Below are 54,725 nucleotides of genomic sequence, written 5' to 3'. Positions count from 1 at the left end.
CTGAGGGAGAAACTGGACCGGCTGAACATCGAGCGCATCGAAGTCGCCTCCAAGGCCAACAAGGCGGCCAGCGAGCTTTGTGAGTACATCAAGCCCTGGCTGGTCATGAATGCCGACTGTGCCCGACTGGTACGCACCCTGAACGGCAAGGGGGGCGCCGGCATCCTCGACAAGCCTGACAGTGAGATCAGGATTTCCAGGATGCTTGCCTGCACCTTGAAGCCGCTGACCGGGCTTGGCCGAAAGTTCGGTCTGATGACCTTCCAGGGGGTGCCGCTCGACACAGTGTCGTGGGCCGACACCGAGCAAGCCACCACCTCACCCGAAATCCTGGCCGTCCTGAAAGGAGCCGACAAATGAGCAAGTCCGCATTGAATGCCGCTGATCTGAAGTCAATCGCAAGGCAGGCGCCCGATATCGATCCTGCCCGCGTCACGCTTCAGTCCACCGGCTTTGTCTGGCGTGAGTATCTGGTCCGCGTCCCGGTCGACTTCGTGGCCGACGACCTGAAGGAGCCGGGCGTATGGCGCAAGCTGCAGAACGGCAGCCGTAATGCCCTTCGCAAGTTCGACCGCGTGACCGTCGTTGCGTATGACGAAACCTGGCTTGCAGAGGCCATCGTAGCGTCCGCCGACGTCAAAGGCGCGGTGCTGGCAAAACCCAAGATCACGACGATGCCGGCACGTTTCGACAAGCTTTTTGAGGATGACAAGTATCGGGTCGCCTGGAACGGCTTTGGCTACGTCGTTGAGCGCAAGAGCGACGGTCACCCCATGACACAGGCGACGGCAAATGCCGAACTGGCAACGCGCCTCCTGACCCAGCTCTATCCGGCGAGGGTCGCGTAAATGGCCACCACCAACGGCTCGCAGGTCAGCGAGCCCGATGCTCACGCCCTGCGTTACAAATGGCTCGCGATTCCGAATGGAAACCAGGGGAATGCGGTTTCGCTCAACGTCTACCAAGATCGTACCGTCCAGATCGGTGGGACATTCGGCGCTGGCGGCTCCGTCTCTATCCAGGGCTCCAATGACGATGGCGCCAATTGGGCCACGCTCACAGACCCGCTTGGCAACGCGCTGACGTTCACTGCGGCCGGCCTGAAGCCCGTCACGCAACTTCCGCACAAGATACGTCCCAGTGTCACCGCTGGCGACGGAACGACCTCAATCAACGTCTGGCTGCATGCACGAGGTGCCCACCGATGAGTAACGAACTCACTATTTCCGAGAACCCTGGCGCGGCCGGAGCAGGCTCTGCGACGGGGGAAGGCCTAACGACCGGTGTCCATCAGTCGGGGATTGCCTCACCGTCTGGCGGCGCCGGTCGTAAAGCTGAAATCGAACGCGCGATGCGGGAAGACTTCGACCTGTACGAAAGCTCGGGCATGTCGGCGGAATATCGCCAGATCCTCGAATCCGAGCAGGCGCAAATAAACCCGGATTTGGTTAATCCGACCCAGCCGATGGCTGCTGATCAGAGCCGAATGTTGCTGTGTGGGTCACAGGCCGGCCGCCGGCTGGTTTCGGACTGGGACAGCCTTGGTGGGTTTCGCGTCCATCTTGGCAACGTCCAGCGCTCGGCTTCGGAAATCGTGCGCTCTCTAGGCGCCAACCGCGTACAGCGCGTGTTCATGGAGCATTTCGACCGTCACCTTCCCGAGCCCGCGCGCCTGGCTGTCTATGCGGAAATCGCCGCTGGTAGCATGTACGTCACACCGGCCACGGCGGCCGAGGTGAACAGCTTCGCAGCGACCCCGGCAGGGAAGGCCCTTGTGTCCGAATGGGGCGCCGATGCTGCTGCATGTGTCGCGCAGCTACGTGCCCGCGCCAAGCGCATTGACGACGGCCTGGATGAGGACGACGCGCACGAATTCTGGTTCTGGCTGGACGAGCAGACGCCAGCGACAGCAGCGGCGATCTTCCGCAAGATGGCAGGAGGCTGAGCTTGATCGCCTGGCACGGCTCCCCCGTTCTGTTCGACCGCTTCGAACCGCTCAAGCTGGGTGTGCGCCGCATGGGCTCAGAGGGCCATGGACTATACCTTGCCGATCATTACGAGGTGGCGGCGGGCTATGGGCTTCTCTGCTACGAGGTGGAGATTCCTGACGGCCCTTACATCGACAACGATCGGGCCTGGGATCAGCAGCCGGCTCCGGCCCGTACCATCCTGGCCGATGGTCTCTCTCGACAGATCGGCTACCGGAAATTCAGGATCGAGGATGCCTTCAATCAGGACATCTACAGCCAGATCGGCCAGTTGCTTCGTTATTGTCGGCAGGATGGAAACCCGCTTGAGCCGGCGCTGATTGAGGCAGGCTATAAGGGCTGCGAGAAGTTCAACGCGACCTGGAGGGAATTCGTGGTCTTTGACCCGGATCGGCTCCGCATCCTGTCTGTCACCCACGAACAGAGGATGACAGCCTGATGAAGTTCGTAAGCGGGATTTGCCATGGCCCCTGGGGGGATTGTTTTCGGGCGTGCATCGCCTCTTTGCTTGACCTCGAGGCGACCGAAGTCCCTCACGTCAACGCCGATATCACGTTTGAGGAATGGGATAAAATGTACCGCGATTTCCTTCATGATCGTGGCTATCGCAAGATTGCGCTTCCCCTGGTGGCTAGCTCACTCGAAGAGGCTCTGAGCATTACTGCGGGATGGGCTGACGGCTTGCCATATATTTTCAGCGGGGCTGATCGTCTTGGGAGCGGCTCGCACGCCGTGATCGCCCAGCACGGAAAGATAATTCACGATCCAAATCCAAAATCGGCCGAGCCGTATATTTTCGGGCCATTTCCAGGAGATGGCCGTTATGGGTGCGAATTTATAGTGCCCTTTCAGCAAGGGGGGGCGCAATGACCTATTCTTTCCTAGCTCACGGCTATTGTCTGTCGCCGCTGGTGCCGAACGGCAGCTTGCTTAAGGCCGACCCCTCTCAGCCAATCCATGCAGGCCAGCTTGTCGCGGTCGTGCTGAAGCAGGAAGGCTCTTTCCGAGGCTTCTCGACCTCGCTGGAAAGCAGCAACCTCCTGGGTGTCACCAAGGTCTTCCTGGGCCGGGCTGAGACCGCCAAGGGCGAATGGGTCTACCTGTTCGGCCAGTTCGATCCGCCCACGGTGCTGGTCGTTCCCCGCAAGCATCTGGAGGCCATGCACCTCATCGCGGACGGCAAGCCGCCCCACGAAAACGAGATCGACAGCGAACCCCTGGCCGAAACCATGGATTTGCTCAGCCCATTCATCCGGGGCGGCACGTCGGAACCGATTGGCCCCGATTGGCGACCGAAAGGAGACTTGCAATGAACAGGTTTCACGCTGGATTGCTGGAGACCGCCGCCGGTCCCGGCATCGGAGCTATAGCGGATTTGGCCGATCTCATGCTTAAGGCCCGCGATGCCGGCTTGAGCGAGGACGAGAAATTCCGCTTCTCCGAGTTGTTCAACTGGTCGACCCAAAACACGCCGATGGTGAATCTTTTCTACGTCCGTCCGGCGCTGGACTACCTGTTCCTCAGTTCGATGCGTGAAGTGGCATCACCGGGCGCCTATCAGCGCCAAGAACGCCAGCGCCGCAAGCAGTACGGCCAGCAAACCATTTTCCCGAAACCTTTGGACCCCTTTGGAGGGTTCCGGTAGCCGATCCGCGCCTTCGGCAAGCGCACACAGAAATGGAACGCCAAAGCTTTTCGGAGAGGCACCTGAAAGCGGCGGCTCAATGGAGAAAGTGCCTCAATGACCTCGATTCAAATTGACGTGAAAGACGGCCTGAGCAGCTCGACCGCAATCAAAGGCCCGGTGAAAGCCGCGACCACGGCGAACATCACTCTCTCGGGAGAGCAGACCATCGACGGTGTGTCGATCGTTACCGATGACAGGGTCTTGGTGAAGAACCAGACCACGGCATCGGACAATGGCATCTATATAGCTGACACCGGCCCTTGGCGCCGATCGAAGGACTTCAACAAGACGAAGGACGTTAGGTCCGGCACGCTTGTCCTTGTCACTGGCGGCACGCAGGCCGGCGTCTGGCAAGTGACCACCGCAGACCCGATCTCCGTTGGCACATCCTCGATTGCCTTTTCCAAGACCGTTCAGCCCTACGATGCCGATCTGGCGGCAATTGCAGCGCTCCCGACCACCACTTACGGCCGTTCATTGCTCACCGCTGCTTCGGCCATCGTGCTGGCGACATCTCTTGGGGTGATCCCTGACGCCGCTGTAGTGTATGGGGCAGACGGTGGCGGTGTGAACTCGAACGTCACGCCCTTCACCAACGCTGGTGCCGCCGGCAAGCTGACGTTCATCCCCAAGCCGGTGACCAAGTATGCCTTTGCATCGAACCTCAAGGGCTACAACATCGGCGGCGCCTGGCTTCCCGATCCGGCGATGACGTGGAACCAGCTTACAGACGGTGGCAAGTTCAATATGTACCGGGGTCGTTTTACCACCAACGGCGCCAACATCTGGCGTTTCTCCGACCGCACCCTGTTTGGTGAGGCGGCGAGCAAATTCGCTGCCGACGTGGGAAACCCGGATGGTGGTACATCGTGGGTGAAAAACCAGATCGATTGTCCGTGGTATCTTCCCCTCAATGCTGGCGTCCTGTTTACCAGCGGCGGTGATGATGGGACGGCCACCAACAACCCGCCGTACGGCTTCGTGTCGGCGGTGAAAACCAGCACGGTTGGGCAAGGCGCGATTGCCTTCGGTGCCGTCGCCGTGGCTGACATGGCAGTAAACTCAGCATGGGGATACATCGCGGAACTTCAACGCGAGGCCGGGGCCGGTCAAGTGTACGGTATGGAGATCGACGCCAAGAACAAAGGCAGTAACACCACGCTGACCCCTAACGCCCAAGTAGCCGGTACCTTTGGTATATGGGCCGGTGGCGGCGGGGACGCTACTTTCGGGGGAGCATCCGTAAGCCCATCTACAGCTGCGTTTGTCGTGCTCAAGAACTCGAACACCTGGAATTCCGGCATGGTGTTCATGAAAGATGCACTCACCGCTGGCGAGGCAATCGCCATGTCTTCCGAAGGCGTGGGCGGCGCCCATCGGCTGAACTGGTACAACGCCGCCGGCAACAACACTTTCAGCATCATCGGGTCAGCCACAGACGCCATCAATTGGTCCTTGAACCGAAGCAACAGTGGCCTTGTGGTGTCGGCAGGTGGCCGTATCAGCCTAGCCGTATTAGACGCCGCCAGTGCGGTCAACTACCTCCAGCTTACCCCCGGCGCTACAGGGCAAGGCGTGTTCCTTCTCGCCCAAGGCACAGATACCAACATCAGCGGCCTCTTGCGCGGCAAGGGTACTGGCGGCTGGAAGCTTCAGGACGGCGGAGCGGCCACCAAGTTCGAGTTCAACACTACGGGCATTGGTTTCTTTGCCACAGCTCCAGTAGCGCAGAAAACCGGGTGGGGTGTTCCGACCGGCACGCTGGCGCGCACGACCTACGCCGCCTATGCGGGGCAGACGCACACCGCCTCCTATGTTCAGGCCACGGTGCAGGCTCTTGACGATGCCTGCCGCAATGTCTCCCAGCGGCTCGCTGCGCTGCTCACCGACCTTCATGGCACGGCCGGTTATGGCCTCATCAACACCTAAAGGAAATCGCATGGAACACACTCTGAAGCTCACCGACGAACAGCTTGGCGTTGTCGGCGCCGCACTGGCCGAACTGCCCTTCAAGGTCGCCCAGCCGGTCATGGCTGTCATTCAGGCACAGATTGACGCGCAGCGGGCAAAGCCTGCCAAAGCTCCGCCCCGCTAAGGGCGCGCTTGAAAAATTGACCGAATAAGAGCAACGTGTCCGTGGGCTTGAACACCCGGACCAGTGACGACCGAAAATCGTTGGCGCGATTCTAAGTCGTTTGTCCCGTTATTTCGGGACGACGCGCAGCTTGGCGGCTGCCGCGACGGCCAATTCATAGGCCGGAGGCGGTAGTGCTGTCCAGCGGGAAACCGTAAAAGCTGCCGGCCTGTCTCACTGGCAGGTGTTCAACCTCCGGCTTCGGCGCCGTCCGCCGTGAACAGATCAAGTGGCCAACTTGTCCACTTGATCGCCGGCCTTGAACAGCCGGTCCTACCAGTGAGACCTACCGATGACCTACCTCACCATAGCCATGCTGCTTGCCGCAGCGGGCCTCCGCACGCGCCTTGGACGCGCAAGCCTCGCCCTGTGGCTCCTGAAGGCCTCCAACGCCCTACACCGCGCAGGAGCCCGCGCAATCGACAACCTGGAGGGCGACCTCCATGGATGAGCTATCCCTGACAAAGAAGGCCGAGGCCTACGTCGCCAAAGAGGAAAACATTTCCTCTTTGCTCACCCTCCAGGTTGACCGGACCAGCCGCAAATCATTGGCCGGCTCGATCGAGGTCTTGATCGACCTGCTGGACGACCTGTCGCCGGATTGCGATCTGGAGGACGGCGCCGATCTGGAGCCGTCCCTTGGCTGGGGCGAGCGCGGCCCGCGTTGCATGTTTCCGTTGGATCACGCGCGCGGAAGCCATCACGACGACCGGGAATTGGATGACGCTGATTATGAGGACAGCGGCGACGCTGAGCCTTCGCTCGGGTGGGGCCAGAACCAATCAGTTCTCCATTGCGATCGGCACGATGAAGCGGAGGAGGAGAACGAACATGGGGGCGATGTCTTAGACGAGCCGCACGATGGTCGCGATGATGATGAGCCTTGGCTCGGCTGGGGCAACACCATGGGGCAACCCGGAGTCGGCACAGAGGGCTTGGAAGGGGTCGAGGACAACCCGGACCATGGCGTTCCCGGCAACTTCACCGGAGCCGGGAACGACGAGGCCCGGCTACTGCTTCGAGGTCGTAGGCGCAAAGAACCGCCGTCGTTGACGATCGTCGGCCCGGCCATAGCCATTGCCAACTGGCACGGCATCCCGGTCACCGATCCGGACGCCATGGACCTCAAGGCGCACTACTGGGCTGCCAAGGGCTTCTGAAAATACAACGGTTGCGCATTTGGCCCGCTGCCTCATGGTGGCGGGCTTTTCAATGAGCGATGCCGAAGGCCCGCAGTATCTCAACAACCGCCACAAGGACCGTGGCGACTGTTGCTGCCAGCGCCATGCCCCGCTCGAAAGTTCCGAGGCGCTTAACGGTCGCCAGTTCTTGGCCATCCCAATAGAGCTGATTGGTCACCGGATGCATTCCGAGCAGAGTAAGCCCCTCAAGGCTGGTTACTTTGATTCCTGCTGGCCATTCCGGGGGAGGGGCCGCCTTTGCGTATCGGTTGGCTCTGATCTCGACCCAATCTATCGTGTCCACGGGCTCGCTCGGTTCCATGCCATCCCCCTGTCCGCAGTTTTGTACGCAAAATCAGTAAAACGCCAGATTATCCAACTAAAAAAAGGGGGAATGGCGGAGGGAGTGGGATTCGAACCCACGGTGAACTTGCGCCCACGCCGGTTTTCAAGACCGGTGCCTTAAACCGCTCGGCCATCCCTCCGGTGACTGCCGGCTACTGCTCTAGTGTGCCCGGCAAAGGCCTGTCAACCGGCTTGCGTGAAGCGGCGCTTCTCCAAGCCCCGGGACAGGACAAGCCGCGTCACAATCTTGCCCGGTTCCGGCCACAATCGGTTAATACCGTGATAAACAATTCCTGCGCACAAAGGATCGGGGTCCGAGACGTCGTTGGCATTGTCGAGTGAGCGCGTGGCTCTCTGATGGTCGGACACGATGTTGTTGGTCGAGACTTTAGGGGGCAATCAAGAATGCAGGCTGTGACGCACCCGCGTCTTCGTCGCGTTGCCACGGTTGCGTTGCTTGCGGCGTCGGCTGCATTGCTTGCCGCTTGCGCGTCGCAGCCCGAGCCGAAGGGCATGGTCTACAAGAAGACCCGCTCCAAGGAATATTTCGCCGAGACCGAATATGGGGTGAAGGCCAGTCCGCGCGCTGCCTTCATGCGGCGCGGCGGCGGCCGCGACCAGCTCGGCAAGCCGTATCAGGTGCGCGGCAAGTGGTATTATCCCAAGGAAGAGAAGCGCTACGCCAAGGTCGGCCTGGCTTCGTGGTATGGCGACGCCTTCCATGGCCGGCTGACCGCCAACGGCGAAGTCTACGACACGGCGCAACTAACGGCGGCGCATCCGACGATGCCGCTGCCCAGCTATGCCCGCGTCACCAACCTCGAAACCGGCAGTTCGGTCATCGTGCGCGTCAATGACCGCGGCCCATACCATGAGGGCCGCATCATCGACGTCTCGGAGCGTGCCGCGCAGATGCTCGACTACGACAAGGTCGGCACCGCGAAGGTGAAGGTCGAATATGTCGGCCGCGCGCCGCTCGACGGCAATGACGATCAGTACCTGATGGCCTCTTACCATCCCGGCAACCGCATACCGGATCCATCGGATGGCCTGCCGACCGGCGTCATGGTGGCCATGAACGGACCGTCGCCGAGCCTTCCGGTGGGTTCTGCCGCCGTGCCGTTTCCAGGTCAGCTGACCGATGCCGCGATCCCGGTCCAGGCGCAGATGTCCGCGCAGTCGCCGGCCTTCGGCGATCTGGCGCTGCCCGATTTCGGACCGATCGTGCCGGAACGTCCCGAGATCGGCTTGCCGCCGCAATCGCCGTTCGCCATGGCCTCGCTGTCCTATGCGGATGAACGCGTCCATCGCGCGGATGTCTTTGCTGCGCTGGACGACAGCGGCATGTCACCCGCAGACATCCTGCGGTCCTGGAAAAAGACCGATCGCCAAGCGACGCCGTCCAGCTCCGACTATGTCGCCGCCGGCACGTTCGACGATGCCACCGAGGCCAAACGTGTGGCCTCGGCGCTAAAGTCCTTCGGCAGAATAGAAATCCAGCGCTCCGATCTCGACGGCAATGACTGGTATGCGGTCAACCTCTATCCGGACGGCCATGGCGACCTGGACGAGTTGCTGAAGGCGGCATGGTCCCACGGCGCGCCCGACGCGCTGGTCGTGCGCGACTGATCCGAGAGCCGGCGTGCCGCCGGCAGTTGATCCCTCGCCGAAAAAGCCCGATAGTTTCGGCACGCCGGAGGGGCCGGCCAACGGGTCGCTTTTCATGCAATTTCGCTTGCTACAGCCTTTCGCCGGGTTTGTTCTCCTTGGCCTGCTGCTTATGCTTTCGCCGGCCCAAGCGCAGCTTTTCGAAACCAAGGCCGCACAGGCCTTCATGATCGATGCCGACACCGGCACGGTGCTGTTTTCGAAAGATGCCGACAAACCCATTCCGCCGGCCTCGATGGCCAAGCTGATGACGATGGAAGTGGTTTTCAACGCCCTCAAGTCCGGGCGCCTGAAACTCGACGATACGTTCGTGGTCAGCGAGAACGCCTGGCGCAAAGGTGGCGCGCCGTCGGGGACCTCGACGATGTTCGCCAAGCTCAAATCGGCGATCCGGCTCGAGGACCTGATCCAGGGGGTGACCGTGCAGGCCGCGAATGACGGCTGCATCGTCATCGCCGAAGGCATGGCCGGGTCGGAGGATAATTTTGCCGAAGAGATGACCGAACGCGCGCGCCAGATCGGCCTCAAGACTTCGACTTTCGTCAATTCGACCGGCCTGCCGGCCGATGGCCAGCAGACAAATGTGCGCGAACTGGCGCAGCTCGCGCTCCATCTGCGGCGCGAATACCCCGATTTCTATCGCTACTATGGCCTGAAGGATTTCACCTGGAACAAGATCTCGCAGAGGAACCGCAACCCGCTGCTGGCGATGGACATCGGCGCCGACGGCCTGGCTGTCGGCGCAAGCGAGACATCCGGCTTCGGCATCGTCGCTTCGGTCAGCCACGACGGCAAGCGGGTGATCGCTGCAATGAGCGGGCTGGTCAATGACAAGGAGCGTGCCGAAGAGGCGCGCAAACTGCTCGATTGGGGCGTTCGTTCGTTCGAGAAGACCGAGATTTTCGCCAAGGACGAGGTGGTCGGAGAGGCCCAGGTCTTTGGCGGTGCGAAATCCGGTGTGACGCTGAAGGCAAAGGGTCCGATCGACATCTTCCTGCCGATCACCAACCGCGACAAGCTGACGGCGAGAATCGTCTACACCGGGCCGGTCGCCGCTCCGGTGGAGGAGGGGCAACCGGTGGGCGCCCTGCGCGTCTGGATCGGTGACACGCTGAGCCAGGAGACACCGTTGTTCGCCGCCGAAACGATCGGCGTCGGCACGTTGCCGCAACGCGCGCTCGATGCCGTCAAGGAACTGGCTATCGGCTGGCTTCGATAACACCGACGGCATGGACGTTTTCCCGAACGCGGACTATCTAGAGCGCAACAATCCACTCGAACACGAACAAAGGCCCTCGGTTTGGCGCGCGGATTTTTCATCACCTTCGAAGGCGGCGAAGGCGCAGGCAAGTCGACACAGATCGAGCGGCTGGCCACAAAGATGCGCGCCAAGAAGTATGATGTCCTGCGCACGCGTGAACCGGGCGGCTCGCCGGGCGCCGAAGCGGTCCGGCATGTGCTGCTTTCAGGTGCTGCCGAACCGTTCGGGCCGAAGATGGAAGCGCTGCTCTTCGCCGCCGCGCGTTCCGACCATGTCGAGCAGGTCATCCGTCCGGCCGTCGAGCGCGGCTCCATCGTGCTTTGTGACCGCTTCCTGGATTCCTCGCGTGTCTATCAGGGCGTTACGGGCGGGATCGATCCGGCGTTCATGACCATGCTGGAACAGGTCGCCATCAACGGCATGATGCCCGACATGACGCTGATCTTCGATATCGACCCGGCCGAGGGTCTGAAGCGCGCGACCTTGCGGCGCGGCAGCGATGCCGCCGCCGACCGCTTCGAAAAGGAGACGGTGGCCATCCACCAGGCCCGCCGCGAAGCGTTCCTGGCGATCGCGGCGGCAGAGCCGGAGCGCTGCATCGTCGTCGATGGGTCCGCCGATCCGGACACGGTGGAGGACGTCGTCACCGCGGCCGTGTTCGCGGCACTGGAGGCAAGGGCGCCCGAGCGCAACAGGCAGGTCGCACCGGTATGATTTTCGAACGCATCGCGCCGGAACAGCACGATACGCTGGACGGTGTGCCGGAACCCTCCGAAACGCCGCGTCTGGTGGGGCACGGGCAGGCCGCCACCATGTTGGCCGCCGCCTATCGGGCGGGAAAGCTGCCGCATGCGCTGATCTTCGCCGGACCTGTCGGAATCGGCAAGGCGACGTTTGCCTTCCACCTTGCCCATCATCTTTTGAAGCACCCGGCCTTCGACCAGGCACCCGGCAACCTGGCGGTTCCCGATCCGGCCTCGCCGCTGTTTCGCCAGATCGCCACCGGGGCGCATCCCGGGGTGCTGCACCTGACCCGCCCCTTGAACGACAAGACCAAGAGCTTCAAGACCGTCGTCACCGTCGACGAAATCCGCAAGGTCAGCCGCTTCCTGTCGCTGACGTCGCACGACGGCAGCTACCGGGTGGTGATCGTCGATCCGGCCGACGACATGAATGCCAATGCGGCCAATGCCTTGCTGAAGAATCTTGAGGAACCGCCGGCACGAACCCTGTTCATTCTCATCGTCCATGCGCCGGGCAGTCTGCTGCCGACGATCCGCTCGCGCTGCCAGGTGGTGCGGCTGACACCGCTCGACGCCAACGAGCTGATGGCGGTGCTGGAGACCGCGGAACCGCCGCCGCCGGACGATCCGGCCGCGCGAGCCGCGCTGGTCGAGCGGGCAGGGGGAAGCGCCCGCAGCGCGATCCTGTTGACGCAATATGGCGGGTTGGAGATCGCACAGACGCTCGATGGCCTGGTGGCGAAGGGAAAGAGCGATATTGGCGGCGCCTATCGCCTGGCCGAAGCCGTCGCGGGCCGAGATCAGGCGATCCAGTTCGACATCTTCAACCGCCGGGCACTGGACCTTCTGTCAGACGCGGCAAGCCAGGCGGCGCTGGCCGGCGACCTTGCGCGGGCCAAGACACTGTCGGACAGCTGGCATGAGGCGCTGGACGCCATATCGGAAACCGATACCTACAATCTCGACAAGAAGCAGCATGCCTTGACCATGATCGATCGACTGAATTCGGCTATGCGCGTGTGACGGTCATCTGGGGCGGCAATCGCCACCCGTTGGCAGCCGTTGGACCGGATCGCGGCCGGGCTATTCAGATCGTCATCCGCGCCGGCTTGCTCGCGGCACCGTTGAGCGCGGCATCATATTTGGCGCGATTGGCCCAATAGATCGTGGCGAACAGCAGCGCCTGGTCGCGGAAAGGAATGTGGTCCACGGCATCGCTGGCGGCCTCGGCTTCGATCCAGTCGACATGGAAGTCGGCGGCCCCCTTCCTGTCGCCGCCATGTGCCATCTGCTGGAACCGATGCATATGGTCCTCGATGTCGGGATAGCGGTCGGCCCAGACGATCGACCATTGCCGGTTCTGCATGGTGAATTTGCGGATCCAGCGCTCGCTCAGGTCCATGTCGCCTTCGGGCTTCGAGTACATGACGTTTCGCCGCGCTTCGAGCAGCGTGTTGGTGGCGACGACTTCGTTCTCGCGCCATAGAAGCCGCATGGCCGGATCATTGAGAAACCGGTCCGCATAAATGGGATGCGGAAACGCGCTTTCCCTCAGTCCATCGATCTTGAAATAGACCAGCAGTTCGGAAGCGACGCTCGCTTCCAGCTCGTTGCGCTCCATCTTGCCGTGGAACGCCTCGAACCCGATGCCCGGTATGAAGGGCATGTGCGCGGCGTGCCAGATTTCATGCAGAATGTAGAGATCCTCGACGGCCGCGGCGGCATAGTCGTCCCGGCGCATCGTCAGCCCCCACCAGGTGCAGAAGTGCGCGCGTTCCAGGCGGTCGTTGGTGGTCTCGCAGGTGAAGCGCGGCAGGCGGGCGTACTGATCGACGACGTCGTAGATGTAGCCGCCCTCGCGATGCGAGGATCGGAATGCATCCGTTTTCCAGTGAGCCAGGCAGTGGGCATGGACGTCATCGCGGGTGACCAGCGGGATTAGATGCTTCATGAAACCGGTCCAGGAGGGGCCATGCCGATCCGCTCCGCCATGCCTGGCGTGAGACACAGGCGGGGCCGAGCACCGATCGCGCCAGGGGCGCGGGTAAGGTAGGAGGCCATGTCCGAATCCCCGTCCGCCCCTGCCGATGCCTGGGCAAGAATGAAGACGTCCGCCGGCACCAGGGCGAGGCCGAGAGCCTGGCCGGCATGTTCTGCAGCGCCATGTTGAACCGCGCCGTAGCGGCGCGCCATGGCGAACACGTCAAACCGCTCCATCAGCCGGATTCCCAGTTGCAGCGACGTCAGGTTCTTGAACCATTGATTGCCGAACAGGCCGAGATTCTCCGATCGGCAAAACACACCGCCTATGCGGTCGTAATAGGTGCCGAACGGTTTGGACAGGCTGATCACCACGGCACTCACGCAAGGGGCGTCGGCGAGGATCGTTTCCGACGGTGGCTCGGCGGTTGCCCCGACATAGGTCAAATCCAAGACGACCTGGGCCGGGTTCGCGCGCCCGCTGAGCCGGCGAAGAAATGCGTTGGCTTCGGGCCATACCATTCCGTCAATGGCCGAGGGTTGGCTGAGACACAGCAGATGCTGGGGATCGATGGTGTCGGCCGTATCGCGCCAGTCGTGGCGGTCATATTCCGTCACCGGAATGCCGCAGGCTTCAGCATAGGCTCTGTAGCCCTCATACTCGCCACGAAAGATTGCAAGGCGAGGGGAGAACCCATCGAGGCGCGCGCGGTTGCCGTAATCGGCAATCAGGTGAAAAAGCGGCTCGCTTGCACCCGCGGTCGGATAGCTGAATGGAAAGTCAGCCGTGTTCAACGGCGCCATCGGCTTCGCCCAACCGAGCCAGGTGTCGAAGAACCGTTTGTGCAGCGCGTTCTGCTTTCCGGTCCAGGCATGGCGAAACTGATCGAGATAGGCCGCACGGACCGGATCAGGGCCATTTCCGGTATTGTTGCCGAGCAATTCGGCCTTTACCGCCTCGATCTCGGAGGTGACGAGGGCGTAGACGGTTTTGCTCGCGCCGGCCTGGCGCAAGCGCAGATCGAGATTCGGTCGCGGATCATATTGTGTGGTCGTGGCCATGCAGGTCTGCCTTTGCCCGTCACGACCCTAAGGGAACGTTGCCCGACTTTGCAACGGCTTGCCGCTGGACCATGGTGATGAATGCGCAGGTCAGGCAGGCGGTCTGGACTTGGCATGAGGCCTTGGACGTTATATTTGAGACCGACACCCCGCAATCTCGACAAGAAGCAGCACGTCCTGACCATGACCGACCGCCTGAATTCTGCAATGCGAATGTGACGGCCTTTTTTGGTGCATGCCGTTGCCCCCGGAAACCGGGGCGACTTTTGGGCGGCATGCATTGGTCTCGGGATGGCAATCGCCATTCCGATGCGATATCCACCGCCACGGCTCCCATTCAGACATTCATGACGGTTCATTCATGTCACGCGACACATTCTACATCACGACCGCGATTTCCTATCCTAACGGCAAGCCGCATATCGGCCATGCCTACGAGTTGATCGCCACGGACGCGCTTGCCCGCTTCCAGCGGCTTGACGGCAAGCAGGTCTTCTTCCTCACCGGCACCGACGAGCACGGCATCAAGATGCTGCAGACGGCCAAGCGCGAAGGCATTTCGGCGCGCGAACTGGCCGACCGCAACTCGGCCGAGTTCAAGCGCATGGCGACCGCGCTCAACGCCTCCAACGACGATTTCATCCGCACCACCGAGGAGCGGCATTACGCGGCTTCGCAGGCGATCTGGAAGGCGATGGCCGCCAATGGCGACGTCTACAAAGGCGGCTATGCCGGCTGGTACTCGGTGCGCGACGAAGCCTATTACGGCGAGGAGGAGACCGAGGTCCGTCCCGACAATGTCCGCTACGGGCCGCAGGGAACGCCGGTCGAATGGGTCGAGGAAGAGAGCTACTTTTTCCGGCTGTCGGCCTATCAGGACAAGCTCATTGCGCTTTACGAAGGCCAGCCCGACTTCATTGGCCCGGCCGAGCGACGCAACGAGGTGATGAGCTTCGTCAAGTCGGGACTGAAGGACCTGTCGATGTCGCGCACCACATTCGACTGGGGCGTGCCGGTACCTGGCGACGAAAAGCATGTCATGTATGTGTGGGTCGACGCGCTGACCAACTACATCACCGGCGTCGGCTATCCCGATGAAAAGGCTGATAATTGGCGTTTTTGGCCGGCCGATGCGCACATCATCGGCAAGGACATTGTGCGCTTCCACGCGGTTTATTGGCCGGCCTTTTTGATGTCGGCCGGCATTCCGCTGCCGAAGCGTGTCTTCGGCCACGGCTTCCTGTTCAACCGCGGCGAGAAGATGTCGAAGTCGGTCGGCAACGTCATCGACCCGTTCACCATGGTCGAGCATTACGGCCTCGACCAGGTGCGCTACTTCTTCCTGCGCGAAGTGCCGTTCGGGCAGGACGGCAGCTACAGCCATGAAGCGATCGTCAATCGCACCAATGCGGATCTGGCCAATGGTCTCGGCAATCTGGCGCAGCGCTCGCTGTCGATGATCGCCAAGAATTGCGGCGGCGTGGTGCCGAAGCGCGGCGATATGGCGGAAGCCGACAAGGTGATCCTGGATCAGGCGATCGACGCCCTCGTCACCGCGCGCAAGGCAATGGCTGAGCAAGGCATCCATCTGGCACTGGCGGCGATCTTCGGCGTGGTTGCGGAAGCGGACCGGTATTTCGCCGGGCAGGAACCCTGGGCGCTCAAGAAAACCAATCCGGAGCGCATGGAAACGGTGCTGTGGACGACGGCCGAAGTGGTCCGGCGCGTGGCGGTTCTATGCCAGCCCTTCATTCCGGGCTCGGCCGGCAAGCTGCTCGACCTCCTGGCGGTGCCGGCGGACAGTCGCGATTTCGTGCATGTCCACGCCGACCATGCGCTTGTGTCCGGCACGCAGCTGCCTGCGCCGGAGGGCGTGTTTCCGCGCTATGTCGAACAGACGGACGCGAACGCCTGATGCTCGTAGACAGCCATTGTCATCTGGACTTTCCGGACTTTGCCGAGGAGCGGGCGGCCATTGTCGCCCGCGCCAAGGCGGCCGGTATCGGCCGCATGGTGACGATCTCCACGCGCGTGAAGCGGTTTCAGCAAATCCTTGAGATCGCGGAGACTTTCGACGAAGTCTATTGCTCTGTCGGTACCCATCCGCACAATGCCGCCGAGGAGCTCGACGTCACCACGGCCGACCTTGTCCGCCTGTCTGCTCACCCGAAGGTGGTGGCGATCGGTGAAGCGGGGCTCGATTTTTTCTACGACAAGGCACCTCGCGAGGCGCAGGCGCAGGGTTTTCGCGCTCATATCGCCGCAGCCCGCGAGACCGGGCTGCCTCTCGTCATCCACTCGCGCGATGCCGACGATGACATGGCCGCCATTCTCGAGGACGAGACGGGGAAGGGCGCCTTCCCGTTCATCCTGCATTGCTTTTCGTCGGGACGGCGGCTCGCCGAAATTGGCGTGTCGTTAGGCGGCTATGTGTCGTTCTCGGGCATCCTGACTTTCAAGAACTCAGCCGAATTGCGCGCCATCGCCGCCGATGTGCCGCATGACCGGCTGCTGGTCGAGACGGACGCGCCATATCTGGCGCCGGTACCGTTTCGCGGCAAGCGAAATGAGCCGGCCTATGTCGCGCAGACCGCCAAGGTGCTGGCTGAAACAATTGGCATCAGCGAGGCTGAAATCGCAGCGTTGACGACCAACAATTTCTTTCGGCTGTTTCGAAAAATGCCACGCCCGGACCAGCGGGCGCCTGAGGCATGAGCGACCGGCTGCGCCTGACCATTCTCGGCTGTGGATCGTCGCCAGGCACGCCACGCATCACCGGCGACTGGGGCAATTGCGACCCCACCAATCCCAGGAACCGGCGCATGCGCACGGCCGCGCTTGTCGAGCGCATTGCCGCCGATGGCGGCCGCACCACGGTCGTCATCGACACCGGGCCGGATTTCCGCGAGCAGATGCTGATGGCTTCAGTCAGGCGCATCGATGGCGTGATCTACACGCATCCGCACGCCGACCACATCCACGGCATCGACGATTTGCGCGGCTATGTGCTGGAACAACGGCATCGCATCGCCATCCATGCCGACGAGCCGACCATGCTGCGGCTGCGCGAGGCGTTCGGCTATTGCTTCGAGACGCCGCCAGGCAGTTCCTATCCGCCGATCGTCGACGCCCACATCATCGACCATGCCAGGCCGGTTGTGATCGAAGGAGAGGGGGGTGCCCTCACCTTCGAGCCGCTGCCCCAGATCCATGGCGACATCATTTCGCTGGGTTTCCGCATCGGCGGGCTCGCCTACTGTCCCGATATCAGCGATTTTCCCGATGCCACCGTCGAGCGGCTGCGCGGCCTCGATGTGCTGATTATCGACGCGCTGCAATACCATACCCATCCCAGCCATCTGTCGCTTAGCCAGGCACTTACCTGGATCGAAAAGCTGGCGCCCAGAAATGCCGTGCTGACGCACATGCATGTGCCGCTAGATTACGCCACGGTGATGACCGAGACTCCCGACCACGTGGTGCCGGCCTATGATGGCATGGTGATCGAAATTCCTTACGAGTCAAAGCGATAGAGAAAGCTGCTCAGTCGGCTTTTCCAGTCGCCGCTCGAACGTTGGGCGATGGGTTCGAGGTCGTGAAGTGCCGCTAGAGTGCCGTCCACGATGGTTGCCCGCCAAGGGCCGAAACCGCAGCAATTCCGGGGTTACGCCCCGTACGCTAGTTCCATAATCTATCTTATGCGACTTTTGTCGCAACGTGAAAGCGTCTCGAATCCATCTCGCAGCCCTGCCTTACAGACCTGCCTTCCGACACAGACCGGCCCAAAAACTTCTGAGCGAATTCGCGGATGAGACAGGTGCACGCTCCACGCCGCGGTATTCGATCCTGTCGCGACCGACCGTTTCGTCATTCCAGACCAACTCAAAGGCGATGCCTTTGAGCCCGAGTTCTCCGATCTGACGCACGATGGTGTCTTGCAGATAGATATCGGATACTCGCACGCCATCGGCACGCTCCGGCAATTTGAATATCTCGGCCCCGCCGATAGCCTCCGCCCGAAGGACGAGGTTTTCGATCGTCATGATGCCGCCATCGTCAAAGCGGACGATTCTTGAACGCTCTTCGTCCAGCGCATCGACCACAGTGGTGACGTTGAAGAGCCATATGGGCTCGTCACCACGAAGCGACAGGAATTCGCCATACCGTTCGAGAATCGGCCGTAGCGACTTCAACGCCGTGGCCCTCAGAATGAGCACATGCTCGCCAAGCCAGGGAAAATCCGAATATAACCGGGGTGTTCCGTCTTCTTGCTCGTGCAGGAATTTCATCCGGGGCGAACGCCATCGCTTCTGGCTCCGGCCGCCGAGGGTCGCGAATAGCCGGTAGTCGTCGGTTTGTTCGGGAAGAACCCATTCCTGCCCCTCCACTACACTCGGAACATAGATCTTCACCCGACCTCCCGACCCTCGCACGCTTCCAGGCAGTGAAGCCCCCCTAACGCTGCGCACAGCGGCCTCGCAGCGGATTTTCGAGCACGCCGCCGATACCGACGCGTCGATCGAGACTATACATCCGTTTTGCGGACCGCCCGCACCCAACATATCACTGTAGATGACGCGGCGGTGCCGCGCGATGCTCTGTTCCTGTATCCGGGTCGGATCAGCGCACCTCCGCCGGTCGCAGGATGCGATGGATCTGGATGCGCTCGATGGAATCCGGCATACAAAGCAACTACCTGCCCCAATCCGTTCATCACGCGTCGGCGGGACTGAAGGCCATCAGAATGACCACTCGATCTTCCTTTCTAGGCTTGCCCGATCGCCTCGCCGATGGCACGGTGCCCCGCGCAGTGATCTTCGGTGCTGGTCACGGCAGCACCTATCCCGGCAAAGACAGCAGCGGTCACGCCTTGACCTTGAGATCCTTAATGAGCGTCACGGAATCTCCGTCACTCAGAGGTGTGCCGTTGCTGTCTTTGACCTTCATGGTTTCACTTCCTGCCTTTGTGCATTCAGCCCGTTGAGGAGATCGGCGAGTTCCTCGGCATCGGGTCGGTTCATTCCAACGATGGTCCGACTCCCCATCTCGGCGGGCCGCCCGGTCCGAGCATCATTGACGGCCCAGGTGCCAGTCGGCTCCTGAAAAGGTTCGTAACGATGAGTCATTGGCACAGGATAGTCGCCAAGGCTCTCCCTGCCAAGATCAAATCATTATTTTTTCGCCCTGTATTGATGTTTTATGCATCAATGATACGATAGAGGATATCATTTCTCATACCAAGACGATGATTCCTCGATGATCACGGCTTCCCAGCTTCGCGCCGCTCGCGCCCTTCTCAACATCGACCAGAAAACCCTGGCGGAAATGGCAGGCGTCTCGCTGCCAACGATCCAACGAATGGAGGCCAGCCAAGGGAATGTGCGAGGCGTTGTCGACAGTTTGATGAAAGTGATCAACGCGCTGAACCGCGCCGGCGTTGAACTTCTCAGCGAACATATGCGCAGCGACGATGGTGGTCGTGGCGTGAGGTTCCGGCATCCGGACACGCTATTGGGCAAGCCGAACTAGACCATACAAAGTGGACCTCCGGCGCCCGCGCAATCACCGTCTTTCGTCTCCTTTTCCTTCCAGAAACACCCAATGAGCCTCTCCCTGCACGTCAACTTGTGGTTCCGCTTTTCCACACGGAAAGGCAGGGTTCGCCCATGATCCTCTATCTGCGTCGGCTTGCCGGGAAGGAACGAAGCGACAGGACCGATCGACATCTCGCCCGTTTCCTGACCTTTATCGCGGGGGCGGCCAATGCTGGAGGATTTCTGGCGGTCCAGCAGTATACGTCCCATATGTCAGGCATCGTTTCGTTGATGGCTGATCACTTGGCGCTCGGCAACGTCGAACTCGCGCTTTCCGGATTCGGAGCCTTGTTGTCGTTTGTCTTAGGTGCGGCCTGTTCAGCGATGCTGATCAATTGGGGGCGACGGCAGCACCTGCAGAGCGAATATGCGTTTCCGCTTGTCCTGGAAGCGATCCTGCTGATCTGTTTCGGCCTTCTCGGCGGCCATCTCGCGCGTCATGAAGCGCTTTTTGTACCAATGACGGTGATGCTGCTTTGCTTCATCATGGGGTTGCAGAACGCCATCATTACAAAGCTATCGGAAGCCAGAATCCGGACGACGCATATCACTGGCCTGGTGACGGACATGGGCATCGAACTCGGCAAGCTGCTTTATTGGAACATCTCAAGAAGTGACTCGGACGAGCTGTTCGTGAAGGCAGATCGAAGAAAGCTGAGACTGCTTGCATCGCTTGTCGCATTGTTCTTTGTCGGCGGTGTCATCGGCGCTGTGGGTTTCAAGCACATTGGCTTTGCAGCGACGCTGTTTCTCGCAGCCATTCTCCTCGTGCTGGCCTCCATGCCAGTCCTGGAAGATATCTCCGTTCGCATGAAGCAACTCTGGCAGTAGCTCAGCGGAGTTTTTGCACCTGCCCGGTCGCACCCCAAGGATTACGCTGTCTGTTGCGCTAGCGCCAAGGCCTGAACACCAATTGGCTGAGGTCATTTGCGATCTCGTCGGCTCCGACCGCCGGCGGTATCAACAATATTGGCTGGACGAGGTCCCGCACCTTACCCGCCATGACGAGCGCGTTGCGATCCGGAATACCGCGCGTGTCGAGCAGTCTCACGTTCTCCCAGATATTACTGAGTTTGGCAGCAACACGATCCGGCATGATGTCAAGGTCGTGTCGAGCATGAACGTTCCCGATCAGAATACCGGACGAGCTGAGACGCGTCTGCGCCAAGCCGAAGAATGTCTCGGCACACAAGTGGTCTGGAATGCGCCTCCCGGAATATGCGTCCAGAACAATCGCATCGTAGCGATGACGGCCGGCGCGCAGAAAATCCCGCCCGTCGGAGATGCAACAGCGAACTCCACGGGGTAGTCCAAAATATTTCTGGGCGATCTGGAAAGCCTTCGGGTTGATGTCGACGATCGTGACACGCACACCAACCCTATCCAGCATCGTCCCCAGGCTGCCGCCGCCACAACCGATCATCAGGACATCGGACGCCTGCGCTTGCGCGAGGAGGCCAAAGATCGCGTGGATATAGGGCACGACGCTGACGCCAGTCGGATCGCACTCACTTTGATAGCAGCCACCTTGGCGATAAATGAACGAACCGGAGTCCTTGGCCCGCAAAACCTCGATGTTGCCGAAATCGGAATGATATTTCGCAACCCGGATCATGACCTTGTCATCACAGCTAAGTTCCTAAGTCCGCTGTGCCGCCGGTTTCACGAACTTTCTTTCTGTCAGCACTCACGCGGAGCCCAGGGATTCCTCCCTCATCGCAGCAGGCTCCGCTTCCAGTTGCAGGGCAACCAATCGGCGAGGCTCAGCGCCTCCCAACTCGTATCTCCCAGTTTTCTACAACTTCGAGACAGATGCGTCACGCATCATTATTTGAATGCGCCGCATTTTAATATATGCTGCAGCGCTTAGAGATAATACGTCAAAGCTGATCGAAAAGGGGATGCGACCGTGATAACTGCTCCACAGTTGCGTGCCGCGAGGGCGCTCCTTGGCATCGACCAGCGTAGGCTTGCCGAATTGTCCGGCCTTTCGGTGCCGACAATCCAGCGCATGGAGGCCAGCGAGTCGATTATCCGGGGCAACGTCGATTCCCTCATGAAGCTGATTGGGGCTCTTGACCTTGCCGGCGTGGAATTGATTGCTGAAGGCGCCTCCAGCCAAATCGGTGGGCGCGGCGTGCGACTGAAAGCAGATTTTGATCCCGCCAAAATTCTGGGCGGGATCGATACGGACGCCAAACTCCCCGTGAGGAGCGTGGCGTGATTTCGAGCGCCGCGGTCCTCCTGTGGGGCGTTGCTGCGCTCTTGGGGACCGCGGTGCTTGCGGTTTCGGAAAGCCGTAGATCTGGCTCGGGAACACGCCTGATCTACGGCTTGACGCTAGGCATATCGGCGGCCGTGCTCCTGGTTCTCGCGAGCCGCATCGCCAATGATCCCGTCACCCCGTCGACTGCCGCGCTGCCTCTTGGGTTGCCATGGATTGGCGCTCATTTCCGCTTGGATGCGCTCTCGACTTTCTTCCTTGCCGTCGTCAATTTCGGCGGCGCCATGGCCAGTCTTTACGGCCTCGGCTACGGCAGGCACGAGTCCGCGCCGCATCGCGTGCTGCCGTTCTTCCCGGCCTTCCTTGCCGCAATGAACCTTGTCGTGATGGCAGACGACGCCTTCACCTTTCTGCTGTCCTGGGAATTCATGTCGCTCGCCTCCTGGGCGCTCGTCATGGCGCACCATCGCGAACAGGACAATGCGCGGGCGGGCTACATCTATCTCGTGATGGCGAGTTTCGGAACGCTCGCACTGCTGCTTGCGTTCGGTCTCCTGTCAGGCCCTGGCGGGAACTACACGTTCGAAGCGATGCGTGCCGCCTCCCCCACCCCGCTCGCCACCGCTTTCGTCCTGGCTCTTATGCTGCTGGGCGCAGGCTCCAAGGCTGGCCTCGTACCGCTGCACGTTTGGCTGCCACTCGCTCACCCGGCCGCGCCGAGCCACGTCTCGGCTCTGATGAGCGGCGTCATGACCAAGGTCGCCGTCTATGGTTTCATACGCGTTATTTTCGACCTCCTCGGCGAGCCGGCATGGTGGTCAGGCGTTGTTGTGCTTTTCCTCGGCGGCCTGACGGCGGCTCTCGGCATCCTCTACGCGCTGATGGAAAAGGACCTGAAGCGGCTGCTTGCCTATAGCACCATTGAAAATGTCGGCGTCATCTTCGTGAGCCTTGGCCTTGCGCTAGCATTCAGGGCGAATGCCATGCCATCGGCCGCGGCGCTGGCGCTCACCGCCGCGCTGTTCCACGTCCTCAACCATTCCTTCTTCAAGAGCCTGCTGTTTTTTGGCGCGGGCGCCGTGCTGACGGCAACCGGTGAGCGTGACATGGAGAAGCTGGGCGGCCTCATCCATCGCATGCCCCTTACAAGTTTTGCCTTTCTCGTCGGCTGCGTCGCGATCTCGGCTCTTCCACCCTTCAACGGGTTCGTCTCCGAATGGCTAGCCTTCCAGGCCATATTGCAGAGCCCCGACCTGCCACAATGGGGACTGAAGGTCATGGTGCCCGCCGTCGGTGGTCTGCTGGCACTCTCGGCGGCGCTGGCCGCGGCCTGCTTCGTGAAGGCGTTCGGGATCACATTCCTCGGCAGGCCGCGCTCGGCCGCGGTGGAACCGGCGCACGAGGTCGACCGCTACTCGCTGACTGCAATGTTCAGCCTCGCGGCCCTGTGTCTGCTTGCCGGCATCGTTCCAGGTCTTGTAATAGACGGCCTATCATCGGTGACTCTCCCGCTGATTGGCAGCCGGATGCCCGTGCAAATGGCGCAGCCCTGGCTGTCGATCGTGCCGATTGCGACAAGCCGCAGTTCCTACAACGGCCTGCTGGTGTTTCTGTTCATTGCGTTTTCAGCATCCGCCGCAGCATATGTCATCCACCGTTTCGCGTCGCATGCAATCCGTCGGGGTCCTGCCTGGGGTTGTGGCTTCGCGGATGTGACCCCAAGCTCGCAATACACGGCCGTCAGCTTCGCACAGCCTATCCGCCGCGTCTTCGGCACGTTCGCTTTCCGTGCGAGGGAAACCGTCGAAATGCCGCCCCCCGGCCAAACCGGTCCGGCTCGCCTCGATGTCGAAATGCATGATGTGATCTGGGAGACGCTGTATCTGCCCATCGGCAAGGCCCTCGACTTTGCGACCGACCACCTGAACCATCTCCAGTTCCTGACGATCAGGCGCTACCTGACCCTCGTCTTTCTCTTTCTCGTTGTCTTGCTCCTGGTGCTCGCACTATGGCCCTGATCCTTGAGTTGGCCGTTCAGGGCGCACAGATGATCCTGGTGCTTTTACTGGCGCCACTCCTGACTGGCTTCGTGCGCAAGGTGAAGGCGAGACTTCTGCGGCGCCAGGGTCCCTCTCTCGTCCAGCCCTATCGCGACCTCCTACGGCTCATGCGCAAGGAGGTCGTCCTGGCGGATAACGCCTCCTGGCTGTTTCGCGTGACGCCCTATCTGATCTTCGCCACGACCTGGGTCGCGGCTGCGCTCATCCCGACATTCGCTACCGGGCTCACCTTCAGTTGGACTGCGGATCTCATAGCCATCGTTGCACTGCTCGGAAGCGCTCGGTTCTTCCTGGCGCTGGCGGGGATGGACGTCGGCACCAGCTTTGGCGGCATAGGTTCGAGCCGCGAGGTCATGATCGCTTCCCTGGCCGAGCCCGCAATGCTTCTGATCGTGTTCAGCCTGGCGCTTGTTGCCGGAGCGACGCAGCTGTCCACGGTCGCCGCCTTCATGGGCTCGCCGCAAGTTGGGCTGCGGGTATCGCTCGGGATGTCCCTCATCGCCCTGGTGATGGTGGCGGTCGCCGAAAACGCCCGCATACCAGTGGACAACCCATCGACCCATCTGGAACTCACCATGGTTCACGAGGCGATGGTGCTGGAATATTCAGGTCGCCATCTGGCGATGATCGAGTTCGCGGCCTTCCTCAAGCTCCTGCTCTATATGTCGCTGATTTGCTGCGTCTTCCTATCTTGGGGACAGGCGACCGCCGAGGCAGGACCGGAATCCCTTGCTCCAGGTGTCGTTGCCTATATCGGCAAGCTTGCCGTCTGCGGCATTCTGCTCGCCGTGTTTGAGACTGCGATCGCCAAGATGCGCGTCTTCCGCGTCCCGGATTTTTTGGGCGCCGCACTCATGCTGGCGCTGCTCGGCACGCTCCTGCTGTTCGTCTCGCGGAGTCTGTGATGAACGGTCTCACCTTCGACATCGCTCATTTGCTCGCCGGCGGCCTGGTGCTGGTCAGCTTCATGATGCTCTATCAGGATCGCCTTTTCGCGCTGATCAACGTCTTTGCGCTGCATGCCGTCGTGCTTGCGCTGTCGGTAGCCTGGCAGGCATACATTCAGGACGCCCATCATCTCTACGTCACCGCGGCGATCGCTCTCGTTTTCAAGGCGATCGTCATTCCCGTCGGGCTTCATCGCATCATCCAGCGGCTCGGTATCCATCGCGACATCGAGACAGCCGTCGGGATCGGTCCGACGATGCTTGCGGGAATAGGCCTGGTGGCCCTGTCCATGGTGTTGATGCTACGCGTCACGCCCGAAGCTGACCCCCTCGCCCGCGAGGACCTGGCCTTCGCGCTGTCCATCATACTGCTGGGCCTTCTGGTGATGGTCACCCGCCGGAATGCCGTGAGCCAGGTTGTCGGATTCATGTCGCTCGAGAACGGTCTGGTCCTTGCCGCCACGGGGGCAAAGGGCATGCCGCTGGTCGTCGAGATAAGTGTCGCCTTCTCGATCCTGATCGCCTTCATCGTCATCGGGGTTTTCCTGTTCCGTATACGCGAGCGGTTCGACTCGGTGGATGTCGGCGCGCTCGACGATTACAGGGGAGAACACCGTTGACCGCGTTATCCCTCGATGCGGTGGCTGCCGTTTTGCTGATACCGGCCAGCGCGGCTGCACTTCTGGCGTCGCTGCCGAACTACCGGATATCGGCGGGCCTCAATGTCGGCGCGAGCTTGCTGACCTTGCTCGCCGCGGTGTCGCTCTTCGTCATGGATCGGCCGCTGCCGGGCCAATACCTGCTCGTCGACGATCTCAATATCGTCTTCATCGTGCTCAACGCATTCGTCGGTTTCACGACGAGCGTCTTCAGCGCCTCCTACATTGCGCACGAGCTCGAGACAGGGCGGCTGACCGTACCAAACTTGCGATTTTATCACGCGATGTACCAGATCATGATGTTCGGCATGAACCTGGCGTTCGTGTCGAACAATATCGGCCTGATGTGGGTGGCGGTGGAGCTTGCCACACTGACCACCGTGCTCATGGTCGGGATCTACCGCACGCACGAAGCGCTGGAAGCCGCCTGGAAATATTTCATTCTGGGAAGCGTCGGCATCGCGCTTGCGCTCTTCGGTACCATCCTCGTCTATATGGCCGCGCAGCCGGTTGTCGGCGAGGGCACGAATGCCATGGTCTGGACGGTGCTCATCGAGCATGCGGCGCACTTCGACCCGGCCTTGCTGAATGTCGCCTTCGTTTTCCTGCTGCTCGGCTACGGTACGAAGGTTGGCCTTGCGCCCTTGCATGCCTGGCTGCCGGATGCGCACGCGGAAGGCCCGACGCCGATTTCCGCGGTGCTGTCAGGCCTGCTGTTGAACGTCGCGCTCTATGCCGTGCTGCGCTTCAAGCTGCTGCTTGCGGCTAGCCCCGAAGCGATCGCGCCTGGGCCATTGATGATCACGATGGGGCTGACGTCGCTTGTTTTCGCGGCCTTCATGCTCTACCGCCGCCGCGACATCAAACGTCTGTTCGCGTACTCTTCGATCGAGCACATGGGCATCATCGTGTTCGCTTTCGGCATGGGTGGCCCGCTCGCCAATTTTGCCGGTCTGCTGCACATGGTCATGCACAGCCTGACCAAGTCGGCGATCTTTTTTACGGTAGGCCACATTGCCCAGGTCAAGGGAACACAGAACATAGCCGAGATCCGGGGGCTGACAGAGACGCATCCGGGGCTTGGCTGGGCGCTCGTCATCGGGGTTGTTGCCATTGCCGGCCTCCCTCCGCTCGGCATCTTCATGAGCGAATTCCTGGTCGTGAGTTCGACATTTGCCAGACACCCCCTCCTGGCGATGCCGTTGGTGTTCGGGATTCCGCTCGCTTTCGGAGCCCTGCTGCTTCGACTGACCGGCGTCGCTTTCGGCGAACCGCGCGGCAGCACCGCACCCGCCGAGGCGTCCTACATACCGATGTATTCCCACTTGGCGCTGGTATTTGCCGCCGGCATCTATCTGCCGCCATCGCTGGTCACATGGTTCCAGCATGTCGCAAGTATCCTGGGATGAGAAAAAAACCATGCCCGAGCTGATCGATCTCATACTTGATGGCCGACGTGTAAAAAAGCATCTCCCCTGGCCACGCGCCGTGGTGACCCCCCAAATATGGAACTTTGCTGTTGAAAAGCTGGTCGTGAGTCACTGGAGCTTGCTCGGTCTTTGGGGTGAGCCAAGCGTCGTCCACATGGCGCTTCTTGATGACAACGCCGGGGACATCGGCGTTGTCAGCCTGAAATGCCCGGACGGCCGCTACCCGTCGGTCGGGCGGCTGCATCCGCCGGCATTGCGTCTCGAACGTGCGGCCGCTGACCTGTTCGGCCTCTTGCCACAAGGCGCGCCTGATACGCGACCGTGGCTTGATCATGGCCACTGGGGTGTCAGCTATCCATTGAATACCCACGTCCGGACGTCTGCTGCAACGGTGTCCCCGTACCCTTTCCTGTCAGCCGAGGGGGAAAGCCTGCATCAGATTCCGGTCGGGCCCGTGCATGCCGGCATCATCGAGCCAGGGCATTTTCGATTTACAGCGAGCGGCGAAACGGTCGTCCGGCTGGAGGAGCGCCTCGGATACACGCACAAGGGCATAGAAGGCTTGATGGCGGGGTCCGATATCGACCGTGCAGCCAAACTGGCGGGCAGGACCTCTGGCGACAGCACCGTGGCGTATTCACTGGCTTTTGCCCGCGCGGTCGAAACGGCGCTGGGTGTCGAGATTCCCTCACGAGCAACCTGGTTGAGAGCGCTCATGGCCGAGCTGGAGCGTCTGGCCAACCATCTGGGCGACATCGGAGCCATTTGCAATGACGCCGCCTTCGCCCTGATGCATGCCCACTGCGGAGTGCTGCGTGAGCGTGTGTTGCGGGCAAGCGATATCGCCTTCGGCCATCGTTTGATGCGCGACCGCATCGTGCCGGGAGGGGTGGCAAGCTTCCTCAGCGATGAGGGGGCGACAGCGGTCAGGTCTCTGATCGCAGAGATCAGGCGGCGGTTTCCCGCACTGGTCGAACTCTACGACAACACGGCGTCGCTCCAGGATCGGACAGTCGCAACTGGCCGGCTGAAGGCGGAGCTTGCTCGACAATATCGTGCTGGAGGGTATGTCGGGCGGGCCTCCGGCCGGGACTTCGATGCCCGCCGCAATGTCGCCTATCCACCCTATGACAAGCTCGCCTTCGATGTGCCTGTCCTCCAGGAGGGCGATGTGAACGCCCGTGTCTGGATTCGTATCCACGAGGTTGAACAGAGCCTATCCCTGGTCGAGCAAATCCTGGCACAACTGCCAGATGGGCCGATCCGTGTCGACTTCGCGCAGACAGGCGGGCCGCATGAAGGCATGGCGCTTGTCGAAGGTTTCCGGGGCGACATTCTGGCCTGGCTGCGCATCGGCAAGGGCGGCTTGGTGGAGCGCTGTCACCTGCGTGATCCGTCGTGGTTTCAATGGCCGCTTCTTGAGGCTGCGATCGAGGGAAACATCGTCGCCGACTTCCCGCTGTGCAACAAATCGTTCAACTGCTCCTATTCCGGCCACGATCTCTGAAGGCAGGTCGTCATGCGCAAGCTTCTCTTCGAAAGCCTGATACGCCCCCCTCTCACCGAGCGTCCACCGGTGGCACGCGAATCGGCAGTCGAGGAATTGGCGCGTGCCCTCAACGGGTCCGCTCGCAAAAGGCTGGGGAGAAGCCTGGCCATTCGGGCTGTCGACGCCGGTTCCTGCAACGGTTGCGAACTCGAGATGCATGCGCTCAACAACGCTTTCTACGACATCGAGCGTTTTGGGATCCGGTTCGTCGCGTCGCCGCGCCATGCCGATGTGCTGCTCGTCACGGGTCCGGTCACAAAAAACATGCGCGAGGCATTGAAGCGGACATACGACGCAACTCCTAATCCCAAATGGGTGGTCGCGCTCGGAGATTGCGCGAAGAACGGCGGCTGTTTCGCCGGCGGCTATGCCGTGATGCGCGGAGTGTCGGAGGCGCTGCCCGTCGACCTGCATATTCCAGGCTGCCCACCGCCGCCCATCGAAATTCTGAAAGGCCTGCTCGCCTTGCTTGAGGGAGTGAGTTCAAAGGCTGGCGTTGCTCGAAGTTGACTATCGATGTGGAGGGCTCTTCCGCCACAAAATGGCATCCCGACTAACCAGGTTTCGATGTGAAAACGGAGCCTTGAACGATCGCAGCGTGAAGCAGAAGCAGGGCAAACTGGTCGACGGGCTGCCGCAGATTGCAAGGGAGCAGGCCGAGATCAGGAAGTGATGAGCGCGCTGGACTGCGTCAGCCAAGCGGGCAGGAACCATCACCCGACGGGCAGCTAGCTTCCGGTGTTCCTCACGGAACCGATGCCCTCCGCCGTGAACTGTCGGCGAAATAGCCGCGGCAGGCTTGAGTGCAACGCTCAGGCGTCCTAGTGGGCCTTACGAGTTGGCCGATCATCTGAAATGACAGTCGGAAGGCGCGCATGGTCAGACAGTGTCCATCTGATGGCGCAGCAGCCCCGCAACCTAACGCTGGACCCGTTCAGCATCATGTCAGACAGTGTATATCTAGGTGTTTTAACCATTGAGTGTCATGTATTATACATTATCATTGATGGACAAAGGAAGCGACAGATTTGCACGGCCGACCCTGCCAGTCGCCCTTTCACGAGGCTTGGTGGGCCGATGCCCTAACTGTGGTCAGGGGAAATTGTATCGCACCTACCTGAAGCAGGTGGAGCGTTGCGCAGTTTGTGGAGAACACTTTGGTGACATAGAATCTGACGATGCGGCGCCTTGGTTCACCATCCTCATTGCGGGCGTCTTTGCAGCCCCCTTGTATTTCTTGTTCCAAGGGCTTCTTCTGTCACACTTCGCCGTCACAATGGTATTGATCTCTCTTATTATTGTAGCGCTGATACTGCTTTTGTTACCACGCATAAAAGGCGCTTTGATCAGCGCGTTCTGGTTTTCGCGGCTTAAAAACGACGAGCCGGGATGATCCCTTTACTGATCACCATTGCCGTCTTTCCATACGCCGTCGCGTTGGTCGATGACTGTTTCAATGCGGAGCAGCGTAGCCTGGAGACCAAAATGTGATTAGCGCTTCGCAGATTCGCGCAGCCCGGGCATTGCTTGGAATCGACCAGAAAAGCCTAGCTGAGCGTGCCGGCATTTCCCTGTCAGCCATCCAACGAATGGAGGCCGGCGAGAGCGATCTACCTGGCGCGTTTGACATGCGGAAGAACGTCGTAATCGCCCTCAGAGCAGCAGGGATCGAGCTGATTGGCGATCATGAGCGCAGTGGCGGCGGAGGCCGAGGCGTGCGCCTGGCGCATCCTGTCGGTCTGGCAGGCCGGATGCATTGATTGCCCCGACGGCGTCGTAAGGACGACACCGATCAATCGGCGAGGTCTCGACCTGAGAAGCAGGAAAGATGAACACGTATCATCCAATGGGCCAATGAAGCGACGATACACAGAACATCAGGAGCCAACTGGTAGCTGGTCGGTCGGTTTGTTCGGGAAGAACCCATTCCTGCCCCTCCACTACACTCGGAACATAGATCTTCACCCGACCTCCTGGCCCTCGTCCGCTCCAGGCAGTGAAGCCCACTAATGCCGCTCACCTCCTGAGGTCTTCGGCCTCGCAGCGGATTTTCGAACACGCCGCCGATACCGGCGCGTCGATCGAGACAATACATCCGTTTTGCGGACCGCCCGCACCCAACATATCACTGTAGATGACGCGGCGGTGCCGCGCGATGCTCTCCATGTGTGTTCCTATATCCGGATCGGATCAGCGCAGCTTCGAGCAGGATGCGATGGATCTGGATGCGCTCGATGGAATCCGGCATACAAAGCAACCACCCTGCTCCAATCCACTCATCATGCGTCGGCGGGACTGAAGGCGATCAGAAATGACCACTCGATCTTCCTTTCTAGGCTTGCCCGATCGCCTCGCCGATGGCACGGCGCCCCGCGCGGTAATCTTCGGAGCTGGTCACGGCAGCACCTATCCCGGCAAAGACAGCAGCGGTCATGCCTTGGCCGCCGAGGCCATCCGCTTTGCGAGCCAGGGTGATGCCGCGCTCGTCGAGCACTGGGATTTCGATCTCGGCGGCCCGCTGTTCGACGGCAGGCCGATCTGCTGCGTCGACGCCGGCGACATCCTGACCATCATGCATGACAATGCTGGCAACCGTGCCCGGATCGAGGCGAAGACGCGCGAGATCCTGTCATCGCCGGCCGTGCCCATCCTGCTCGGCGGCGACGATTCCGTGGTCAGTCCCTTCCTCGCCGGCTTCGCGGATCACGGGCCTGTCTGGATCCTGCAGATCGACGCCCATATCGACTGGCGTGACGAAGTGCATGGCGAGCGCTACGGCTACTCCAGCCCGATGCGCCGGGCGAGCGAGATGGCGCATGTCGCCGGCATGGTGCAGGTCGGATTGCGCAGCGTCGGCAGCGCACGCCTCGCGGAAATCGAAGCGGCGCGGCACTATGGCAGCCGTTTCGTCACCGCCCGCGAGGTTCACGCCCTGGGTGTCGAAGCCGCCCTGCGCCATATTCCGGAAGGCGCGCGGGTCGTCGTCACCTTCGACTGCGACAGTCTCGACCCAGGCATCATGCCTGGCGTGGCCGCGCGTACGCCCGGCGGCCTCACCTATACGCAGATCATCGATCTCATCGCAGGCCTCGGCAAGCGGGCGAGGATCGCCGGATTCGATCTTGTGGAGCTCTATCCGCCAAACGACATTGACGGCCTGTCGGCGCTCATCGCCGCGCGCCTTCTCGTCAATGTGATCGGCGCCGTGGTCCGGCAGGTTTGAAACCCGACCTGAGGTCGAATACGGCTCCGGTCCCCGGCTTGCAGGAAACTTTACCGAGGCCCCTGCTCCAGCCTGATCCGGTAACTCAGCGAACGCTTCGCGCCCGGCGCGATCAGCATCAGGCCCGGCTTGTCGGTGAACTCGCCATCGAAATCCAGCGGGCTGGCAATACCGTGCCAAGGCTCGATGCACAGGAACGGTGCGCCGCCGGGTTTGGACCAAATGCCCAGTTCTTGAAATCCCTGCCATGAGACCTCGATCGCCGGACCGCGATCGGCGCTGTAGCGAACGCTGCTGCTGGCCGGCTGGTCCAGGATCACGGCGTCCCCATCAAACAGCCGTTCGGACACCTCGAGGATATTGCCTTTGACAGGCGTTGGCTGCGGCGTCGCGGTGAGCAGGCCATCCTTCAGCCGGCGGATCGGAGCGCGCTCTGCTTCGGCGAACGTCAGGCGATGGGCATCCTTGGCTACATCGGGCAGAAGCGGCCAGTTGAACGCCGGATGCGCCCCGATCGAGGCCGGCAACGGGTCGTCGCCAGTGTTGGTGACCTCTAATCCTATGTCGAGTTGCCCCTCGCCCAGCGTATAGGTCACGGCCAGGCGAAATGCGAACGGGTAGTGCGTTCGGGTTTCCGCGTCATCGGTGAGCACCAGCGTGCAGGACCGCGGGCCCCTCTCCGCCCACACAAAAGGCTTATCGCGCGCGAAGCCGTGCTGCGTCATCGGATAGGTTTGGCCGCGATGGCGCAGCTGATCGCCCTTCAGCCGGCCGACGATCGGAAACAGCACCGGCGAATGGCGCCGCCAGGCCGGTCCGGCCTGCCACAGGAACTCAAATCCTCGTGCATCCCGCAGCGAAACCAGTTCCGCGCCATCCGCGACGATGGTTGCCGATATGCCGTCACCGTCGAGCGTCAGGCTGTCCTGTCCCATATGTCCTCGCGGTTTGTCTGGTGTGGCCAGCAGGCTGGCAAATGGCCGGGCTCGAACTCAAGGCCGCCGACCCATTTGCATTTATGAACATCGACGGCGCCGCGGGCCAAGCGTCGTCTCGAATGAAAAAGTGGCCGGAGGTTTCCCTCCGGCCACGGCAGAATGCCAGATGTTGCCTGCTACGGTTCGGACTATTCCCGCTCGCCGGTGAAATTCAGCAGCAGCTGGAAGATGTTGATGAAATTCAGATAGAGCGAGAACGCACCGAAGACGGCGAGCTTCTGCCGCGACTCCGCATCGAAATTCTCCGCATACTGCTCCTTGATCGTCTGCGTATCCCAGGCGGTCAGGCCGATGAACACGGCGATGCCGATCACCGAGATGGCGAACTGCAGCGCGGTCGAGCCGAGGAAAATGTTGACGATGCTGGCGATCACCACACCGATCAAGCCCATGATCAGGAAGGACGAGAACTGCGTCAGGTCGCGCCTGGTCGTGTAGCCGTAGAGGCTGGTGGCGCCGAACATGGTGGCGGCGATGAAGAAGGTGCGCGCGATGCTGGTTCCGGTGAAGACCAGGAACACCGAGGCCAGCGACAGGCCCATGACGGCACAGAAGGCCCAGAACATTGCCTGCGCGCTTGCCGCCGACATGGTCTGCATCTTGAACGAGAACAGCAGCACGAAAGCGAGCGGCGCCAGCATCACCACCCATTTCAGCGGGCTGGAAAAGATCGGCACGTAGAGAGCCGGCGTCGACGACACCAGCAAGGCGACAAGGCCCGTGACCACCAGGCCGAGGCCCATGTAATTGTAAACGCGCAGCATGTGCTGGCGCAGGCCCTCGTCGTAGACGGCTCCGGTCCGGGCGCCTGTGCCCACGCGGTATCCAAGATTGGGCGCATTCATTTTCAGGTCTCCTTTGTGGATCGGTCAGTAAAGCGTTCTGGCGAGCGTTTCGGCGGCGCGGTCGAGATCATGAACCTCGCTCTTCGCGACAACCGCGTAGGCGACATCGCCGATCTGGAAGTAAGCCGAGGAGATGTCGCCGGAGGGCGCGACGGTCGGTTTGACCACATCGAAAGTGCCCGGCCGGATTGCGAACAGCGACACCAGGCCCATCTCCTTCGTTTCAACAGCAATCTCGACACTCGGGCCGAAGCGCGACGGATAGATCTGCACGTCGCGGACTTTCCAGTCCGTCGGCAGGGATGGCATGACAATGGCGGTGGCGGCGCGGATCTCGCCGGCATTGTAATTGGGCGCCTCGGTCTGCGAGGGCATGTTCTCGCGCAGCAGCGTCGTCCTATGTGCCTGTACCGCCTCGTCGACATAGGCGGGCGGCTGCGGCGAAGCGACGACCTTTGTCACCGATATCGGCCCGATGATGCCGTTGGCCAGCCAGCCGGCGGCAACGAAAGCAGCAACCGCCGCCGCGCGTTGCAGCACGCCGAAGATACGGCCCCGGCCAAGTCCCCTCTCCAGCCGCCGTGCGGCATCGGCCGTTGCTGGCCGCGCCATGCCACCGGAGCCAGCCAACGCCACGCGCAGTTCGTCGCGGGTGCGCAGATCGGACATCACGCGCGCGGCCGCCGCCGGACGCGCGGCCAGGAAAGCCTCGACCTCGATGCGGCGGGTGACGTCGAGCTGGTCGTCGACATAGGCGTCGAGATCGGCGTCCGTAACCGGGTCGACAAGAGCGGTCATGAGTCGCCTCCCACGATCCTGAGATGATTTTTGCCACGGGCGGGCGCCTCTTCCATCTGGCGCAAAGCCGCGCGCGCCCTGCCGATACGCGACATCAGCGTGCCCAGCGGCACGCCGCTGGCATTTGCCGCCTGCTGGTAGGAGAGGCCCTCGATGGCGACCAGATGCAACGCCGAGCGCTGCTCTTCCGGCAGGCTGAAAAAGGCTTCGCGCACCTGCGCCAGGCGCACGGAATGTTCCTGCGGCGCCGGCGTGCTGCCGTCGGCCAGATATCCGGCCTGTTCCAGCCGCGCCGCTTCCGAACGGCGCGAACGCACGCGGTCGATGAAGGTGTTGTGGACGATCGACAGCAGCCATGCCCGCAGGTTTCCTCCCGAGCGGAAGGTGCCGCGCCGCTCATAGGCGCGCACCAGCGCGTCATGCACGAGATCCTCGGCCTCGACGCCGTCGCGCGTCAGCGAGCGCGCATAGCGCCGCAGCGACCCGAGCTGTCCTATGATGTCAAAGCGTGGCATCGACGGTTTCATGCCCTGTTTACGGAGCATGTGGGGCCTTTAATCCCGCTGGCGCCATTTTTTCTTCGTTGGAGGATATGTCGGCGGCTGCCCTCACCTCGCTCAGTTGTCGTAGGCGCCCTCTGGTCCAAAGTGTTTTGCCGGTTTGGGAAGCGTTACGCCGCAGGCGCGGAGCATCCACCTGTGGCCATCGCTGCGAAAATCCGTGATGCTCAGCGGCTCGACGTCGATCTTCCAACTGGCGGCAAGCGGCGCGCCGAGAACATGCAGGATCGCGGCGCGGATGACGCTGGCATGCGTTACTGCGATCGTGTGGCCACGTTCGGCGATCAATCGATCCATCAATCCAGCCGCCCTTTGGGCAACCTCGGCCAGCGATTCGCCACCATGCGGGGCCGCATTCGGATCCGTGCGCCAGGCGCCGATCTCGTCGGGCTGTCGCGCCTCCACCTCGTCAAGGCTCTTGCCTGCCCATCGTCCGTAGTTCTGGTCCGCCAGCGTCGGATCGACAGATGCATCCAGCGATAGCGCCTGCGCGGTCTGACGGGCGCGAAGCGCCGGCGCTGTCCACACACGGTCGGCGCGACGCAGCGTCCCGCGCATCGCGTTTGCCAATGTCAGCGATCGTGGCTCCAGCGGTTCATCCGAAGGAAACGATCCTTTCCGGGTCGCCGCCGTGGCGCCGGCGCAGATCATAGTCAGACGGACGAGCATGGAGCATGCTTTCTCTGAAGTGGGTGGAAGCTGTACCAACAGTGCCGCCTTTCATGCCGGCGCACCGAAACCGCTGGTGAAACGTAGCCAATTTGCGTATCACTCCGCCGCGCCAACGGAACCATAATGATGTTCGAAGACCTGCAGCCAGCTCCCGCCGACAAGATTCTTGCGCTGATCGGCCTCTATCGCGCCGATCCACGCCCTGGCAAGGTCGACCTCGGCGTCGGCGTCTACAAGGATCGCGACGGCAAGACGCCGGTCATGCGCGCCGTGCGCGAGGCCGAGAAGCGGCTGCTGCAGGGACAGGATACCAAGACCTATCTCGGCCTCGCGGGCGATATCGGGTTCAATACCGTGATGGCCAAGCTCGCCTTCGGTCCGGGTGCGGACCTGTCGCGCATCCGGGCGGCACAGGCGCCTGGCGGCTCCGGCGCGCTGCGGCTGGTGGCGGAACTGCTCAAGCGCACACGGTCGGACGCGACGGTCTGGGTCTCCGACCCGACCTGGCCGAACCATATGCCGGTGATGCGTGCCGCCGGCCTGCAGATCCGCGAATATCCCTATTTCGATGCGGCCTCGGGCGCGGTTCGTTTCGACGATATGCTGGCCGCGCTACGGGGCGCCAACAACGGCGACGTGGTGCTGCTGCATGGCTGCTGCCATAACCCGACCGGCGCCAATCTCGACGCGGCTCAGTGGGAGGCCGTCACGGATCTGGTCGTCGAGCGCGGCCTGCTGCCATTTGTCGACATCGCCTATCAGGGCTTTGGCGACGGCCTCGAGGCGGACGCACTCGGTTTGCGACTGTTGGCCGCGAAGGTGCCGGAAATGGTCGTGGCGTCGAGCTGTTCGAAGAATTTCGCCGTCTACCGCGACCGTGTCGGGGCGGCGATGGTGCTGGCCAGGGACGGCGCGCAGGCCGACGTGGCGATGAGCCAGATGCTGTCGGCGGCGCGCGCCATGTATTCGATGCCGCCGGACCATGGCGCGGCCGCGGTGCGCATCGTGCTGGAAGACGCCGCGCTGCGTGCCGACTGGGAAGCCGAGCTCGAAGAGATGCGCCTGCGTATGCTGCGGCTTCGGGTCGCGTTCGCCGAGGCGTTGCGCCGGCAATCCAATTCCGATCGTTTCGACTTCGTTGCCAGCCATCGCGGCATGTTCTCCCGGCTTGGCCTCACGGAAGCGCAGGTCGAACGGCTGCGCGCCGAGCACGCCGTCTACATGGTCGGCGACAGCCGCATCAACGTGGCCGGCCTGCCCGAGGACGGCATGGATGACCTCGCCAAGGCGATCGTTTCCGTGCTGGACTGACGAAACGGGTACGTGCAACTGTGGACAAGGTCCCCTCGCCGGCTGACAGCGTTGGCCGCGCGGCGGTCGGCGCGATAGCATCCGCCGCATGACGCCATCGAAAGATATTTCACGCCTGATCGAGATCATGGCGGCATTGCGCGCGCCGAAGACCGGCTGTCCGTGGGACATCGAGCAGGATTTCTCCACCATCGCCCCTTATACGATCGAGGAAGCCTATGAGGTGGCGGACGCCATCGCGCGCGGCGATCTCGACGACCTGCGCGACGAACTCGGCGACCTCCTGCTGCAGGTCGTCTACCACGCGCAGATGGCGCAGGAGGCCGGAGAGTTCGCGTTTGGCGACGTGGTCCAGGCCATCACCACCAAGATGATCCGCCGCCATCCGCATGTCTTTGGCGACGAGAAGGCTCGCAGCGCCGGCATGGCCAAGGGCATGTGGGAGAAGATCAAGGCGCAGGAGAAGGCCGAGAAGCGGCAAGCCCGCCTCGCGCGTGGCCTCGACCCCGAGGACAACGGCAAAGGCTTCCTGGACAGTGTTCCAGTCGCCCTGCCCGCCTTGACGCGAGCGCTGAAACTTCAGGAAAAGGCTGCCCGTGTCGGCTTCGACTGGAGCGAGGCCGTTCCCATCCTGGACAAGATCGAGGAAGAGATCGGGGAGTTGCGCGAGGCGCTGGCCAAGGGCGAAACGGCTGACATCAAGGACGAGTTCGGCGACACGCTGTTTGCCGTCGTCAATCTGGGCCGTCACTTGAAGCTCGACTCGGAAGCGGCGCTTGCCGGCACCAACGAGAAATTCCGCTCACGCTTCCACTACGTCGAGCAGGCCGTGGAGAAATCCGGCGGCACGCTGGAGGAAGCGACCCTGGAGGAAATGGAAGCGCTCTGGCAGGAAGCGAAAACCGCGACGTAAGCCTATAGCTCGGCAATGCCGGGCGAAAAACCGCGATACACTTTTCCTGGAGTTGCTGCGCGTTAGCCGTTGTTCTTGCGCCGCAATCGGCTTTCGATCTCTTCGCGAGCGCTTTGCGTGGCCTTCAGTGAAATGGTGGCGCTGCCGTCGTCATTGTCGGTCCGCGAAACGACGTCACCATTGCGATAAAGCCAATCGACCAAGGCAAACTGGGCCGGCTCGATCGTCACCGTCAGGTCTTGCAGCTCGCCGGCCATTCGCGTTTCGATGACCGCTTTCAGCACATCGATGCCTTCGCCTGATACCGCCGATACGGCGATTGGCGGTTCCTTGCTGCCGTCGGCGCCGTCGGCAAGCAGCCGGTGCCTGTTGCCTTCGTCCAGAAGGTCGATCTTGTTCCAGACTTCGATGACGCGCTTGGCGTCGCCGGCATCGACGCCGAGGTCGGCGAGGATGCGCTCGACATCCTCGGCCTGAGCCGCCGTATCGGGATCGGAAATGTCACGCAGATGGATGACGAGATCGGCCTCGACCACCTCTTCCAAGGTCGCGCGGAAAGCAGCGATCAGATGCGTCGGAAGGTCCGAAATGAAGCCCACCGTGTCGGAAAGTATAATCGGCGTGCCATGCGGCAGGCGTACGCGGCGCAGTGTCGGGTCAAGCGTGGCAAACAGCATGTCCTGCGCCAGCACCCCTGCCCCGGTCAGCTTGTTGAACAGCGTCGACTTGCCGGCATTGGTGTAGCCGACGATCGCCACCACCGGAAACGGCACCTTCTTGCGCTTGGCGCGATGCAGGTCGCGGGTGCGGCGCACGGTTTCCAGCTCGTGCTTCAGCTTTATGATCTTTTCCTGCAACTGACGCCGATCGGATTCGATCTGCGTTTCACCGGGGCCGCCGAGGAAGCCGGCACCGCCACGCTGGCGCTCCAGGTGGGTCCAACTGCGTACCAGGCGGCCCTTCTGGTAGTTGAGATGGGCAAGCTCGACCTGCAGCGTGCCTTCCTTGGTGCGCGCCCGCTCGCCGAAAATCTCCAGGATCAGCCCGGTGCGATCCAGCACCTTGGCGTTGAATTCCTTCTCGAGATTGCGCTGCTGCACCGGCGTCAGCGGATGGTCGACGATGACCACTTCCGCGTGGCCCTCCTTGACGATTTCGGCGAATTCCTCGACCTTGCCGCTGCCCAGCAATGTCGCCGGACGCGGGTCGTTGACGGTCACGACGGCCGTATGGATCAGATCAAGATCGATGGCGCGGGCAAGGCCGACTGCTTCGTCGTGGCGCGCCTCGGCCGAGCGCGTCAGCCGGGGACGGCTCGTGTCATCGTCATTACGCGGTTGGCGGGTAAGCACCGGTACGATGACAACGGCCCGGGTCGGGGCTTCGGCCGCCCCGGGATGATGCGCTGGTTTTCCGCGAACCGTGCCGTCCGCGTCCTTCTCACGTGCCAATCAGGCGCCCTGGCTTTCCTCGCCATCGAACATCTGAACCGGCTGGCTCGGCATGATCGTGGAAATGGCGTGCTTGTAGACGAGCTGGGAGTGGCCGTCGCGGCGCAACAGGACGCAGAAATTGTCGAAGGAAGTGACCACGCCGGTCAGCTTCACGCCGTTGATGAGAAAGATGGTGAGCGGGTTCTTGCTCTTGCGAACTGAGTTCAGGAACAGGTCCTGAAGGTTTTGCGATCGTTCCGCCATTGTTTTTGTCTTTCGCCGATCCCCTTCGGTTTGCAGCCAATGCGCCAAATTAGCGGGCACATGTCAAGCGCGCAAACACCCTCTTGCCGTCAGTAACGACAAGCAGAACGAGATATATTGATGTTCATTCCACCTGTGCGGTTATCAGGCTGGACTTTTTTCCGCAATGTCAAAAAAGGCTTGCCGCAACGAAAGTGTTATTGAGCCGGGGTGTCCATTGGCTATGGGATCACCGTCAATGGCCACGATTGGCATGGCAATAGTCGTCGCCGAACTGATGAATGCTTCGCGAGCCGCCTTGGCCTCGGCGACGGAAAATCCACGCTCCTCGATCTTCAGGCCGAGCTTTGCGGCGACTTCGAACATGGTGGTACGCGTGATGCCGCGCAGAATGCCATGTTCGGCCGGCCTGGTGACCAGAACGCCGTCCCTGGTAACGATCCAGGCATTCGACGAGCCGCCTTCCTTGACGTTGCCATCCGTGTCCACGAACCAGGCTTCCTGGGCGCCAGCTTCCTTGGCCTTCTGCTTGGCCAATACGTTGGGCAGCAGCCCGACGGTCTTGATGTCGACACGGTCCCAGCGGTTCTCCGGCACGGTAATGACCGCGATACCGGTCTCGGCTCGTTTCGTGCCGGCGGCAGGATCCGCCTTCCTGGCTGTCACCACCAAAGCCGGCTTCGTGTCCGCCGACGGAAAAACGAAATCGCGGCTGGCGACACCGCGCGTCACCTGAACATAGACCAGACCGTCGACGACATGATTGCGGTTGACCACCTCGCGCAGGATCAGCGGCAACACATTGCGTGTCACCGGCCAGGCGATCGACAGCTCGGTCAGCGAGCGGTTCAGGCGGGCAAGGTGGCGCGGCATGTCGACGATGAAGCCGCGCGCCACCTCGCAGACCTCGTAGACGCCGTCGGCGAACTGATAGCCGCGATCCTCGATATGCACGGAAGCGTCAGCATGAGCGACGTAGCGCCCGTTGACATAGGCAATGCGCGGCATTGGCGACCCCTGGAAAATTCTCGGGCTTTCTTATGCGATTCCGCCGCCGCCGCAACCGGCAAATGCTTGGCCCAGGCGCGGCTGATGGACGCCGCGTCAGACGCCCAGCGACTTCAGCTTGCGATGCAAGGCGGAACGCTCCATGCCGATGAACTCGGCCGTCTTCGAAATGTTGCCACCGAAACGGTTGATCTGGGCTATCAGATAGTCCTTTTCGAACTGTTCGCGCGCCTCGCGCAGCGGCAGCGCCATGATGTGCTGGTCCGACTGGTTCGGCGTGCGCGGCATGACATCGCCGATTTCGGACGGCAGCAGATCGGCGGTGATCGGCGCGTCGACGTCCTCGCCGCGCGCCAGGATCATCAGCCGCTCGACATTGTTGCGCAGCTGGCGCACGTTGCCCGGCCAGTTGTGCGCCTGCAGCACGGCCAGCGCGTCATCGCCGATACGGCGCGGCTTGATGCCGGCCTGGCGGGCGATCTGCTTCATGAAATTGTCGACGAGATAGGGGATGTCCTCGCGCCGCTCGGCCAGCCCCGGCACCATGACCGGAACCACGGCGAGCCGGTGGTAAAGATCCTCGCGGAAACGCCCGTCGGCGATCATTGCCTCCAGGTTCTGCGAGGTCGAGGAAATGATGCGGACATCGACCTTGACCCGCTTCGTGCCGCCCACCCGCTCGAACTGCTGTTCGACCAGCACGCGCAAGATCTTGTTCTGCGTCTCGCGTGGCATGTCGGCCACTTCGTCGATGTAGAGAATGCCGCGATGGGCCTCCTCCAACGCTCCCACCTTGCGCTCGACCCCGTTCGATTCGGTGCCGAACAATTCGATCTCCATGCGCTCGGGCGTGATGTTGGCGGCGCTCAGCGTCACGAACGGCCCGCCCTTGCGGGTCGACAGCGTATGGATGGCGCGCGCCGCCAGTTCCTTGCCCGAACCGGAGGGGCCAACGATCATCACGCGGCTGTTGGTCGGCGCGACGCGCTCGATGGTCTGGCGCAACTGGCTCATCGCCGACGACATGCCGATCAGGTCGAAGGTCTCGCCGCTGCGCAGCTTGAGGTCGGAAACCTCGCGGCGCAATTTCGAGGTCTCGAGCGCGCGTTCGGCAATGAGGATCAGCCTGTCGGCCTTGAACGGCTTCTCGATGAAGTCATAAGCGCCGCGACGGATGGCGGAAACCGCCGTTTCGATGTTGCCATGGCCTGAAATCATCACCACGGGCAGGTTGGGGTGCATGGTCTTGATCTCGTCGAGCAACGCCAACCCGTCCAGGCGCGAACCCTGCAGCCAGATGTCCAGGAAGATCAGCCTCGGCGCTCGATCGGCGATGGCCGCCAGGGCGCTGTCGGCATCGAATGCCGTACGGGTTTCATGACCCTCGTCACTCAGGATGCCCGCGACGAGTTCACGGATGTCTTCCTCGTCATCGACGATGAGAATATCAGACGCCATTACCGACCTTTTCAGTTTCTCTTTCGTGGTCCGCCCTGCTTTCGCCGCGCGGCGGCGCGCCGGTCGCGGGCGGCAGGACGATGCTGATCATCGCGCCGCGCCCGCCATGGAAATCCGCGGGCGCGTCATGGAGTTCCAGCCTGCCGCCATGGTCCTCCACGATCTTCTTGACGATAGCGAGACCAAGCCCAGTGCCCTTTTCACGTGTGGTCATATAGGGCTCCAACAAGCGTTGGCGATTCTCGCGCGGCAGGCCTTTGCCATTGTCGATGACGTCGATGCGAATCGCGCCATTCTGGCGGCCGGCTTGAATCCGGATTATGCCGTGCGAACCGTCCTTCTGTTCCAGCCCGTCGATCGCCTCGGCGGCATTCTTGATCACATTGCCGAAGGCCTGAGCCATCAACCGGCTGTCGAAAGTGCCCTTGAGCGGTTCGTTGCCGAATATCCGCTCGAAGGTGATGTCGGCACGGCTGACTTCGACCAGGAAAGAGGCCTCGCGCAGCGATTCGCGCAGGTCGATGGCTTTCATCTCGGGCTTTGGCATGCGCGCGAAGGCCGAGAACTCGTCGACCATGCGGCCGATGTCCTCCACCTGCCGGATGATGGTGTCGGTACACTGGTCGAAAACTTCGCGGTCTTCGGTGATGACCTTGCCGTAGCGGCGCTTGATACGCTCGGCGGAAAGCTGGATCGGGGTCAGCGGGTTCTTGATCTCGTGGGCGATGCGCCGCGCCACATCTGCCCAGGCGGACGAACGCTGGGCCTGAACCAGATCGGTGATGTCGTCCACCGTCACGACATAGGATTTTTCCTCCGAGCCGTCATCGCCTGCCTCGATGGTGACCTGCACGTTAAAGGTCCGCTCGGCGCCGGCTCGATAGAAAGTCACCTGCTCGCGATAGACAGGTTTGCCGGACTTGCGGCCGATCTCGAAGACACGGCCGACATGCGGCAGGACCGCGGAAAGGTTTTGCCCGAGCGCCGCGCTGGCGGAAATGGCCAGCATCGATTCGGCAGAACGGTTGACGATGGTGATGATGCCGTAAGGGTCGACGCCAATGACGCCGGCGGTGACACCGGCAAGCACGGCTTCGGAAAAACGCCGCCTCTCGTCGATCAGGTCCTTCGCCGACAGAATCTCGTTGCGCTGTGATTTGAGCTCCAGCAGCATCTTGTTGAACGTATCGCCAAGCGAGGCGACATCGCCATCGGATGGCCGCACCGGCACCGCAACGTCGAGATTGCCGGTCGCGACTTCGTCGGCAGCGCCGATCAGCTGACGGATTGGCCGCACCAGCCGGTCGGCAACAGCGATGCCGGTCCAGATCGCCGACAGGATGATGATCAAGGTGAGTGACAAATAGGGCAGCGCAAATGCCACTTGCGAGGTGCGCCTGTTATCCTCGAGATTGCGATACTCGTCGGTGTTGGACCTGACGATCTGCCGCGCCTTGATCACCTCGGGGTCGACAAGTCGGATAGTGTAGAGATAGAGGCCCTCGATCTCCCGCAGCTTGACGATGGCGCCCATGATGTTGCGCGTGCGCGGCTCGATCAGCACCGGCTTGCCGTCTGTGGCGGTGGCAACCGCTCCTTCCGGCGGTTCCGGCATGGCGAAATCGGCATCGGTCTTGGCGCTCATGACGAAGGAGCCGTCGGGCTTGATCAGCGCGGCATGCGCCAGCGAGCGGCCCACGGCTTCCTTGTTCATGAGGTCGAGAAAGCCGGTGCGATCGAGGCCGTAGAGCGTGCGGGACGAATCGAGATCATAGGCCATCGACAGCGTCGTGCCCTGCAGATTGCGGGCGTTCTCCTGCACATAGGCGTCGGCGATCGACAGTGAAGAATTGACGATCGTCTTGGTGCGAATCTCGAACCAGCGATCAAGGCCGATATCGAGCGTTATCGAGGCGATGATCGCCACCATGATGGCGGGAATGGCGGCAACCAGCGCGAACATGGCAACGATGCGCACATGCAGCCGAGAAGCCGCCTTGCCATGGCGGCGCGCCATGACGATGCGATGCACCTCCCGCCCGACCAACGCGATGAGAACGAGCACGAAGGCGGCGTTGAGCGCGATCAGCGCCCAGGTCGTCTTGGCGTCAGGCGCAATCGGCGTCGCTCCGACCAGGATGGCGAACGAGATAGCCGCCATGACCAGGGCACCGACGACCGCCACCACGCCGGGCAGCGCCAGCAGCCGGCGCCCGTCGCGCGCGCCAGGTTCGCTGAAAAGCGGTTTGTTGAGTACAGGTGCCTGCGGAGCCATGTCGCCGTCTAGAGCCAGTGATTGCGTCGGATCTATGCAATGCATTGTGGCGATTATGCAACAAGTGTGACAGCAGCGGGACTCTTTCCCCGTTCGGTCCCCTGAAAAGATCGTGTGCTTGGCGCGGGCTCAGGTCTGGCGGGAGGACTTGTAGACGTTGACGCCCAACTCGCGAATCTTCTTGCGCAGGGTATTGCGGTTGAGGCCCAAAAGCTCCGCGGCCTTGATCTGGTTGCCGCGGGTTGCCGTCATCGAAGCCAGCACCAAGGGATATTCGACCTCGGACAGAATGCGCTCGTAGAGACCGGCGGGCGGCAATTCGCCTGCAAAGGAGGCGAAATAGCGCTGCAGGAAGTGCTCCACCGCCTGGCCGATGGAAAGATCGTCGGGAATGAGGTTGCCGGCGCCCGGTACCACCGGGCGCTCGCCTGTCTTGAGTTCCGCCTCGATGATCTCGGCGGAGATCTCGTCCTGCGAATAAAGCGCGGCGAGCCTGCGAACGAGGTTTTCCAGCTCGCGCACATTGCCTGGCCAGGGATAGCGCTTCATCAGCTCGATGCCGCCGGAAGAGATGCGCTTGGTCTGCAGCCCCTCCATCTCGCCAAGCTTGAAGAAATGGCGCACCAGGTCGGGCACATCCTCGGAGCGTTCGCGCAGCGCCGGCAACCTGAGCGGCACGACGTTGAGACGGTAGAAGAGGTCCTCGCGGAAGAGGCCCTGGTTGATCAGCGTGCGCAGGTCCTTGTTGGTGGCGGCAACGATGCGCACATCGGTCTTGATCGGCGTGCGGCCGCCGACCGTCGTGTACTCGCCCTGCTGCAGGACGCGCAGCAGGCGCGTCTGCGCCTCCATCGGCATGTCGCCGATCTCGTCGAGGAACAGCGTGCCGCCCTCTGCCTGCTCGAAGCGGCCGGTCGAGCGGTTCTGCGCGCCGGTGAAGGCGCCCTTCTCGTGGCCGAACAATTCCGATTCGATCAGATCGCGCGGGATCGCCGCCATGTTGATGGCAACGAATGGACCGCCACGACGGCGTCCATATTCATGCAGCGCGCGCGCCACCAGTTCCTTGCCGGTGCCCGATTCGCCCGAGATCATCACCGTCAGGTCGGTCTGCATCATGCGCGCCAGCATGCGGTAGATGTCCTGCATGGCCGCCGAACGGCCGACCAGCGGCATCGTTTCGGGCTGCTCTTCCTGCCGCGCATCGATCTTGGGGCGCCGGGGCTCGGACAGCGCGCGGTTGACGATGTTGAGGAGTTCGGTCAGGTCGAAAGGCTTCGGCAGATATTCGTAGGCACCGGTTTCGGAAGCGCGGATCGCCGTCATGAAGGTGTTCTGGGCGCTCATGACGATGACAGGCAGTTCCGGCCGCGCCTTCTTGATGCGCGGCAGCATGTCGAAGGCGTTCTCGTCCGGCATCACGACGTCGGTGATGACGAGATCACCCTCGCCAGCCGCCACCCAGCGCCACAGGGTCGAGGCGTTGGAGGTGACGCGCACCTCGTGACCGACACGCGACAGGGCCTGATTGAGCACGGTGCGGATCGCCGCATCGTCATCGGCGACGAGAATGTTGCCGCGAACGGTCATTTGCGATCTCCTTCGCCGTCTTGATCGGCGCCTAGCGCCGTTTCCTTCCAGGCCGGCATCAGCACCCGGAACGTCGTTGCGCGCGGCGTCGAATCGCACTCGATGATGCCGCCATGTTCACCGACGATCTTGGCGACCAGCGCCAGCCCCAGCCCCGAGCCGTTCGGCTTGGTGGTGATGAAGGGATCGAACAGGATCGGGAGGATGTCTTCCGAGACGCCCGAACCATTGTCGCGCACGCAGAACTCCAGCGGCAGCGATACGCGGTCCTGCGTGCCGGGAACCGAAACGCGAATGCCGGGCCGGAAGGCGGTGGACAGCACGATCTCGCCCTGGGGATCGCTACCGATCGCCTCGGCGGCGTTCTTGACCAGGTTGAGGAACACCTGGATCAGTTGATCGCGATTGGCGAACACTGGAGGCAATGATGGATCATAGTCCTCCAATATCTTGATTTTCTTCGCGAAACCGTTCTTTGCGATTGCTTTCACGTGATCGAGCACGACGTGGATGTTGACGGGATAGCGATCGATCGGCCGCTCGTCGGAAAACACCTCCATTCGATCGACCAGCGACACGATGCGGTCCGTCTCGTCGGTGATCAGCCGCGTCAGCGCGCGATCCTCATCGGAGGCGGACAGTTCGAGCAGCTGGGCCGCCCCCCTGATACCGGACAGCGGGTTCTTGATCTCATGCGCCAGCATCGCCGCCAGGCCGGTCACCGAGCGCGCCGCGCCCCGATGCGTCATCTGCCGGTCGATCTTGTCGGCCATCGACCGCTCCTGGAACATGACCACGACGGAGCCCGGAAATTCCGGCACCGGCGCGACGTAGAGATCGACGACCTTTTCGATGCCGAGGCGCGGTGACGAGACGTCGACCCGATATTCGTTGACGGGCGCGCGGCGCTCGCGCACCTGGTCGACCAGCGTCAGCAACGGGCTGCCGAAAGGTATGAGTTTGGACAAGGTGTTGCGCGCCAGCATGGTCGCGCTGGAGCGAAAGAAATCCTCGGCATCGGCGTTGGCGAAGATGATGAACCCTTCCTCGCTGATCATGATCACCGGGCGACGGATCGTATTCAGCACGATCTGGGCGGCATCCGCTATTTCGGTGCCTTGGCCAGCAGTGGCGGTCATGCGGCGCTCCGCAGGTTCATGGTTTGCGGATCGCGCGAAAACACATCGCGCAGCAAGGCAATGACGCGAGCGGGTTCGAACGCGGTCATTATCGCTTTTCTACTGTCGCCAGCGACACCCCTGGCATGTCGATCGAGATACCAGCCCAGATGCTTGCGCGCCTGGCGCAGGCCGCTCTCGATGCCGTAAAGCGCCAGCATGTCCTGGTAATGAGCAATGATATAGTCGGAGAGCGCCTGGCGGGTCTCGGGAACGCCGGGCGAAAATGTCCCAGCGGCGGCCGTAGCGATGCTGCCGGCGACCCACGGCGCGCCATAGTGGGCGCGGCCGACCATCACGGCGTCGGCGCCGGACTGTTCGAGAATGACCGAGGCTTCAGCCGGGGAGCAGACATCGCCATTGGCGACGACCGGGATGGAAACGGCCTCCTTGACGCGAGCGATGGCACGCCAGTCCGCCTTGCCCTGGTAGAACTGGCAGCGTGTGCGGCCATGGACCGTGACCATCCTGACGCCCGCCTGCTCGGCGCGGCGCGCAAGGACGGGAGCGTTGAGTGCCGCCTCGTCCCAGCCGAGCCGCATTTTGACCGTCACCGGCACCTTGACGGCGCCGACCACGGCCTCGATCAGCGAGAGCGCGTGGTCGAGGTCCAGCATCAATGCCGAGCCGGCATAGCCGCCGGTGACCTTCTTGGCCGGGCAGCCCATGTTGATGTCGATGATGTCGGCGCCCTCGCCGGCGGCGATTCGAGCGCCTTCGGCCATATGCATCGCCTCTCGGCCGGCAAGCTGAACCATATGGACGGGCAGGCCGGAATGACGTATGCGCAGGTCGCAGCCAGCCCTGCCCTTGGCGAGTTCGCCGCTGGCAACCATTTCGGACACGACCAGGCCGGCGCCGTGCGAATGGGCGCGCTGCCTGAACGCCTCGTCCGTAATCCCGGACATCGGCGCGAGGAAGACGCGGTTGCGGATTCTCACGCCGCCGACGTCGAGAGGCGCGGCCAATCTGATCAAGTTAACCATGCACAAAAACCAAGCATGTCCATTCGTTGCACATTCTCTAGCCAGATCGAGAGAAATGTGCAACGCGGAATGACGCCACATTGAGGCGCAATTGGGAAAATGCTGGCCTTCGGCCTTGGCCGCGACTAGGACCAGACTTGGATGATTGGCGCAACTGAAAATCAGGCTTCGGATCCGGGTGGTAAAGTCGCGGTGGTTATCGTCGCGGCCGGTCGCGGCGCGCGCGCCGGACAGACCGATGGCCCGAAGCAATATCAACGAATTGGCGGGCGCGCCGTCATCGCGCGCGTCATCGATATTTTTCTCGCGCACCCGCTCATCGGCCGGATCGTCGTGGCCATTCATGCGGAGGACCGCGAGCTTTTTCGGCAAGCCGTGGGCACCGATGCCGATCGGGTGACGGCAATCGCCGGAGGCGCGACCCGGCAGGATTCGGTTCGGCTCGGGCTGCAGGCGCTGAGAAGCTACGCGCCCGACAAGGTCCTCATTCACGACGCCGCGCGCCCCTTTGTCGACATGGATCTGATCGACCGCACCATCGCGGCGATCGGCGAACGCGAGGGCGCGCTTCCCGCCCTGCCCGTCGCCGACACGCTGAAACGCGAATCGGCCACCGGCACCGTCGGCGAAACAGTCCCCAGGAGCGGGCTGCACGCGGCGCAAACGCCGCAAGGCTTTCCCTTCCTCGCGATCATGACCATGCATGAGGAAGCCTACAACAGAGGCAAGACCGACTTTACCGACGACGCATCGATCGCCGAATGGATGCAAATGCCGGTAAAGCTCGTTCCCGGCTCGCCGGACAATGTCAAACTCACCTGGGCACGGGACATCGCCATGGCACACCAGCGGCTTTCCAGCGAACGGATGCACTTCCCCGACATCCGGACCGGCAACGGCTACGACGTCCATGCCTTCGAGCCCGGCGATCACGTCACGCTCTGCGGCGTGGCCATCCCGCATGACAGGAAATTGTCGGGCCATTCCGACGCCGATGTCGGCCTGCACGCCCTGACCGACGCGCTGCTGGCGACGTGCGGCGCCGGCGACATCGGCACGCACTTTCCTCCGTCGGATGCGCAGTGGAAAGGCGCCGCGTCGCGAATATTCGTCGAACATGCGGCAAGGCTTGTGCGCGAGCGCGGCGGGCGCATCGCCAATGCCGATATCACGCTGATCTGCGAGGCACCGCGCGTCGGCCCGCACCGTGAGGCGATGACGTCAGTCCTTTCGCAGATGCTGGGCATTTCCGCCGACCGCATCTCGGTCAAGGCGACGACCAACGAGAAGCTCGGCTTTGTCGGCCGCGAGGAAGGCATAGCGGCGATCGCCACCGCCAGCGTGGTGTTTCCCGGCGAGGTTCCGGAATGACCAACAGCGAACTGGCAATCGCCCTGTTTGAGGCCTGCCGCGAGCGCGGCATCATGCTGGCGACGGCGGAAAGCTGCACCGGCGGCATGATCATTGCCGCGCTGACCGACATTGCCGGCTCCTCCGCCGTGGTCGATCGCGGCTTCATCACCTATTCCAATGAAGCCAAGATGGACATGCTCGGCGTTCGTGCCACCACGCTCGACACGCATGGCGCGGTTTCCCGCGAGACGGCGACCGAGATGGCAGCCGGTGCGCTTGCCCGGTCGCGCGCCGGCCTCACCCTGGCCGTCACCGGCATTGCCGGTCCGGGTGGCGGTTCTGCGGAAAAGCCGGTCGGGCTGGTCTGGTTCGGCGTCGCCGTGAACGGCCAACCCGTGACGGCTGAACGAAAGCTGTTTGCCGACAATGGTCGCGACTTCATCCGCCGGGAAACGGTCAACCATGCGCTCAAGCTTGGCTTGCGGGCGCTTGGCGAGAGTCAGGCCGCCGGTGTCTTGCCGTAGATGACATCGGCGCGTTTTTCGAAAGCCTCTGCGAACATGCGGAAGGCACGGTCGAACATCGTGCCCATCAGCGCACCCAGGATGCGGCTCTTGAATTCATAGTCGATGAAGAAGCGCACGGCACAGCCGGCGCCGTCTGGCTCGAAACGCCAGACATTGCTCAGATATTTGAACGGGCCATCGATGTACTTCACATCGATGGCGTTTTCGTCGGGCTTCAGCAGCACCTGGGTCGTGAAGGTCTCACGGATCGCCTTGTAGCCGATGCTCATGTCGGCGACGAGGATGGTGCGCCCATCCCGTTCCTTGCGCGAGCGGACCGTCAGCGCCTCGCAAAGCGGCAGGAATTGCGGATAGGTTTCGATGTCGGCGACCAGCGCGAACATCTGCTGCGGCGTGTGAGCAACGCGGCGGGTGGCTGCGAATTTCGGCATGAACCCGGCTCTAGAGGGCGTCGCGTCGAAGACGCATCAGAGCGATTTCGCGAGCTGTGCTTCGCGCGCCGCGCGCAGCCTGGCGAAATCGTCGCCGGCGTGATGCGACGAGCGCGTCAGCGGGCTCGACGCCACCAGCAGGAAACCCTTGGTCTTGCCGATCGTCTCGAAGGACTTGAATTCCTCCGGCGTGACGAAGCGGATCACCGGGTGGTGCTTCTTCGACGGCTGCAGATACTGGCCGATGGTCATGAAGTCGACATTGGCCGAACGCAGATCATCCATCAACTGCAGGATTTCGTTGCGCTCCTCACCCAGTCCCACCATGATGCCGGACTTGGTGAAGATCGAGGGATCGAGTTCCTTGACCCGCTGCAGCAGCCGGATCGAGTGGAAATAACGGGCGCCTGGCCGGACCTTCAGATAGTTCGACGGCACGGTTTCGAGATTATGGTTGAAGACGTCGGGCCTGGCCGCCACGACGATCTCCAGCGCCCCGTCCTTACGTAGGAAATCCGGCGTCAGGATTTCGATCGTCGTCAGAGGCGTTGCCGCCCGGATCGCACGGATGACATCGGCGAAGTGCTGCGCGCCGCCATCGGCGAGATCGTCGCGGTCGACCGAGGTGATGACGACATGGGTAAGGCCCATCTGCTTGACGGCATGCGCGACGCGGGCCGGCTCCTCCGGATCGAGCGCGGTCGGAATGCCAGTGGCGACATTGCAGAAGGCGCAGGCGCGCGTGCAGATCTCGCCCATGATCATGAAGGTGGCGTGCTTCTTTTCCCAGCACTCACCGATGTTCGGGCAACCGGCCTCTTCGCATACGGTCACCAGCTTGTGGGATTTGACGATCTCGCGTGTCTCGGCATAGCCTTTCGATACCGGCGCCTTGACGCGGATCCAGTCCGGCTTGCGCAACACCTCCTGGTCGGGCTTGTGCGCTTTCTCGGGATGCCGCAGCCGCGGCGCGTTGGCGATCGTGTCGAGGACAGTGACCATCTGAACCCTGGCTTTTCTCGCGACCGCCCGTCGGCGATCGTCACGTTTACGTCATCTAGGACTTTTCAACACAAAGAAAAAGGCTGCGGAGGCGCATGCCGCCACAACCGTTTTCGCATAGCCGGGAAGGATATCGACTAGCGGCGCACCAGGCGACCGACCCAGATCAGCAGGCAGGCACCGATGAAGCCGGTGATCAGATAGGCGGTCCAGCCGACGCCGAACACGCCGATGTTGAGCGCCTGTAGGATGGCATTCAGCACCACCGCGCCAACGATGCCCATGATAATGTTCATGAATATGCCGGTGTTGCTCTTCATGACCATTTCGGCGAGCCAGCCTGCCAGGCCGCCGATGATGATGGCTGCGATCCAGCCCACGCCGTTCAGGTGCATATGCCTTCTCCTTGCGCGCGTAAAAATGCATCCGGAAACGAACTGCCTCGCCGTCGCGATCTCGCGGCCTTCGAAGCTGAGTCTCCTGCGGCGAATCTATCATGCGTTCAAGGCGCGACCATAGGCGTCGAGCACGCTTTCCTTCATCATCTCCGACAGCGTCGGATGCGGGAAGATCGTGTGCATCAGCTCTTCCTCGGTCGTTTCAAGGTTCATCGCCACGACAAAGCCCTGGATCAATTCGGTGACTTCGGCGCCGACCATATGCGCGCCGAGCAACTGACCGGTCTTCTTGTCGAAGATGGTCTTGATGAAGCCCTGGTCCTCGCCAAGCGCGATGGCCTTGCCGTTGGCGGCGAACTGGAAGCGGCCGACGCGAATATCCCGGCCTTCGGCCTTTGCTTTCGCTTCCGTCAGGCCAACCGAGGCAACCTGCGGGTTGCAATAGGTGCAGCCGGGAATCTTGAGCTTGTCGGTCGCGTGAACACCGGGAAAATTGGCGATCTTTTCGATACACACGACGCCCTCATGCTCGGCCTTGTGGGCAAGCATCGGGGGACCGGCGACATCGCCGATGGCGTAGATGCCGGGCACATTGGTCTTGCCATAACCGTCGATGACGACGCAGCCGCGCTCGGTCTTGACGCCGAGTGCCTCAAGGCCGAGATTCTCGATATTGCCCTGGACGCCGACGGCCGAAATCATGCGATCGGCTGATATCTTCTCGACCTTGCCGTCCTTCATCTCGACATGCGCGGTGACGGAGTTCGCCCCCTTCTCGACCTTGGTCACCTTGGCCTCGAGGATGATCTTCATGCCTTGCTTCTCGAACTGCTTTTGCGCGAATTTCGAGACTTCGGCGTCCTCGACCGGCATGACCGCCGGCAGCAGTTCGACCACCGTCACCTCGGCGCCCATGGTGCGGTAGAAGGAGGCGAATTCGATGCCAATGGCGCCCGAACCCATCACCAGCAGCGACTTCGGCATCTCCTTCGGCACCATGGCTTCAAAGTACGTCCAGATCAGCTTGCCATCCGGCTCGATGCCGGGCAGCGCGCGCGGCCGGGCGCCGGTCGCCAGGATGATGTGCTTGGCCGTGTAGGTGCCCTCGCCCTTGACGCCTTTCGGCACCGGCGGCTGCGGTTCCATCGGCTTCTTGGCCGTCTTGGAAACAACGATCTCACCGGGCTTCGAGAGCTTGGCCTCGCCCCAGATGACATCGACCTTGTTCTTCTTCATCAGGAACGCGACGCCGCCATTGAGCCTGAGCGACACTTTCCGCGACCGATCGACCACGGCCGCGGTGTCGGCGCTGACCTTGCCGTCGAGCTTCAGGCCATAATCCTTCAGGTGATCCGAATAGTGCATGATCTCGGCCGACCGCAGCAGCGCCTTGGTTGGAATGCAGCCCCAGTTGAGGCAGATGCCGCCGAGATGTTCGCGCTCGACGATCGCCGTCTTGAAGCCGAGCTGGGCGGAACGGACCGCGGTGACATAGCCGCCGGGACCGGAGCCGATGATGATGACGTCGTAGTTCTCAGCCACGGTTTTCTCCTTCAATCACAATTCCAGCATGACGCGCACGACTGGTGTCAGCGCCTTGCCGATGTTTCGCGTGTTTTCGGCGTCGAGGTGGACGCCATCGAGAGGTGTTGTTTGCGCCACCGTGCCAGCGTCGAAGAAGCCGCAACCGACTTCGTCGGCGAGTGCTGCGTATTGCGGTGCAAGCTGCTTCGAGGCGTCGTCGCCACCGGCGAACATCTCCTTGAAATCGGCATTCTCCGTGCGGCTGATAAGAGGAGGCGAAACGATCAGGATCTGCGGCGCCGGCCAGTCGAACGGATAGTCGTGGCCACGCACGATGTCGATCAACCGCTGGATGCCTTGCTTGGCGGCAACCGGGTTGCCATGGATCCATGGTTTCATGTCATTGGCACCGAGCATGATGACGATCAGGTCGATCGGCGCATGCGTCGTCAGCACCGTCGGCAGCAGCCGCGCGCCGTTGCGGTCAGCTCCGGCCAGATGATCGTCGAAGGCGGTGGTGCGGCCATTGAGGCCGTCGGCGATGACCTGAACGCCTTCGCCGAGGCCGGCCTGCAGCACGCTTGGCCAGCGATCCGGCAGCGCATGACGCCCGCCTTCGGCATTGTAGCCCCAAGTCAGCGAGTCACCGTAACAAAGAACCGTCTTCATCCGTTCAACCCGCCTTTATGTCGGCCACGCCGCGCTTCACGCGCCAGCGCACGAACAACCAATGGATGATGATCGTCACCAAGCCCGGCAGACCGAGACCGGCAACTATCGGCATGTCTTTCCTGACCAACGCGGCGCTGCCGTCGCTGTAGAGGATCAGCGCGACCAAGAGGACGAGCAGCACCACAAAAACAATCAGCGTCGATTTGCCCGCCCTCGCCACGACCGCGACCGGATCATTCGTCAATTGCGCCACGAAGAAGACGAAGGTGACGACCAAGGTCACCAGCACCGAGAACATGAAAACGAGGATGTATTCTTCCTCGGCGACTGTGGCGACAGCCAACCATTGCGCGATCAGACCGCCAGCCAACCCGGAAATGAAAAAAGCGAAAAGGCTGGTGAAGAATATTCGCACAGCCCTTCCCTTTCCTAGACCAGCATGCCCATCGGGTTCTCGATCAACTTCTTGAAGGCGACCAAGAGTTCGGCCCCCAGCGCTCCGTCAACCGCACGATGGTCGGTCGACAGCGTCACCGACATCACGGTGGCGATCTTGACCTCGCCGTTCTTGACCACCGCCCGCTCCTCGCCGGCGCCGACCGCCAGGATCGTCGCGTGCGGCGGGTTGATGACCGCGGCAAAGTCCTTGATGCCGAACATGCCGAGGTTGGACACCGCCGTGGTGCCGCCCTGATATTCCTCCGGCTTCAGCTTGCGGCTACGGGCACGGCTCGCGAGATCCTTCATCTCGTTGGAAATGACCGACAGCGTCTTTTCATCCGCATGCCGAATGA

59 protein-coding genes, 1 tRNA gene and 3 pseudogenes (1 of these 63 running past the window's edge) are annotated in these 54,725 nt (G+C 62.0%); 35 read left to right on the top strand and 28 right to left on the bottom strand.

The window, feature by feature from the left end; translation table 11 throughout:
• The 11 genes from EN808_RS31920 to EN808_RS31875 form a co-directional block, all read left to right on the top strand.
• A protein-coding gene (locus EN808_RS31920; RefSeq protein ID WP_135917957.1) for a hypothetical protein crosses the window boundary here: on the top strand, positions 1-360 show its 3' portion. It extends 216 nt beyond the left edge of the window; only the last 360 of its 576 coding nucleotides appear in the window; the start codon falls outside the window, past its left edge; it ends in the stop codon at positions 358-360.
• A complete protein-coding gene (locus EN808_RS31915; RefSeq protein ID WP_135917956.1) occupies positions 357-848 on the top strand; it encodes a hypothetical protein in 492 nt (163 codons plus the stop codon). Before EN808_RS31920 ends, EN808_RS31915 begins: the two co-directional genes overlap by 4 nt.
• The gene (locus EN808_RS31910) at positions 849-1,208 is read left to right on the top strand and encodes a hypothetical protein (RefSeq protein WP_135917955.1); all 360 of its coding nucleotides are present in this window, start codon (positions 849-851) and stop codon (positions 1,206-1,208) included. It begins immediately after the preceding gene.
• Complete coding sequence (locus tag EN808_RS31905) at positions 1,205-1,945, top strand: hypothetical protein (protein WP_135917954.1); 741 nt, start codon at positions 1,205-1,207, stop codon at positions 1,943-1,945. Before EN808_RS31910 ends, EN808_RS31905 begins: the two co-directional genes overlap by 4 nt.
• A 2-nt stretch (positions 1,946-1,947) precedes the next feature.
• Positions 1,948-2,427, top strand: a complete 480-nt coding sequence (locus EN808_RS31900; RefSeq protein ID WP_135917953.1) for a hypothetical protein — start codon at positions 1,948-1,950, stop codon at positions 2,425-2,427.
• Entirely contained in the window at positions 2,427-2,858 is a 432-nt protein-coding gene (locus EN808_RS31895) for a hypothetical protein (RefSeq protein WP_135917952.1), read from the top strand. The genes EN808_RS31900 and EN808_RS31895 overlap by 1 nt, the downstream gene beginning before the upstream one ends.
• Positions 2,855-3,301, top strand: a complete 447-nt coding sequence (locus EN808_RS31890) for a hypothetical protein (RefSeq protein ID WP_135917951.1) — start codon at positions 2,855-2,857, stop codon at positions 3,299-3,301. The genes EN808_RS31895 and EN808_RS31890 overlap by 4 nt, the downstream gene beginning before the upstream one ends.
• Positions 3,298-3,633 (top strand): hypothetical protein, encoded by a 336-nt coding sequence (locus EN808_RS31885; RefSeq protein WP_135917950.1) that lies wholly within the window; start codon positions 3,298-3,300, stop codon positions 3,631-3,633. Before EN808_RS31890 ends, EN808_RS31885 begins: the two co-directional genes overlap by 4 nt.
• 96 nt (positions 3,634-3,729) lie before the next feature.
• Positions 3,730-5,604: a hypothetical protein gene (locus EN808_RS31880; protein WP_135917949.1), complete on the top strand. Its 1,875-nt coding sequence runs from the start codon at positions 3,730-3,732 to the stop codon at positions 5,602-5,604.
• Between the two features lie 10 nt (positions 5,605-5,614).
• Positions 5,615-5,770 (top strand): hypothetical protein, encoded by a 156-nt coding sequence (locus EN808_RS36570; RefSeq protein ID WP_189524219.1) that lies wholly within the window; start codon positions 5,615-5,617, stop codon positions 5,768-5,770.
• Positions 5,771-6,252: 482 nt separating this feature from the next.
• A complete protein-coding gene (locus EN808_RS31875) occupies positions 6,253-6,969 on the top strand; it encodes a hypothetical protein (protein ID WP_135917948.1) in 717 nt (238 codons plus the stop codon).
• A gap of 49 nt (positions 6,970-7,018) precedes the next feature.
• On the opposite strand, the gene EN808_RS31870 is transcribed toward EN808_RS31875, so the two are convergent.
• The gene (locus tag EN808_RS31870) at positions 7,019-7,312 is read right to left on the bottom strand and encodes a hypothetical protein (protein WP_135917947.1); all 294 of its coding nucleotides are present in this window, start codon (positions 7,310-7,312) and stop codon (positions 7,019-7,021) included.
• Between the two features lie 73 nt (positions 7,313-7,385).
• Positions 7,386-7,475 (bottom strand) — tRNA-Ser (locus EN808_RS31865).
• A 265-nt stretch (positions 7,476-7,740) separates the two neighbouring features.
• On the opposite strand from EN808_RS31865, the gene EN808_RS31860 reads away from it, so the two are divergent.
• The 4 genes from EN808_RS31860 (at position 7,741) to EN808_RS31845 (ending at position 12,030) form a co-directional block, all read left to right on the top strand.
• Positions 7,741-8,964 carry a septal ring lytic transglycosylase RlpA family protein gene (locus EN808_RS31860; RefSeq protein WP_127277302.1) on the top strand — a complete coding sequence of 408 codons (1,224 nt, stop codon included), beginning with the start codon at positions 7,741-7,743 and terminating at the stop codon, positions 8,962-8,964.
• 94 nt (positions 8,965-9,058) lie between these two features.
• Positions 9,059-10,222 carry a D-alanyl-D-alanine carboxypeptidase family protein gene (locus tag EN808_RS31855; protein WP_189343670.1) on the top strand — a complete coding sequence of 388 codons (1,164 nt, stop codon included), beginning with the start codon at positions 9,059-9,061 and terminating at the stop codon, positions 10,220-10,222.
• Between the two features lie 81 nt (positions 10,223-10,303).
• Positions 10,304-10,978, top strand: coding sequence for a dTMP kinase (gene tmk / locus EN808_RS31850; RefSeq protein ID WP_127277306.1), 675 nt, complete (start codon positions 10,304-10,306; stop codon positions 10,976-10,978).
• The gene (locus EN808_RS31845) at positions 10,975-12,030 is read left to right on the top strand and encodes a DNA polymerase III subunit delta' (RefSeq protein ID WP_127277308.1); all 1,056 of its coding nucleotides are present in this window, start codon (positions 10,975-10,977) and stop codon (positions 12,028-12,030) included. The genes tmk and EN808_RS31845 overlap by 4 nt, the downstream gene beginning before the upstream one ends.
• 64 nt (positions 12,031-12,094) lie before the next feature.
• Here the strand turns inward: EN808_RS31845 and EN808_RS31840 are convergent, their stop codons facing one another.
• Together EN808_RS31840 and EN808_RS31835 are read right to left on the bottom strand one after the other, a co-directional pair.
• A complete protein-coding gene (locus EN808_RS31840; RefSeq protein WP_135864831.1) occupies positions 12,095-12,958 on the bottom strand; it encodes a hypothetical protein in 864 nt (287 codons plus the stop codon).
• Positions 12,955-14,001, bottom strand: coding sequence for an aminotransferase class I/II-fold pyridoxal phosphate-dependent enzyme (locus tag EN808_RS31835; RefSeq protein WP_135917946.1), 1,047 nt, complete (start codon positions 13,999-14,001; stop codon positions 12,955-12,957). Before EN808_RS31835 ends, EN808_RS31840 begins: the two co-directional genes overlap by 4 nt.
• A gap of 409 nt (positions 14,002-14,410) precedes the next feature.
• On the opposite strand from EN808_RS31835, the gene metG reads away from it, so the two are divergent.
• From metG to EN808_RS31820, 3 genes are read left to right on the top strand one after another with little or no spacing between them, the layout of a single operon-like run.
• Positions 14,411-15,964: a methionine--tRNA ligase gene (gene metG / locus EN808_RS31830; protein WP_135917945.1), complete on the top strand. Its 1,554-nt coding sequence runs from the start codon at positions 14,411-14,413 to the stop codon at positions 15,962-15,964.
• Positions 15,964-16,764 carry a TatD family hydrolase gene (locus tag EN808_RS31825; RefSeq protein WP_127872393.1) on the top strand — a complete coding sequence of 267 codons (801 nt, stop codon included), beginning with the start codon at positions 15,964-15,966 and terminating at the stop codon, positions 16,762-16,764. Before metG ends, EN808_RS31825 begins: the two co-directional genes overlap by 1 nt.
• Positions 16,761-17,582, top strand: coding sequence for an MBL fold metallo-hydrolase (locus tag EN808_RS31820; protein WP_135917944.1), 822 nt, complete (start codon positions 16,761-16,763; stop codon positions 17,580-17,582). Before EN808_RS31825 ends, EN808_RS31820 begins: the two co-directional genes overlap by 4 nt.
• A gap of 219 nt (positions 17,583-17,801) precedes the next feature.
• On the opposite strand, the gene EN808_RS31815 is transcribed toward EN808_RS31820, so the two are convergent.
• Positions 17,802-18,461, bottom strand: a complete 660-nt coding sequence (locus tag EN808_RS31815) for a DUF1629 domain-containing protein (protein ID WP_135917943.1) — start codon at positions 18,459-18,461, stop codon at positions 17,802-17,804.
• 332 nt (positions 18,462-18,793) lie between these two features.
• Here EN808_RS31815 and EN808_RS31810 point away from each other — a divergent pair.
• Positions 18,794-18,952, top strand: a pseudogene (locus EN808_RS31810) (agmatinase); the annotation flags it as partial.
• On the opposite strand, the pseudogene EN808_RS31805 reads toward EN808_RS31810, so the two are convergent.
• A pseudogene (locus EN808_RS31805) lies at positions 18,919-18,996 on the bottom strand (PhnA domain-containing protein); the annotation flags it as partial. The pseudogenes EN808_RS31810 and EN808_RS31805 sit on opposite strands and share 34 nt — an antisense overlap.
• A 309-nt stretch (positions 18,997-19,305) precedes the next feature.
• Between EN808_RS31805 and EN808_RS31800 the strand changes: the two are divergent.
• The gene (locus EN808_RS31800; RefSeq protein WP_127280787.1) at positions 19,306-19,578 is read left to right on the top strand and encodes a helix-turn-helix transcriptional regulator; all 273 of its coding nucleotides are present in this window, start codon (positions 19,306-19,308) and stop codon (positions 19,576-19,578) included.
• Positions 19,579-19,715: 137 nt separating this feature from the next.
• Positions 19,716-20,456: pseudogene (locus EN808_RS31795) on the top strand (YoaK family protein); the annotation flags it as partial.
• A 76-nt stretch (positions 20,457-20,532) separates the two neighbouring features.
• On the opposite strand, the gene EN808_RS31790 reads toward EN808_RS31795, so the two are convergent.
• Positions 20,533-21,258 (bottom strand): fused MFS/spermidine synthase, encoded by a 726-nt coding sequence (locus tag EN808_RS31790; protein WP_135917941.1) that lies wholly within the window; start codon positions 21,256-21,258, stop codon positions 20,533-20,535.
• Positions 21,259-21,552: 294 nt separating this feature from the next.
• Between EN808_RS31790 and EN808_RS31785 the strand changes: the two genes are divergently transcribed.
• The 9 genes from EN808_RS31785 (at position 21,553) to EN808_RS31745 (ending at position 30,272) form a co-directional block, all read left to right on the top strand.
• Positions 21,553-21,867, top strand: a complete 315-nt coding sequence (locus EN808_RS31785) for a helix-turn-helix transcriptional regulator (RefSeq protein WP_127872387.1) — start codon at positions 21,553-21,555, stop codon at positions 21,865-21,867.
• The gene (hyfB, locus tag EN808_RS31780) at positions 21,867-23,885 is read left to right on the top strand and encodes a hydrogenase 4 subunit B (protein WP_135917983.1); all 2,019 of its coding nucleotides are present in this window, start codon (positions 21,867-21,869) and stop codon (positions 23,883-23,885) included. Before EN808_RS31785 ends, hyfB begins: the two co-directional genes overlap by 1 nt.
• Complete coding sequence (locus tag EN808_RS31775; RefSeq protein ID WP_135917940.1) at positions 23,876-24,832, top strand: NADH-quinone oxidoreductase subunit H; 957 nt, start codon at positions 23,876-23,878, stop codon at positions 24,830-24,832. Before hyfB ends, EN808_RS31775 begins: the two co-directional genes overlap by 10 nt.
• A complete protein-coding gene (locus EN808_RS31770) occupies positions 24,832-25,494 on the top strand; it encodes a hydrogenase-4 component E (protein WP_127872386.1) in 663 nt (220 codons plus the stop codon). Before EN808_RS31775 ends, EN808_RS31770 begins: the two co-directional genes overlap by 1 nt.
• Entirely contained in the window at positions 25,491-26,942 is a 1,452-nt protein-coding gene (locus EN808_RS31765; RefSeq protein ID WP_135917939.1) for a hydrogenase 4 subunit F, read from the top strand. Before EN808_RS31770 ends, EN808_RS31765 begins: the two co-directional genes overlap by 4 nt.
• Positions 26,943-26,952: 10 nt before the next feature.
• Positions 26,953-28,470, top strand: coding sequence for an NADH-quinone oxidoreductase subunit C (locus EN808_RS31760; protein ID WP_135917938.1), 1,518 nt, complete (start codon positions 26,953-26,955; stop codon positions 28,468-28,470).
• A 12-nt stretch (positions 28,471-28,482) separates the two neighbouring features.
• Positions 28,483-29,022, top strand: coding sequence for an NADH-quinone oxidoreductase subunit B family protein (locus tag EN808_RS31755; protein ID WP_127872384.1), 540 nt, complete (start codon positions 28,483-28,485; stop codon positions 29,020-29,022).
• 592 nt (positions 29,023-29,614) lie between these two features.
• A complete protein-coding gene (locus EN808_RS31750; RefSeq protein WP_189524218.1) occupies positions 29,615-29,905 on the top strand; it encodes a DUF983 domain-containing protein in 291 nt (96 codons plus the stop codon).
• Between the two features lie 94 nt (positions 29,906-29,999).
• Positions 30,000-30,272, top strand: coding sequence for a helix-turn-helix transcriptional regulator (locus EN808_RS31745; protein WP_135917936.1), 273 nt, complete (start codon positions 30,000-30,002; stop codon positions 30,270-30,272).
• Positions 30,273-30,528: 256 nt separating this feature from the next.
• Here the strand turns inward: EN808_RS31745 and EN808_RS36565 are convergent, their stop codons facing one another.
• On the bottom strand, positions 30,529-30,678 hold the full coding sequence (locus tag EN808_RS36565; protein WP_189522135.1) for a hypothetical protein: 150 nt from the start codon (positions 30,676-30,678) through the stop codon (positions 30,529-30,531).
• A gap of 145 nt (positions 30,679-30,823) precedes the next feature.
• On the opposite strand from EN808_RS36565, the gene EN808_RS31740 reads away from it, so the two are divergent.
• On the top strand, positions 30,824-31,735 hold the full coding sequence (locus EN808_RS31740; protein WP_135917935.1) for an agmatinase: 912 nt from the start codon (positions 30,824-30,826) through the stop codon (positions 31,733-31,735).
• Between the two features lie 50 nt (positions 31,736-31,785).
• Here EN808_RS31740 and EN808_RS31735 read toward each other — a convergent pair whose 3' ends face one another.
• From EN808_RS31735 to EN808_RS31715, 5 genes are all read right to left on the bottom strand, one after another.
• Positions 31,786-32,670 (bottom strand): aldose 1-epimerase family protein, encoded by an 885-nt coding sequence (locus EN808_RS31735; protein ID WP_135917934.1) that lies wholly within the window; start codon positions 32,668-32,670, stop codon positions 31,786-31,788.
• A 191-nt stretch (positions 32,671-32,861) separates the two neighbouring features.
• Positions 32,862-33,578: a Bax inhibitor-1/YccA family protein gene (locus tag EN808_RS31730; RefSeq protein WP_127872380.1), complete on the bottom strand. Its 717-nt coding sequence runs from the start codon at positions 33,576-33,578 to the stop codon at positions 32,862-32,864.
• A 24-nt stretch (positions 33,579-33,602) separates the two neighbouring features.
• A complete protein-coding gene (locus EN808_RS31725; protein ID WP_127872379.1) occupies positions 33,603-34,376 on the bottom strand; it encodes an anti-sigma factor in 774 nt (257 codons plus the stop codon).
• Entirely contained in the window at positions 34,373-34,891 is a 519-nt protein-coding gene (locus EN808_RS31720; protein WP_245511781.1) for a sigma-70 family RNA polymerase sigma factor, read from the bottom strand. Before EN808_RS31720 ends, EN808_RS31725 begins: the two co-directional genes overlap by 4 nt.
• A 102-nt stretch (positions 34,892-34,993) precedes the next feature.
• The gene (locus EN808_RS31715; RefSeq protein ID WP_127281258.1) at positions 34,994-35,605 is read right to left on the bottom strand and encodes a histidine phosphatase family protein; all 612 of its coding nucleotides are present in this window, start codon (positions 35,603-35,605) and stop codon (positions 34,994-34,996) included.
• A 129-nt stretch (positions 35,606-35,734) separates the two neighbouring features.
• On the opposite strand from EN808_RS31715, the gene EN808_RS31710 reads away from it, so the two are divergent.
• Positions 35,735-36,919 (top strand): amino acid aminotransferase, encoded by a 1,185-nt coding sequence (locus EN808_RS31710; protein WP_135917982.1) that lies wholly within the window; start codon positions 35,735-35,737, stop codon positions 36,917-36,919.
• Positions 36,920-37,007: 88 nt separating this feature from the next.
• A complete protein-coding gene (mazG, locus tag EN808_RS31705; RefSeq protein ID WP_127872376.1) occupies positions 37,008-37,832 on the top strand; it encodes a nucleoside triphosphate pyrophosphohydrolase in 825 nt (274 codons plus the stop codon).
• A 62-nt stretch (positions 37,833-37,894) separates the two neighbouring features.
• On the opposite strand, the gene hflX is transcribed toward mazG, so the two are convergent.
• The 8 genes from hflX to dusB form a co-directional block, all read right to left on the bottom strand.
• The gene (gene hflX / locus EN808_RS31700; protein ID WP_135917933.1) at positions 37,895-39,283 is read right to left on the bottom strand and encodes a GTPase HflX; all 1,389 of its coding nucleotides are present in this window, start codon (positions 39,281-39,283) and stop codon (positions 37,895-37,897) included.
• Complete coding sequence (hfq, locus tag EN808_RS31695; protein ID WP_006202172.1) at positions 39,284-39,529, bottom strand: RNA chaperone Hfq; 246 nt, start codon at positions 39,527-39,529, stop codon at positions 39,284-39,286.
• A gap of 144 nt (positions 39,530-39,673) precedes the next feature.
• Positions 39,674-40,537, bottom strand: a complete 864-nt coding sequence (locus tag EN808_RS31690) for a D-amino-acid transaminase (protein ID WP_135917932.1) — start codon at positions 40,535-40,537, stop codon at positions 39,674-39,676.
• 96 nt (positions 40,538-40,633) lie between these two features.
• A complete protein-coding gene (locus EN808_RS31685; RefSeq protein WP_015317919.1) occupies positions 40,634-41,995 on the bottom strand; it encodes a sigma-54 dependent transcriptional regulator in 1,362 nt (453 codons plus the stop codon).
• Positions 41,985-44,270, bottom strand: a complete 2,286-nt coding sequence (locus EN808_RS31680) for a PAS domain-containing sensor histidine kinase (protein WP_167531435.1) — start codon at positions 44,268-44,270, stop codon at positions 41,985-41,987. The genes EN808_RS31685 and EN808_RS31680 overlap by 11 nt, the downstream gene beginning before the upstream one ends.
• A 129-nt stretch (positions 44,271-44,399) precedes the next feature.
• On the bottom strand, positions 44,400-45,860 hold the full coding sequence (ntrC, locus tag EN808_RS31675; RefSeq protein ID WP_027142746.1) for a nitrogen regulation protein NR(I): 1,461 nt from the start codon (positions 45,858-45,860) through the stop codon (positions 44,400-44,402).
• Positions 45,857-46,999 (bottom strand): nitrogen regulation protein NR(II), encoded by a 1,143-nt coding sequence (locus EN808_RS31670; protein WP_135917931.1) that lies wholly within the window; start codon positions 46,997-46,999, stop codon positions 45,857-45,859. The genes ntrC and EN808_RS31670 overlap by 4 nt, the downstream gene beginning before the upstream one ends.
• On the bottom strand, positions 46,996-48,024 hold the full coding sequence (gene dusB / locus EN808_RS31665; RefSeq protein ID WP_135917930.1) for a tRNA dihydrouridine synthase DusB: 1,029 nt from the start codon (positions 48,022-48,024) through the stop codon (positions 46,996-46,998). The genes EN808_RS31670 and dusB overlap by 4 nt, the downstream gene beginning before the upstream one ends.
• Before the next feature lie 141 nt (positions 48,025-48,165).
• On the opposite strand from dusB, the gene EN808_RS31660 reads away from it, so the two are divergent.
• Both EN808_RS31660 and EN808_RS31655 read left to right on the top strand, forming a co-directional pair.
• Positions 48,166-49,395: a bifunctional 2-C-methyl-D-erythritol 4-phosphate cytidylyltransferase/2-C-methyl-D-erythritol 2,4-cyclodiphosphate synthase gene (locus EN808_RS31660; protein ID WP_127872372.1), complete on the top strand. Its 1,230-nt coding sequence runs from the start codon at positions 48,166-48,168 to the stop codon at positions 49,393-49,395.
• Entirely contained in the window at positions 49,392-49,901 is a 510-nt protein-coding gene (locus tag EN808_RS31655; protein WP_135917929.1) for a CinA family protein, read from the top strand. The genes EN808_RS31660 and EN808_RS31655 overlap by 4 nt, the downstream gene beginning before the upstream one ends.
• On the opposite strand, the gene EN808_RS31650 is transcribed toward EN808_RS31655, so the two are convergent.
• The 7 genes from EN808_RS31650 to EN808_RS31620 all read right to left on the bottom strand — a co-directional run.
• The gene (locus EN808_RS31650) at positions 49,877-50,335 is read right to left on the bottom strand and encodes a type II toxin-antitoxin system RatA family toxin (protein WP_135917928.1); all 459 of its coding nucleotides are present in this window, start codon (positions 50,333-50,335) and stop codon (positions 49,877-49,879) included. The two genes, EN808_RS31655 and EN808_RS31650, sit on opposite strands and share 25 nt — an antisense overlap.
• A gap of 36 nt (positions 50,336-50,371) precedes the next feature.
• A complete protein-coding gene (lipA, locus tag EN808_RS31645) occupies positions 50,372-51,337 on the bottom strand; it encodes a lipoyl synthase (RefSeq protein WP_135917927.1) in 966 nt (321 codons plus the stop codon).
• Positions 51,338-51,474: 137 nt separating this feature from the next.
• Positions 51,475-51,732 (bottom strand): GlsB/YeaQ/YmgE family stress response membrane protein, encoded by a 258-nt coding sequence (locus EN808_RS31640; RefSeq protein WP_027142753.1) that lies wholly within the window; start codon positions 51,730-51,732, stop codon positions 51,475-51,477.
• A 99-nt stretch (positions 51,733-51,831) separates the two neighbouring features.
• Complete coding sequence (gene lpdA, locus EN808_RS31635) at positions 51,832-53,277, bottom strand: dihydrolipoyl dehydrogenase (RefSeq protein ID WP_135917926.1); 1,446 nt, start codon at positions 53,275-53,277, stop codon at positions 51,832-51,834.
• A 15-nt stretch (positions 53,278-53,292) separates the two neighbouring features.
• Positions 53,293-53,928 carry an SGNH/GDSL hydrolase family protein gene (locus EN808_RS31630; RefSeq protein WP_127872366.1) on the bottom strand — a complete coding sequence of 212 codons (636 nt, stop codon included), beginning with the start codon at positions 53,926-53,928 and terminating at the stop codon, positions 53,293-53,295.
• Positions 53,929-53,932: 4 nt separating this feature from the next.
• On the bottom strand, positions 53,933-54,346 hold the full coding sequence (locus EN808_RS31625; protein WP_127872365.1) for a hypothetical protein: 414 nt from the start codon (positions 54,344-54,346) through the stop codon (positions 53,933-53,935).
• 14 nt (positions 54,347-54,360) lie between these two features.
• The coding region (locus EN808_RS31620; RefSeq protein ID WP_189524217.1) for a 2-oxo acid dehydrogenase subunit E2 at positions 54,361-54,725 on the bottom strand (365 nt) is incomplete at its 5' end.

Source organism: Mesorhizobium sp. M8A.F.Ca.ET.165.01.1.1 (assembly GCF_004792065.1).
Classification (GTDB): Bacteria; Pseudomonadota; Alphaproteobacteria; order Rhizobiales; family Rhizobiaceae; genus Mesorhizobium.
The sequence above is the reverse complement of the archived record's forward strand: the minus strand, read 5'-3'. Positions and strand labels throughout refer to the sequence as shown.

What these genes read in the sequence shown, in the direction of transcription:
- EN808_RS31855 (WP_189343670.1), top strand. Translation starts at nt 9,059, where the DNA reads ATGCAATTTCGCTTGCTACAGCCTTTCGCCGGGTTTGTTCTCCTTGGC.
- EN808_RS31640 (WP_027142753.1), bottom strand. Translation starts at nt 51,732, where the DNA reads ATGCACCTGAACGGCGTGGGCTGGATCGCAGCCATCATCATCGGCGGC.
- hfq (WP_006202172.1), bottom strand. Translation starts at nt 39,529, where the DNA reads ATGGCGGAACGATCGCAAAACCTTCAGGACCTGTTCCTGAACTCAGTT.
- EN808_RS31715 (WP_127281258.1), bottom strand. Translation starts at nt 35,605, where the DNA reads ATGCTCGTCCGTCTGACTATGATCTGCGCCGGCGCCACGGCGGCGACC.
- EN808_RS31650 (WP_135917928.1), bottom strand. Translation starts at nt 50,335, where the DNA reads ATGCCGAAATTCGCAGCCACCCGCCGCGTTGCTCACACGCCGCAGCAG.
- EN808_RS31910 (WP_135917955.1), top strand. Translation starts at nt 849, where the DNA reads ATGGCCACCACCAACGGCTCGCAGGTCAGCGAGCCCGATGCTCACGCC.
- EN808_RS31670 (WP_135917931.1), bottom strand. Translation starts at nt 46,999, where the DNA reads ATGACCGCCACTGCTGGCCAAGGCACCGAAATAGCGGATGCCGCCCAG.
- EN808_RS31740 (WP_135917935.1), top strand. Translation starts at nt 30,824, where the DNA reads ATGACCACTCGATCTTCCTTTCTAGGCTTGCCCGATCGCCTCGCCGAT.
- EN808_RS31840 (WP_135864831.1), bottom strand. Translation starts at nt 12,958, where the DNA reads ATGAAGCATCTAATCCCGCTGGTCACCCGCGATGACGTCCATGCCCAC.
- EN808_RS31710 (WP_135917982.1), top strand. Translation starts at nt 35,735, where the DNA reads ATGTTCGAAGACCTGCAGCCAGCTCCCGCCGACAAGATTCTTGCGCTG.
- EN808_RS31755 (WP_127872384.1), top strand. Translation starts at nt 28,483, where the DNA reads ATGCGCAAGCTTCTCTTCGAAAGCCTGATACGCCCCCCTCTCACCGAG.
- EN808_RS31790 (WP_135917941.1), bottom strand. Translation starts at nt 21,258, where the DNA reads ATGATCCGGGTTGCGAAATATCATTCCGATTTCGGCAACATCGAGGTT.
- EN808_RS31845 (WP_127277308.1), top strand. Translation starts at nt 10,975, where the DNA reads ATGATTTTCGAACGCATCGCGCCGGAACAGCACGATACGCTGGACGGT.
- EN808_RS31895 (WP_135917952.1), top strand. Translation starts at nt 2,427, where the DNA reads ATGAAGTTCGTAAGCGGGATTTGCCATGGCCCCTGGGGGGATTGTTTT.
- EN808_RS31735 (WP_135917934.1), bottom strand. Translation starts at nt 32,670, where the DNA reads ATGGGACAGGACAGCCTGACGCTCGACGGTGACGGCATATCGGCAACC.
- EN808_RS31720 (WP_245511781.1), bottom strand. Translation starts at nt 34,891, where the DNA reads ATGCCACGCTTTGACATCATAGGACAGCTCGGGTCGCTGCGGCGCTAT.
- EN808_RS31775 (WP_135917940.1), top strand. Translation starts at nt 23,876, where the DNA reads ATGGCCCTGATCCTTGAGTTGGCCGTTCAGGGCGCACAGATGATCCTG.
- EN808_RS31885 (WP_135917950.1), top strand. Translation starts at nt 3,298, where the DNA reads ATGAACAGGTTTCACGCTGGATTGCTGGAGACCGCCGCCGGTCCCGGC.
- EN808_RS31905 (WP_135917954.1), top strand. Translation starts at nt 1,205, where the DNA reads ATGAGTAACGAACTCACTATTTCCGAGAACCCTGGCGCGGCCGGAGCA.
- EN808_RS31680 (WP_167531435.1), bottom strand. Translation starts at nt 44,270, where the DNA reads ATGGCTCCGCAGGCACCTGTACTCAACAAACCGCTTTTCAGCGAACCT.
- EN808_RS31820 (WP_135917944.1), top strand. Translation starts at nt 16,761, where the DNA reads ATGAGCGACCGGCTGCGCCTGACCATTCTCGGCTGTGGATCGTCGCCA.
- EN808_RS36565 (WP_189522135.1), bottom strand. Translation starts at nt 30,678, where the DNA reads ATGGAGAGCATCGCGCGGCACCGCCGCGTCATCTACAGTGATATGTTG.
- EN808_RS31915 (WP_135917956.1), top strand. Translation starts at nt 357, where the DNA reads ATGAGCAAGTCCGCATTGAATGCCGCTGATCTGAAGTCAATCGCAAGG.
- dusB (WP_135917930.1), bottom strand. Translation starts at nt 48,024, where the DNA reads ATGGTTAACTTGATCAGATTGGCCGCGCCTCTCGACGTCGGCGGCGTG.
- EN808_RS31890 (WP_135917951.1), top strand. Translation starts at nt 2,855, where the DNA reads ATGACCTATTCTTTCCTAGCTCACGGCTATTGTCTGTCGCCGCTGGTG.
- EN808_RS31800 (WP_127280787.1), top strand. Translation starts at nt 19,306, where the DNA reads ATGATCACGGCTTCCCAGCTTCGCGCCGCTCGCGCCCTTCTCAACATC.
- EN808_RS31730 (WP_127872380.1), bottom strand. Translation starts at nt 33,578, where the DNA reads ATGAATGCGCCCAATCTTGGATACCGCGTGGGCACAGGCGCCCGGACC.
- EN808_RS31875 (WP_135917948.1), top strand. Translation starts at nt 6,253, where the DNA reads ATGGATGAGCTATCCCTGACAAAGAAGGCCGAGGCCTACGTCGCCAAA.
- EN808_RS31660 (WP_127872372.1), top strand. Translation starts at nt 48,166, where the DNA reads ATGATTGGCGCAACTGAAAATCAGGCTTCGGATCCGGGTGGTAAAGTC.
- EN808_RS31685 (WP_015317919.1), bottom strand. Translation starts at nt 41,995, where the DNA reads ATGGCGTCTGATATTCTCATCGTCGATGACGAGGAAGACATCCGTGAA.
- EN808_RS31760 (WP_135917938.1), top strand. Translation starts at nt 26,953, where the DNA reads ATGCCCGAGCTGATCGATCTCATACTTGATGGCCGACGTGTAAAAAAG.
- mazG (WP_127872376.1), top strand. Translation starts at nt 37,008, where the DNA reads ATGACGCCATCGAAAGATATTTCACGCCTGATCGAGATCATGGCGGCA.
- EN808_RS31825 (WP_127872393.1), top strand. Translation starts at nt 15,964, where the DNA reads ATGCTCGTAGACAGCCATTGTCATCTGGACTTTCCGGACTTTGCCGAG.
- EN808_RS31630 (WP_127872366.1), bottom strand. Translation starts at nt 53,928, where the DNA reads ATGAAGACGGTTCTTTGTTACGGTGACTCGCTGACTTGGGGCTACAAT.
- metG (WP_135917945.1), top strand. Translation starts at nt 14,411, where the DNA reads ATGTCACGCGACACATTCTACATCACGACCGCGATTTCCTATCCTAAC.
- EN808_RS31870 (WP_135917947.1), bottom strand. Translation starts at nt 7,312, where the DNA reads ATGGAACCGAGCGAGCCCGTGGACACGATAGATTGGGTCGAGATCAGA.
- EN808_RS36570 (WP_189524219.1), top strand. Translation starts at nt 5,615, where the DNA reads ATGGAACACACTCTGAAGCTCACCGACGAACAGCTTGGCGTTGTCGGC.
- EN808_RS31655 (WP_135917929.1), top strand. Translation starts at nt 49,392, where the DNA reads ATGACCAACAGCGAACTGGCAATCGCCCTGTTTGAGGCCTGCCGCGAG.
- EN808_RS31880 (WP_135917949.1), top strand. Translation starts at nt 3,730, where the DNA reads ATGACCTCGATTCAAATTGACGTGAAAGACGGCCTGAGCAGCTCGACC.
- lipA (WP_135917927.1), bottom strand. Translation starts at nt 51,337, where the DNA reads ATGGTCACTGTCCTCGACACGATCGCCAACGCGCCGCGGCTGCGGCAT.
- EN808_RS31770 (WP_127872386.1), top strand. Translation starts at nt 24,832, where the DNA reads ATGAACGGTCTCACCTTCGACATCGCTCATTTGCTCGCCGGCGGCCTG.
- ntrC (WP_027142746.1), bottom strand. Translation starts at nt 45,860, where the DNA reads ATGACCGTTCGCGGCAACATTCTCGTCGCCGATGACGATGCGGCGATC.
- EN808_RS31725 (WP_127872379.1), bottom strand. Translation starts at nt 34,376, where the DNA reads ATGACCGCTCTTGTCGACCCGGTTACGGACGCCGATCTCGACGCCTAT.
- EN808_RS31690 (WP_135917932.1), bottom strand. Translation starts at nt 40,537, where the DNA reads ATGCCGCGCATTGCCTATGTCAACGGGCGCTACGTCGCTCATGCTGAC.
- EN808_RS31860 (WP_127277302.1), top strand. Translation starts at nt 7,741, where the DNA reads ATGCAGGCTGTGACGCACCCGCGTCTTCGTCGCGTTGCCACGGTTGCG.